The following is a 57671-nucleotide window of genomic DNA, read 5'->3' on the forward strand; positions in this document are numbered from 1 at the left end:
CGAAGCCACCCGGACGCGGACCGCCGCCACCGGGACGCGGACCCGCGCCGGCGGGCGCGCCACGACCACGGCCGCCGCCACCGGGACGACCGCCACCGCCACCTCGTCCGGCACCCGCGGGCGGGGTCGGACGGGACGAGGGCATGTTCATCGGACTGGGACGCGGACCGCCCGGACGCGGGCCGGGACGCGGTCCACCCGCGGCACCACCCGGGCGCGGAGCACCGGCGCCACCACCGGGACGCGGAGCGCGCTGTTCACCACCGGGCGGACCGGGACGCGGTCCGGGGCGCGGAGCACCCGGACGCGGAGCACCGGCGCCACCACCCGGACGCGGAGCGCGCTGTTCACCACCGGGCGGACCAGGACGCGGTCCGGGGCGCGGAGCACCCGGACGCGGAGCACCGGCGCCACCACCCGGACGCGGAGCGGGCTTCGCTCCCATGCCGGAGGCGTTGGACGCGAACGGGTTGTTGCCCGGACGCGGACCCGCCGAACGCGGACCCGGACGGGGTCCACCACGCTCGCCACGCTCCCCGCGCTGGGGACGGTCGCCACGCTCGGGGCGGTCACCGCGCTGGGGACGTTCGGAGCGACCGCCCTCGGGACGGCTCGCCGGAGCACCGGGCTTGGGGGCGCCGCCGGGACGAGGACCGGCCTCGCCACGAGGTGCCTTGGGGCCGGGCTTGGGCACGCTGGGGCGCGGGGCGGAGTCGTCCTGCGCGGCGGGCTTGGGAGCCGGACCCGGCTTGGGGCCTGGCTTGGGAGCCGGACCCGGTTTCGGGGCGGCGCTCTTGTCCGCGGCGGGGCGCGGGCCGGGCTTGGGAGCCGAACCCTTCCGTCCACCGTCGGAACCGTTGTTGAAAGCTTCTTGTAGGCGTCGTACGACGGGGGCCTCGATCGTCGAGGACGCCGAACGAACGAATTCGCCCATCTCGTTGAGCTTGGCCAGAACGGCCTTGCTCTCCACACCGAACTCCTTGGCGAGTTCGTATACCCGGACCTTCGCCACTACTCTCCTTCAGCTTCGGTCCGGGACATGGGCCTGTGCCGGACCGTCGTTAGCTTGAGTCACTCATCGCTGCGTACTCATCAGGCGCTCATCGCAATCTCGACCTGCTTCCTCATCGCTACACAACAATGGGCCGGTTTCTTAGGTGCCGACACAGCACTGGTACCGACCTCGGCCAGTACAACCCAGAGATCGGTCCAGACATTCCAACCCTATCGGGAGCGCCGACCCGATCCGCCATGCGGGGCGTCGTCGAACAAGGACGCCACCGGTGAGGTGTCCCACCCGGCGTCCCCTGCTCCCCTCCGGTAGGCGCGAGACCATACCCTCCGCCGCTCGGCGAGCTCGAAGCACCGCCGATCGCGGTGAAGATAGGCGCCGCGCCCCGGACGTCGACCCCGCGTGTCAGGCATGATGGCCGTGCCCACAGCCACCAGCCGTACGAGGTCGGACTGGACTGCCCGCGACCGGCACCCCACGCATGTACGCACGGGACGGTCAGGACCGTCTCCCCCCACCCTATCGCGTTGAGCCATCGGCGCGACCCGATTACCCGGCCACGGTGGCGTCGCCGCCCTCGGCCCCGTTCTCGTCCTCCGGGGCCTCGACGGGTTCGGCGTCGGAACGGATGTCGATGCGCCAGCCCGTCATCCGCGCGGCCAGTCGGGCGTTCTGGCCCTCCTTGCCGATCGCCAGGGACTGCTGGTAGTCGGGGACGACCACTCGCGCGACCCGCGAGGCCATGTCGAGGATCTCCACGGAATTGACCCGCGCCGGGGACAGCGCGTTGGCCACGAACACGGCCGGGTCCTCAGAGTAGTCGACGATGTCGATCTTCTCACCGTGCAACTCGGCCATGACGTTGCGGACACGGCTGCCCAGGGGGCCGATACAGGCGCCCTTGGCGTTGACGCCGCTTCGGTTGGAGCGGACCGCCATCTTGGTGCGGTGCCCCGCCTCACGGGCGATCGCCGCGATCTCCACCGTGCCGTCGGCGATCTCGGGCACTTCGAGCTCGAAGAGCTTGCGCACCAGGTTGGGGTGGGTGCGGGAGAGGGTGATGGAGGGACCACGGTGGCCCTTGCGCACCTGCACGACGTAGGCGCGCAGGCGTTCGCCGTGGTTGTAGGTCTCGGTGGGCACCTGCTCCTGCGGGGGCAGGGTCGCCTCGATCTTGCCGAGGTCCACCAGCACGTTACGCGGGTCCCTGCCCTGCTGGATGATGCCGGAGACGATGTCGTGCTCGCGACCGGCGAACTCGCCGAGGGTCAACTCGTCCTCGGCGTCGCGCAGACGCTGGAGGATGACCTGTTTGGCGGTGGAGGTGGCGATACGACCGAACCCCGTGGGAGTGCCGTCGAACTCACCGACGACCTCGTCGTCCTCGTTGGTCTCGGCGACCCACACGGTCACGTGCCCGGTGGAACGGTCGAGCTCGACGCGGGCCTGTTTGTCGGCCCCCTCCTCGCGGTGGTAGGCGATCAGTAGCGCGTCCTCGATGGCCTTGGCCACGAGTTCGACGGAGATGTCCTTCTCGCGTTCCAGGCTGCGCAGAACGCTCATGTCAATATCCACGGGGCTCCCCCTCTAGTCCGCCGCGTCGGTGTCGGCTTCGCGGCGGAATTCCACCTGGACCCTGCCCTTGCCGAGTTCGGCGTAGGTGAAGGCTCGGGGCCGGCCGTCGACGTCCAGGGTGACCCCCTGGTCGTCGGCGTCGGTGACGCGTCCGGCGATCTGCCCCCCTGCGACGAGGGAGACCTTCACCAGACGCCCACGGGAGCGGCGCCAGTGCCTCGGCTGCGTCAAAGGACGGTCCACCCCGGGCGAGGTGACCTCCAGGACGTAGGGCTGTTCGCCCATCACGTCCGAGGAGTCCAGGAGGGTGTTGACCTCCTGGCTGACTTCGCCGACCGTGTCCAGGTCGACCCCGTTGTCGGAGTCCACGACCACGCGCAGCACGCGCCGCTTGCCCGCCGGTGTCAGTTCGACGGCCTCCAGGTCCAGCCCGGCCTCCGCCAGTACCGGCTCCAGCAGCTCGGCGATGCGCTTCTCGCGCGACTGCGCTCCCATGTGGTGTTGCCCCTCCAGCTGCGAAATCCCGCCCGCTCGGTCCTTCGACCGGTGTACGGGGCGGACCAGCTCTGTACGTAGTCTTCGAACGGCCCGCCCCCGCGTCGGGGACAAGGGGCCGCCCGCGCGTCGCGTGCGACGGCGGTTGTGCTGCAAGGGTATCCACACCCGGGGCCCTTCCAGGTCGCCTCGAACGGCCGGGGCGCGTCGTCGGGCGCTTCCTCGCTAAGGCCTCGAAGGCGCCCCGCGGCGACACACGACCGGCGCGGAACATGGAAGGATGGGACACCGCCGGCCGTCCGGAGCCGGCCTCCGGCACGGACGGAAGGAAGTACGCGTGGGGATCGTCGGCGTCAGCCGTCGCGTGATGCTGGGCGCTACGGTCGCGTTGGGCGTCGGGTTTCTGGGCGGTTGCGGCGGAGCCGAGTGGTATCCCGCGAACGTGACCCCGGACGAGTACGTGCTCCGCGCCGTGATCCGCGAGAAGGAACGCATGATCGCGCGTTACGAGGCCGCGATCTCCGAGGGTTCGGGGCCCGTCGAGCTGCTGGAACGGTTCCTGGAGCACCACCTCGCCCACCTGGACGCACTGTCGGAGGCCCTGCCGGAGGACGCCGCGCTCCCGGAGTCGGAAGCCTCACCCCCCACGGACGAGGAGGCCCCCGCCCCCGTCGAAGGGCTGGACGCCGCCGGGCTGGGAGCACTGGAGGCGGCCGCGACCAGCGCCCGGCTCGATCAGGCGGGCGCCGTCACCGACCCGGGTCTGGCCCAGCTCCTCGGCTCGATCGGCGCCTGCGAGGCCGGGCATGCGCACCTGTTGGCACAAGCGTGAATCGGTGGGGCCGTGTGCGCGTGGGACCCTCGGGTCCGTGGCGCCCAGAGCCCCGGAAGGGAAGGCGGGTGACAGGTGAGTGAGACCCCCCTGTCCGCTCAGGAGGAGCCCGACGTCGGCCAGGAGGCTCTGGCCGAGGCGCTGCGGGCCGAGCACGCGGCCGTGTACGGGTACGAGCACATCGGCGGGGCCGCCGAGGACGAGGACCGTCGCGAGCGCGCCAGGGACACCGCCTACAACCACAAGGCCCTGCGCGACGCACTCCACGCGGCCGCGGTGGAACGCGGCCTGCGGCCGCCCCCCGCGCTGACGTCGTATCCGCTCTCGGAGGGGCGGGACGCGGACTCCGTCGACTCCTACGCCGTGGGGTTGGAGGAGGCGACGGCGCGCGCGTACCTGTGGTTGACGGCCTCGCGGGACACCGACCTCCGGGTGACCGGGGCCCGCGCCCTGCAAGAGGCGACCGTGCGCGCGCTGAAGTGGGGCGCGGCGCTGGACGCCCTCCCCGGTTTCGACGGGGCCGGGTAGCCCTCGTCCTCCGGGAGCTCGGGGAGGAGGTCCCCGCGCGCACGAGACCTTCGGTGCCGGAGGTGGGGCGGCTCCTGTTCTCCACCGTCCCGCCTCCGGCGCCCCGCGACGGATCTCGCCGTCTCGGGTCGCCCGCCGGTGTCAGCCGCGGCAGGCCGCGACGGTGCGCTCCACGACCTCGGTCAGGGCGACCTCCTCACGGTCGCCGGTGGCACGGTCGCGCAGTTCCACGACACCGTCCTTGAGGCCACGACCGACGATGACCGCGGTGGGGACGCCCAACAGTTCGGCGTCGGTGAACTTCACACCGGGCGAGACGCCCTTGCGGTCGTCCACCAGGACGCGCAGGCCCCTGGCCTCCAGTTCACCGGCGATACGCAGCGCCTCCTCGACCTGCTCCCCCTTGCCGGTGCCGACCACGTGCACGTCGGCCGGCGCGATCTCACGCGGCCACACGATGCCCTTGTCGTCGTGGGACTGTTCGACGATCGAGGCGACGGCGCGCGAGACGCCGATGCCGTAGGAGCCCATCGTGATCCGCCTGGGCTTGCCGTCGGGTCCCAGGGCGTCCAGGTGGAAGGCGTCCGCGTACTTGCGTCCCAGCTGGAAGATGTGACCGATCTCGATACCGCGCGCGGTGTAGAGGGTGCCCCTGCCGTCGGGAGAGGGGTCGCCGTCGCGCACCTCGGCGACGTCGATGGTGCCGTCGGGGGTGAAGTCGCGGCCCGCGACCAGGTCGATGACGTGGTGGTCGGTCTTGTCGGCCCCGGTCACCCAGGCGGTCCCGGTGACCACCCTCGGGTCGACGAGGTAGCGGACCTTGTTGTCCACAAGCGCCCGAGGCCCGATGTAGCCCTTGACCAGGAAGGGGTTGGCGGCGAAGTCGGCCTCGTCCAGGATCGTGACCTCGGCGGGCTCCAGCGCCGCCTCCAGGCGTTTGAAGTCCACCTCGCGGTCGCCGGGCAGGCCGATCGCCAGCAGTTCCCACTCCTGGGAGCCGGGGGCCCGCGTCTTGACCAGGACGTTCTTGAGGGTGTCGGCCTCACTGAAGTCGCGGCCGAGGCCCGCCCCGTTGAGGAAGTCCACCAGGGTCTGGATGGTGGCGGTGTCGGGGGTGTGGTGCACCACGGCCTCGGGCAGCCCCTCGACGGAACGGGGGGCGGGGGCGGGGACGGCCACGGCCTCGACGTTGGCCGCGTAGTCGGACTCCGTGCTGCGAACGAAGGTGTCCTCACCGGTGGGCGCCACGGCCAGAAACTCCTCCGAGGCCGAACCGCCCATCGCGCCCGAGGTGGCCGACACGATCACGTACTCCAGGCCCAACCGGTCGAAGATCCGGATGTAGGCCTCCCGGTGCTTGTCGTAGGAGGCGCGCAGACCCTCGTCGTCGATGTCGAAGGAGTAGGAGTCCTTCATGTGGAACTCGCGTCCGCGCAGCACGCCGGCCCGGGGACGCGCCTCGTCGCGGAACTTCTCCTGGATCTGGTACAGGATGACCGGGAAGTCCTTGTAGGAGGAGTACTCGCCCTTGACCAGGAGGGTGAACAGCTCCTCGTGGGTGGGGCCGAGCAGGTAGTCCGCGCCCTTGCGGTCCTGGAGGCGGAACAGGGTCTCCCCGTAGTCCTCCCAGCGGCCGGTGGACTCGTAGTACTCCCTGGGCAGCAACGCGGGGAGGAGGACCTCCTGGGCACCGATGGCGTCCATCTCCTCACGGACGATCCGGGAGACGTTGTCCAGGACGATCTTGCCCAGGGGGAGCCAGGAGTAGACGCCGGGGGCCGCACGACGCACGAACCCGCCGCGCACGAGCAGTTTGTGGCTCGGCACCTCGGCGTCCGCCGGGTCCTCGCGCAGGGTGCGCAGGAACAGGTTCGACATCCGCAGTAGCACGGCCACTCCTCGTGGGATACGCAAAAGACTCGGGAGACAAGGCTAGGGCATGTTCGGCGGACACCTAGCCTGCTACGCGACGGGCCGCGTGCACCGAACGCGCCCCGGCGCCATCCCGGGCACGGCCGCCCGACCGGCGCGCATAACCTGGGGTGGACGGACGGAGGAGGAACGTGGGCAGGGAAGGCACGCGGCGGTGCGAACCGGAACAGGACGAGGACCGGGCACCACGCACGGAGCTCCTCGCCGACGCGGACCGCTCCGACTCCTGGATCCTGATGGTGGAGGGCACCCCCCAGTCCCACGTGGACCTGGCCGACCCCTCCTACCTGGACTTCTCGTACGTGCGCCGGATCGCTCACACCGCCGACCTGGTGGCGCCCGCGGGAGAGCCCGTCGAGGCGTTGCACCTGGGCGCGGGCGCGCTCACCCTGGCCCGCTACATCGCCCACACCCGCCCGGGGTCGAGCCAGCGCGCGGTGGACGTGGACGCCTCTCTGGTGGACATGGTGCGCCGACGCCTGCCCTGGGACCGCCGAGCCCGGCTGCGCGTGGGCATCGGCGACGCCCGGGAGTGGATCTCCGCCCGACACCCCGGCAGTGCGGACCTGGTGATCAGTGACGTGTTCGCGGGTGCGCGCACCCCCGCCCGACTGACGTCCGTGGAGTTCTACACCGAACTGGCGCGGGTCCTGCGGCCCGCGGGGCTGCTGGTGGTCAACATCGGTGACGGCGGGAACCTGGCCCACACCCGGAGCCAGGTGGCGACCGCCCGGGCGGTGCTGCCCTACACGGCGCTGTCCGCCGAACCCGCGGTGCTGCGCGGACGCCGGTTCGGCAATCTCGTCCTGACCGCCTCCCATCGGCCTCTTCCCGTCGAGGAACTGGGGCGCCGGGCCCACCGCGATCCGGCGATGGCCCGCCTGCTGGAGGGTGAGGACCTGGACCGTTTCGTCTCGGGCCGCAAGCCCGTGCGGGACGCCGACGCCGTGGACTCCCCCGCGCCACCCGACAACGTCTTCTAGCCCATAGCGACACAAGCCGGAAAAGCCCTATGTTGGGGCGATGCGCGTCTTGCTCCAACCCCTCGCACACGGACGGGCCCGCATCCTCGCCCCCCGCCCCGGGGAGGAGCGTTCCTCCCGTCTTTGGCCGCACATCCTGGGAGCCTGGGCCATCACCGCGGTCGGGGTGTCCCTGATCGGCGCCGGCGTCCTGTGGTTCCTGGGCTTTCCCGAGATCGAACGCCCCGAGACGGTCTCCGCGTCCGCTCTGGACGGCATCGCCACCCGCGCTTTCGCGGTGGTCGCCGGACTCAGCGGTATCGCGTTGCTGGTGATCGCCTACCACCGTCAGCGCAACAACGACCAGGAGAACCTGCGCGCGCAGAAGGCCGCCGAGCGCGAGGACATCAAACTCTTCGACGATCGCTTCACCTCCGCCTACACCGAACTGGGCAGTGAGCACGCGGCGGTGCGGCTCGGCGCGGTCCAGGCCCTGGCCCACCTGGCCGACGACGCTCCGAACCGCAGGCTCAGGCAGACCTGTATCGACGTGCTGTGCGCCTATCTCCGCATGCCCTACGCCCCCGAGCCCGAACCCGTCCTCGCCGTGGAACCCGCCTCCTCCCTCGTTCTCGGGAGGAAGGGCGAGGAGGCCGACAGGCGCCGGGCCGAGGAACACCATGCCCGTGTCCTGGAGTACGCCTCGTTCCGCGAGGTCCGGCACAGCATCCTGCGCGCCATCGGCGACCGTTTGAGGGAGCCCGACAGCCCTTGGCAGGGCCACCACTTCGACTTCACGGGCGCCGTCTTCGACGGCGGCGCTCTCCGCGGGATCGACGTCGACTCCGGGCACCTGAACTTCAACGAGGCCCACTTCAACAGCGGCGAAGTGGACTTTCGTTACTCCCGCCTGGGCACCGCCACCGTCTCCTTCCGCAAGGCCCGTTTCAACGGCGGGACCGTCAACTTCCGCCACGTGCGCTTCGCGGGTCGACGAGATCAGGAGGGATGGAAGGACAACCCCCTCACCGCACGACTGCGCGGTACGCACGCCGACTTCGCCCGGGCACGGTTCGACGGGGCCCGCGTCCTGTTCCACGACACGCACTTCGGCGAGACCAGCGCGAGTTTCTTCAGGTCGGAGTTCGTCTCCGGAAGCGTGGAGTTCTCCAACGACGGGAAGGAGGAGGCCTCAGGGACCCCTCCGTTCGGCCTGGAGGAATCGGTGACGGAGGGGACCCCCGGGGTGGTCGTGCTCCCGAGGGCCTGGTCTCGCCCGGAGGGCGACGGGAGGAGCCCCGACTACTCCACAGGGGGTACGGCGCGGCCCCGAGAGTCTTCCTCGGGGTGACGCGCGACCCCGACGTGTTCCCCGTATCGTCGAAGTCGTGCCGGCACCACGTCCCGAGTCCTTCCGTCCTCCGTGTCCCACGCGCGTCGACACATGGCTCACGGCCGGGCTGCTGCTCGTCTCCTTGGGCAGCACCCTCCTGATCGCACTGCTCGCTCCGGTACCGCACGATCGGAACCCGTGGCCATGGGGGTACGCGCTCATCCTGGCCGCGTGCCTGCCGGTCCTGTGGCGCACCGCGTTCCCACGCACGACGGCGTCGATCTCGGTCGTGGCCGCCACCGCGTACTATCCGCTGGGCTTTCCCGACGGCATGGTCATGCTGTGCACCGCGGTCATGCTCTACACGGTGGTCCGTCGGGGGCACCGCACGTTCGGATGGATGTTGGGCATCGGGCAGTTCGTCGCGGTCAACGCCTACGAGTTCGCCCTGACGGGGACCTTCCGCCCCGAGGCGTTGGGGATCATCGCCTGGGTCCTGGTCCTTCTGTGCGCGGCCGAGATCGTGCGCTGGCGCCAGGAGTACCTGCGGGCCGACCGCGAACGTGAGGCCGAGACCACCAGGACCCGCGAGGAGGAGCTGCTGCGCCGGGTCTTCGAGCAGCGCGTCCAGTTGGCACGGGACGTGCACGACACGGTCGCGCACAACATCTCCCTGATCAACGTGCAGGCCGGTACGGCCCTGTACCTGATCGAGACCGAACCGGAGCGCGCCGCCGAGGCCCTGGCCACCATCAAGCAGACCAGCAAGGACACCCTCGTCGAACTGCGCGGCATCCTCGGCGTGCTGCGCGCCGTGGACGAGGCCGCGCCGAGGACCCCCGCCGCGGGGTTGGAGCACGTGGAGGAACTGGCCGCGGGGACCCGGAGCACGGGGATCGACGTGACCGTGGAGTCGGTCGGGGAACCCGGGCGCCTGCCGGCGAGCACCGATGCGGCCGCCTACCGCACCGTCCAGGAGGCGTTGACCAACGTGGTCCGCCACTCCGGGGCCTCCCGGGCCCTGGTCCGCGTCGAGTACGGGGCGTCCTTCCTGATCGTCGAGGTCGTCGATGACGGCCGCGGAACCGTCGGCCCGCCCGTACCCGGTAACGGCATCACCGGGATGCGTGAACGCGCGGCCCTCGTGGGCGGCACGGTGGACGCCGGCCCGAGGGAGGGTGGAGGATTCCGGGTACGGGCCCGGCTGCCGATCGACGGTGCCGTGCCCACGTCCACCTCCGGCACGGAAGGAACGGGATCCCGTTGATCCGGGTACTGCTCGCCGACGACCAGGCTCTGGTACGCGGAGGGTTCCGCGCCCTGCTGGACAGCGCCCCCGACATCACGGTGGTCGCCGAGGCCGGAGACGGCCAGGAGGCCGTCCGGCTCGCCCGCGCCGAGCGTCCCGACGTGGTCCTGATGGACATCCGCATGCCCGGTGTGGACGGCCTGGCCGCCGCCGAGCGCATCCTGGCCGACCCCGCCCTCGCCTCGACCCGGATCGTCGTGCTCACCACCTTCGACCTGGACGAGTACATCTTCGAGGCGCTGCGCCTCGGCGTCAGCGGTTTCCTGGTCAAGGACACCGAGCCCCGGGACCTGCTACAGGCGGTACGGGTGGTGCACGGCGGCGAGGCGCTGCTCTCCCCCGGTATCACCCGACGGTTGATCGCCGACTACGCACGCCGTCCACCGAAGACACCCGCCCCCTCGGTCCGGCTGAACGGGCTCACCGACCGGGAGCGCGAGGTGGTCGCCCTGGTCGGCGGTGGTCTGTCCAACGAGGAGATCGCGGCCCACCTGGTGGTCAGTCCGGCCACGGCCAAGACCCACGTCAGTCGGGCCATGGTCAAGCTGGGTGTGCGCGACCGCGCCCAGTTGGTCGTCATCGCCTACGAGACCGCCCTGGTCACTCCCAAGTGGAGCCGTTGACCGTCCCAGGGGGAGTTCGGGGTCGGCTCGGGGAGGTCCCCTAGACGTCCCGGCGTACCTCCCGGAGCGCGCCTACCCCCGAGGACGAACATCGGAAGCCCTCCGCCGGACGATGTGTCCGCCGCGGCCGTCATCGGATGCTCGATCGCGTTCCCACCGCAGACGCGAGGCCCAACGATGTTCGAAGACCCACTCCTCCTGGCACGGCTGCAATTCGCCCTGACGGCCGCCACCCACTACGTGTTCGTGGCGCTGACCCTTGGTCTGGCCCCGTACATCCTCACCACCCAGCTGATCGCGACGGTACGCGGCGACCGTTCCCGGATGACGGCCGTGCGGTTCTGGGGCGGGCTCTACCTCGTCAACTACGGCATGGGTGTCCTGTCCGGCCTGGTGATGGAACTCCAACTCGCGCTGAACTGGAGCGGCCTGCACGCGATGTTCGGTTACACCTTCGCCGCGCCGCTCGCCTTGGAGACGATGACGGCGTTCTTCGTCGAGTCCACGTTCCTGGGGTTGTGGATCTTCGGCTGGGACCGGATGGGTCGGTGGGCGCACCTGGCGTGCTTCGCCGTCGTCACCACGACCGCCTACGTGTCGGCGTGGTGGGTCCTGGTCGCCAACGGCTTCCTACGCGACCCGGTGGGTTTCACGATGGTCGACGGCGTCGCCCACCTCACCGATCCGGTCGCCCTCATGACCAACCCCGCGGCCACCATGGCCTTCGGCCACGTCGTGACCGGCTCCCTGTTGGTCGGTGCGCTCGTCATCGCCGCGACCAGCGCCCACCATCTCATCGGAGGCGACGACGGGCACGGGATCTTCCGTCGCGGCATCCGCTACGCGACCCTGGTGCTGTGCGTCGTGCCCATCCCCGTGGCGGGCTTCGGCGGGGTACAGTTCGAACTGTTCGATCAGGCCCCGCCGACCAGTGGTCTGACCTACACAGCCACCGAGATCGAGGCGATCGAATCCGCGGCCGAGAACGGTGTTCTTCTCCAGGCGGCCAACATGACCGGTGACGCCGTCATGATGACCGCCTGGACTCTGATGTTCCTCCTCGGTCCCGTCCTGCTGGCGGCCTGGCCTCTGGGCGGTCTCGACCGGTGGCGGTGGCTCCTCGCCCCGCTCGTGCTCACCCCGCTCCTGCCCTATCTGGCGAGTGTCGGCGGATGGGTGTTCCGGGAGACCAACCGCCAGCCCTGGACGGTGGTGCACCACCTGACCACGGCCGACGCGGTGACCCCCCTGTCCCCGGGGACGGCCGTGGTCTCCTTCGGGTTCTTCACACTCGCCTTCGCCGCCCTCGCGGTGATCACCTTCTGGCTCCTGGTGCGCTATGCGCGCCGCGGCCCCGACGGCGGGCCGTTGGCCGAACGGCGCACCGGAGAGCCCGACGACCCCGCCGCGTCCGACGGCTCCCAGGAGCCCACCGCCCCAGTCCACACCTTCTGAGCAAAAGGACCTCAGGCAATGGACCTCCTCTCCGCCGCACTCCTGGCTCTGCTCGTCGTGGGTTACCTCGTCCTGGCCGGAGCGGACGTGGGCCTCGGCATGCTGATGCCGCATGTGGCGCGGGGCCCCGCGCAGCGCCGCCGCGTCGTCGCCGCGATCGCCCCCTACTTCCTCGCCTCGGAGGTGTGGCTGGTCGCCGCCCTCGGCGTCCTGGCCGGCCTGTTCCCCGCCCTTGAGCACCACGCGGTCGTCGAACTGTGGCCCGTCCTCACGGTCCTCCTGGCCGGATGGCTGGTGCGTGACGCCGGACTGTGGCTGCGGGCCCGGGTGGACGGCGAGCGCTGGCGGCTGGTCTGCGACGGCGCGATCGTCGCGGGCAGTTGGACCCTCGCCGCCTCCTGGGGACTGGCCTTGGCGGGTCTGCTCTCCGGCGGCCTCGCCATGAACCCGTTCACCCTGTTGTGCACGGTCACCGTCATCGGGCTGTTCGCGCTGCGCGGTTCGGCCTTCGGGGCCGAACGTCTGGTCGGTCCGGCGGCCTGCGGCACGGACCGCGACGCCGAGTGCGCGGACGTGGCCGCCCATGGCACTCGCCTGATCGCACGGGCGACGCTGGGAGCGGCGGTGCTGACCACGGCGTCGGCCCTTCTCTCCGCCACCCCGGAGGCCGCCGGACCTCCCGCTCTGGCCCTGGCCCTGCTGCTGTCAGCCGTGCTGGCGGTCACCAGCGGCCTCCTGGGGCCGATGCTGTCCCGGCACACGTCGGCCGTGGCGATCGCGATCCCGGGTCTTCTGGTGGCGGTCGCGGCCCCGTTGCCCTCGGCACCGATTCCCCCCACGACCGCCGTGTTCGTGTGGGCGACCCTCGTTCCCGTGGTTCCGGTCATGTTCGTCGGCCAGGTTTGGCTTTACCGAATGACACGCCGTCCGGCCGACGAGCGGACTTTCTTCACCTGACCCCCGTGTCCGGAGAAGTCCCAGATCATCGTGGGCATGGGCGGGCCGTGACGGCGTCGTGACGCCCGCGAGTTCGGTTCCGCCGTCACGGAGAGGGATCGGACCGGATTGGAAGGACCGGCCAGTGGGCACGTCACTGTCCGGGAAACACGCCCGTGACGCCTCTCCCGTCCTGGGAGCCCCCGGTGTGATCGCACACGGGCGTCGTCGAGCCCCTGAGGAGGGATCATGACCCACCCCCCGACGACCACCACCGACCTTCGCGGTTGCAATTGCAGCTCGGCCTGTGGCTGCGGCTGCCAGGGCGGCGGCTCCTGTAGCTGCGGCGGAAGCTGCCGCTGAGGACCGTCGCCGGCGCGGCACGCCGCTTCCGTGACGACCGAAGAACGCATCCCCCCAGCGGGCCGCCCGGAAGGGCGGCCCGTGTCGTTCGTCGAGCCCCACCCCCCACACACGCCGCGACTTTCGGCAATAACATGTATACGCTGTGTCACTACGTGAGGCTGCGTATCCACCCGTTGGGGGAGACGATGTCACCGTTCACCGGACCCGCGTCGGGAAAAGGCCACCTCTCCGAACACGCCAGACTGTTGCGGTGCGTGCTGAGCATCCGGGAGCGCTCGGCCCGGGCGGTCCCCTGGGATCCTGACACCGTCGGAATCCCGGCCGCGCGGTCCCCCAGCGGCCTGGCGCGGATCAACGACGTCGCCTTCTACGCGAACGCGCGTGAGGAGGTGTCCGCACTGGCCGGTGTGTGCGTGGACCTGCTGCGCCTCCACGTCCCCGGCGGCGGGGAGGGACGCGGTGCGCACCGCTGTGAGGGGTGCCATCAGGCCTGGCCCTGCCCCACCTTCACCGAACTCTGCCGGCTCCTCACCTGAGGCGGAGGGACTTCTCCTCAGGGGTGCGTTCCTTGGACCGGCGGTGATGGGTCGGAACCCGCCACCAGTAGGCGTCCTGCCAACGGATACGACAGGCGCCGTGTAAGGCCGGCGGGAGGAGACCACGCGGTCGGCGTGTCATGCGCGACGACCGCGAGGGCCGCTCCGTGACGGTCTCGCCTCCGCTCCCACGGCGCGGACGAGGGCACCGTCGCCGTGGGACGCCTCCCGCGCACCACCCCCGAGACGGACGTCGCCCGCCGAGGTCGGGGCGCGATCCGACCTCGGCGGGCGACGGTGCTCGCCTGCCGTCCGCTGACGTCCCGAACCGGTCGAGCGTCCTCACCGGGCCAGGCTGCCCCGAGAGTAATACTGAAACACGTTCTACCGCAAGCCCCACATCCCCTCGTACACCTGAGTCCCCGCGGGGTGACCACAGAGGGGCACCAGAAGTAGAACAGGATGCATTCCCCTGGCGCGGAACGGAGTGAAGAGTCACGACGGCCCTCATCGAAGGACAACCGGACGGGGAAAGACCCTCCCCGCCTCAGCGGGGCGGTCAGGCCCAGGGGCGGGGGACAGCCCCTGGGACCGACCTCGGGGGCGGCAGGGCGCAGCGGCCCGTGATCGCCGGGAGTGGGGAACCTCCCTGGAAGCGCCGGGGCGCGCCTTGCCCCACAGACGTTAACGATGCGCTGGTAACACGGACACCCACCAACAGATAACCGGAACGTCTCGATTCCTCCGACCGGAACGGATCCACCCGCCCCGACCTGCCCCGACACACACCCTTCCCGACGCCTCACTCCTCTTTCGAGGCCCCCTCGATGCCCCTCTCCCCCATGAACCACGAAATCACCACGAACCCAGAGATACGCTTCCATCGTCGAAAGAGCCCGACATGACAAAACCGGGAAGCGCAACAATGTCCTCCACCTCGGGGAAAGGTGGCACAAGGTCGCGATTCCCGGCCCTAGCAAGAAGGACAAAGGACACCGGGCCGTGAGCCCGGACGCGAAGTCAACTTATTCGCGTGGCCAGCAGATACGCGGAGGGAGAGTCCGCGTCGACGATGTCGGTCACCCGCCAGGCCTGCCCTCCGACACTGAACACATCGCCCACACGGACGTCGATCATGGGCGTGGGACGCCACTCCTTGGGGCCGCCGATCTTGGCGACCGGCCGGCCGTCGTCGTCGATCCAGAAGCTTCCTCCGCCGACCGGACCTCCCTCGAAGCGGTCATTACGCCCGTAGCTGATCTTCTCCTGCGCGCCGATCTCGTGGACCACAGTGGATTCAGTCCCAACCGTCTCGAATTCTGTTGAAAACGCAGCCATGCTAACCCGTTGGGACTTGGTCGGGACGCCGTTTTCCCTCTCGTCCGGGGATTCGGAAGGAGCAACTGACAAAGGTAATGCGCAGGCCGGGACTTTGGTCCCGACCCGCGCATCGAACGGTTATGGGTGCTCAATCTCCCGAGGAGGAGCCCCGTCCGCCCTTCAATCTGCCCACCAAGGTCTCCAGCGCCGAACTGAACGGATGGTCGTGCACCATGTAGGTCCACGTCATCGACGGTCGTTTGACGCCCACCATGCCGACGTCGAGCTCTCCGTCCTGGACCTCCAGTTTCTCGAAGCTCTCCGCCGCACGTGCGCGCGCGTCGTCCAGGAAGCCCTTGAAGACCGGCACCGCCTCGCGGTTGAACTCGTCGAGCGGGTCCCTGCGTCCCAAGAAGCGCAGGTGGATCCCCTCGCGCAGTTCGGCCAGGAAGGCGTTGTGGTCGGTCCAGCCCCGGTCCAGGTGGTAGAGGGTGATCAGGCGTGCCGCCCGGGCGACCTTCTCCTCGCCCAACTCCTCCACGAGTTCCGCGTGCCGCTCCTTGCGGTCGGCCTTCACCTGACGGTCGCCCTGGTCCCCGGTCAGGACCATCTCGCGGTGTTCCAGCACCACGTCCCGCTGCACGTCGATCAGCTGGTTGTAGCGCCAGGTGTTGCGGTGCACCTCCAGGAGCTGGCCCTCGGCGACCCTCTGCGCGTGGTCCACCATGCCCAGCCAGCCCTCGTCGGTGATCTCACCCTCGGCCGTGGTCGTGTACCCGGTGGACTCGGAGCCGTGGTCGACCAACAGGTCGTCGTCCATGCTGACGAAGAAGATCGAGTCGCCCGGGTCTCCCTGACGTCCGGCGCGTCCCCGCAACTGCCCGTCGAGACGGCTGCTGGGGTAGCGGCCGAAGCCCATCACGTACAGGCCGCCGGTCTCCACGACGCGTTCCCGGTCGGCCATGTCACTGCCGCCCAACCGGATGTCCGTACCACGGCCGGCCATCTGCGTGGAGACGGTGATGGCCCCGTAGGTACCCGCCTCGGCGATGATGGAGGCCTCGTCGGCGTCGTTCTTGGCGTTGAGGACCACGCACTCCAGCCCGGCCTCGCGCAGGCGTCCCGCGAGCAGTTCGGACTCGGCCACATCCTGGGTTCCGATGAGGATCGGCCTCCCGGACTTGTGCACCTCCTCCACCTTGGCGACGAGGGCGTCCTCCTTCTCCTCGCGGGTGGCGTACAGGCGCGTGCCGTGGTCCTTGCGGATGTTCGGCTTGTTGGAGGGGATGACCGCGACCTCCAGCTCGTAGAACTCCCGGAGCTGTTCGGCCACGGCCATGGCGGTACCGGTCATGCCACCGCGCGTGGGATAGCGCAGTACCAGGGACTGGACGGTGATGGAGTCCAGGACCTCGCCGGTCTCGCTCACCGCCACCTTCTCCTTGGCCTCGACCGCGGCCTGAAGACCGTCCGGCCAGCGCTGGAGCAGGGCGATGCGGCCGCGCGACTCGTTGATGATCCGGACCTCACCGTCACGCACCACGTAGTGGACGTCGCGCTGGAGCAGTACGTGCGCGTGCAGGGCCAGATTGACCTGGGGCAGCACCGAGGTGTCCTCCTCGGAGTACAGGTCCACCCCGCCCAACGCCTTCTCCACCACGTCGATCCCGGCGTCGGTGAGTTGAACGTTGCGCCCTTCGGCGTCCACCTCGTAGTGCAGGCGCGGCTTGAGCGTGCGAACGACGTCGGCCATCTCCACGTCGGCGGCCACGCTCTCCGCCGCGCCGGCCAGTACCAGGGGCACACGGGCCTCGTCGACCAGCACCGAGTCCGCCTCGTCGACGATCGCCACGTGGGGCTCGGGCACGACACGGTCCTCGATGTCGGTGACCATGCGGTCGCGCAGGACGTCGAACCCCAACTCGCTGACGGCCGCGTAGGTGACGTCGCAGGAGTAGGCGTCGCGCCTTTCCCGCCGGGTGGACTCCTCGTTGATCCAGCCCACGGTGACGCCGAGCATGTCGTAGAGGGGGCGCATCCACTCCGCGTCGCGCCTGGCCAGGTAGTCGTTGACGCTCAGGACGTGCACACGCCGACCGCGCAGCGCGAACCCGGCGGCGGCCAGCGCACCCGCGAGGGTCTTGCCCTCGCCCGTGGCCATCTCGGCGACGTGGCCGTCGAGCAACGCCATGACGCCGAGGAGCTGCACATCGAATGGTCGCTCGCCGAGGGAGCGCCGGGCGGCCTCGCGGCCGACGGCGCACAGCGACACCAGGTCGTCACGCTCGTAGGGGAGGTCGGCGTTCCCGAGGTCGATGGCCTTCTCGGTCAGCTCGGCGTCGCTGAGCTCACGAAGCCCGTCCTCCTCGTCCTCGATCGCCGTCAGGAGCTTGGTATAGGGCCGCAGGTCCACCGCACCGGGCTTACCCAGGAGGCGGCGGACGCTTTCCGCCATTCGTCCGAACACCACCACAGAGTAACGCCGGACACAACAATCGTAGAAGTCCGGGATCCCCCCTATTCGGGCCCTTCGGCCGCGCCCGCCTCCCGACGCGCACGGGGCCGCCCGACGGGCTCAGGCGAACTGACGCTGGTGGCGCTGACGGGCCTCCACGGCCATGGCGTGCTTGACCAGCCTCACCAGGACCCGCACGACCGAGTTCCGATCGCGGGCGTCACAGTGGACGATCGGCACCTCGGCCGGCAGGTCCAGGGCGTCGCGCAGGTCCTCGGCGCTGTAGGACATCGCGGGGTCGAAGTCGTTGACGGCCACGACGAAGGGCAGCCGGTACTGGCGCTCGAAGTAGTCCAGTGCCTGGAAGGTGTCCTCCAAGCGACGGGTGTCGGCCAGGATCACCGCCCCCAACGCGCCACGCACCAGGTCGTCCCACATGAACCAGAAACGCTGCTGACCCGGCGTGCCGAACAGGAAGAGGGTCAGGTCGGTGTCCAGCGAGATACGGCCGAAGTCCATCGCGACCGTGGTGCTCGTCTTGTCCGGGGTGTGGGAGAGGTCGTCGACGCCCGCGCTGGCCGCGGTCACCGCGGCCTCGGTGCGCACGGGCGGGATCTCCGAGACGGCGCCGACGAACGTGGTCTTCCCGACCCCGAACCCCCCGGCGATGATGATCTTGGTGGACAGCTCGGCGGAGGTGTGAACGGAGTTCGTGCTGTTGGCTGGATCGATCACAGTTAGTCCTAGCGGGAGTGCCGGGTCAGTGGAACGCTGGCGTTCCCACGGCCCGGTCCTGAGGGGTAGGGGACTCGTCGGGCAGGCACCGTCACGAGAGTCGCCGCTCCTGGAACCTAGCACCGGATCGTCGGTGGGGAGGGCGTTTCGGCGTTCTGGTGCAACAGAACACACATCGGGGGAACACGGGATCCACCGGACTCCGGGCGGGGAAGGGGCCGCGGGCACCGAGGACCCTCCGGTGGCGGTGCGTCCCGCATCGGAAACCGAACGTGACAAGAAAAGCACAGACCTCTACCCGTAAGAGCCGACTTTACGACATTGTGAGCGGCCACTTCCGGCCGTTTTCAGCCGTGCCGATCCCTGTTCCCCGTGGTCTCCCGGAGTCTACGGTGGGGACAGGGCACCCGCACGTGAGTGCGGTCGCGACGAAGACTCCTGGCACGAGGACGCGACCATCCGCGGGAGCCCGGGCGTCGTCCCGGGGTGGACGGCCACCCACCGACGTCTCGCTCTTCGGCGTCGACCGGTCCACACCCTCGGCCGCCGCTTCGGCGCTCCACCGGCCCATAACCGTCCACATGGGCCGGTGGAGACCCCTGACTCCCCCGCCTCGGTCGGGGTTGGACGTAGTATGGGCAGGCCCTCCCCCGTCCGAGAAACCGGGCCTTCGCGCGCGTGCGCGACGGTCACGGCCGGGGGCAAGCAAGTCCTAGACGAAACTGTGAGCCGAGAACCCCGACATGTCCGATCAGCGCGTCGTCCGACCCACTCCCATCAGCGGTTTTCCCGAGTGGACCCCTCAGATCCGGGCCGTGGAGCAGCGCTGGCTGGACCATATCCGCACCGGTTTCGAGTCCTTCGGCTTCGCGTCGGTGGAGACGCCCTCCGTGGAGAGCCTGGACGTGCTCATGGCCAAGGGCGAGACCTCCCAGGAGGTCTACACCCTGCACCGTCTCCAGGCCGACGCCGAGGACGACTCCGACGCCAGGCTCGGACTGCACTTCGACCTGACCGTGCCCTTCGCCCGCTACGTGGCCCAGCACTTCAACGAACTGACCTTCCCGTTCAAGCGCTACCAGATGCAGCGGGTGTGGCGGGGCGAACGCCCCCAGGAGGGGCGCTTCCGCGAGTTCACGCAGTGCGACATCGACGTCATCAACGTCGACTCCGTGCCGCTGCACTTCGACGCCGAACTGCCCCGTATCGTGCACCGCGTGCTCAGCGGCCTGGACATTCCCGCGTGGACGCTGAACGTCAACAACCGCAAGGTGCTCCAGGGCTTCTACGAGGGCCTCGGCATCAAGGATCCGATCGCCGTCATCCGTGCCGTGGACAAGCTCCACAAGATCGGTGACGACGGCGTGCGCGGGCTCCTGCTGGCGGACGGCCTGACCGACACGCAGGCCGACTCGTGCCTGGAGCTGGCCCGTGTGCGGGGCACCGGCACCGGTGTCGCCGAGCGGGTCCGCGCCTTGGGGGTGTCCTCCGAGCTGCTCGACGAGGGACTGGAGGAGCTGACCTTCGTCCTGGAGGAGCTGTCCGACCTTCCCGAGGGCGACGTCGTGGCCGACCTCTCCATCGCCCGAGGCCTGGACTACTACACGGGTACGGTCTACGAGGCCTCCTTCGACGACGATCCCGGTTACGGGAGCATCTGCGCGGGCGGTCGGTACGAGGACCTGGCGGGACAGTTCATCCGCAGGCGCCTTCCGGGTGTGGGCCTCTCCATCGGTCTCACCCGCATCTTCGCCAAACTCGTCGCGGAGGGTCGGATCGAGGAGGGACGCGCCTGCCCCACCGACGTGATGGTCGTGGTGCCCAACGCCGAGCAGCGCCGCGAGGCCCTACGCACGGGTGAACTGCTGCGCGAACGGGGCTTCAACACCGAGGTCTTCCACGCCACCTCCAAGATCGGCAGGCAGATCCAGTACGCCTCCAAGAAGGGCATCCCCTTCGTGTGGTTCCCGCCCTTCGGCGACGACGGGGCCCACGAGGTCAAGGACATGGGGTCGGGCGAGCAGGTCGCCGCGGACCCCGCCACCTGGGCCCCGGGCACCACGGGGTGACACGGGAGCCCATAGCACCTTCGTGACCCACTCGGGCGGTTTCGGTCCGCCCATGCCGGAACCGGCCATCCAGGGGACAGTTCGGTCCCTTCGATGCGACACTGGGAACGGAGTTGCCCGCGTCACCGTGTCCGCGAGGCCACGGTGACGCGGATATTCGGTGTCCTATTGATCGAGGCCATGTCTCCTCCCCGCCATAACCTGCCCCTGTCCGCCGGCGAGTTCGTCAGTTTCGTCGGGCGTGAGCGTGACATCGTCGACCTGGGCCACCTCCTGGGTACCGCCAGGATGGTCACGCTGACCGGTGCCGGAGGCATCGGCAAGACGCGGCTGGCCCTCCACCTGGCCGAGCGCGTCATGCGCCGATTCCCCGACGGGATACGTTTCGTCGACCTGAGCGAGGCCTCCACCCGCGACCAGGTGCTGCGCACCGTGGCCCTCGCGCTCCAGGCGGTGGAGGACGACGCGCCCACGATGGGGGACGCCGTCATCACCTCGCTGCGCACCCGCAACCTGTTGCTGCTCCTGGACACGTGCGAGCACGCCGTCGAGCCGCTGGCCGAACTGTGCCGGGCGGTACTGCGCGACTGCCCTCGGGTCCGCATCCTGGCCACCAGCCGTCAGCCGCTGCACGTTCCCGAGGAGAGCGTGTGGCGGGTGCCCCCTCTGTCCCTGCCCGCACGCCCCACCCCCATCGACCCCTACGCCGCCGACCCCGCGCCCATCCCCCGACGGGACACCCAGCGCTATGAGTCGGTGCGTCTGTTCGTCACCCGCGCGCACGCCGCGCGCGCCGGTTTCGAGATGACCCGGGAGAACTCCGGGTACATCGCGGAGATCTGCCGCATGCTGGACGGCATCCCGTTGGCCATCGAACTGGCCGCCGCCCGGGTGCGCGTCCTGTCGGTACAGCAGATCCTGCGGCGTCTGGACGACCGCTTCCAACTGTTGACCAGTGACGGCTCCGAGGACCTGCCCGCACGCCAGCGCACACTGCGCGCCGTCCTGGAGTGGAGCCACGACCTGCTCAGCGAGCCGGAGCGGCTCCTGCTGCACCGCCTCTCGGTGTTCTCCACCTGGCACCTGGAGTGCGCCGAGGACGTCTGTTCGGGACAGGGGGTCGATCCCACCGACATCCTGCCGCTGCACTTCTCCTTGTTGGACAAGTCGCTGGTGGTGATGGACGCGGAGATCGACGGCACCGCCCACTACCGGCTGACCGAGACGGTACGCGCCTACGCCGCCGAACAACTGGCACGCAGTGGCGGCGAGGACGAACGCTGGGAGCGCTACCTGCGTTTTTGCGTCGCCCACCTGGAGGAGTGGTCCAAGGCCTGCTGCGCCCCTCTGTCCTGGAACGAGCGCCTGTCCCACCTGAGACTGCTCGACCACCACCGGGACAACCACGCCCGGATGGTGGACTGGGCCCTGTCGCGAGGTCGTGTGGACGAGGCGTTGCGGGTCTGCGTGGCACAGCGCCCGTACTGGATGGTGCGGGCCCTGGCCTCCGAGGGCAGCCGTGCCCTGGAGCGGGCTCTGGACTCCGATCCCGACGGACAGTCACCCCACCTGAGGGCTCGCGCCCTGGCACTCCACGCCGAACTGCGCCTGGACCTGGACCCGGTACCGCGCGTGATGACCCTGGCCATGTGCGCGCTGGAGGCGGCGCGGGCATGCAGGGAGGCCGGCGCCGCGGCGTCGGCGTTGACCACCATGGCCGCGCTCTGCCTGCGTACCGGCGCTCTGGAGGAGGCGGGGCGGCACGCCGACCGGGCCCGGGAGTGGGTCTCCCAGGTCAGTGATCCCCTCACCGAGACGGCCCTTCTCGAAGTGTCGGCACAGTTGGCCCGCCGACGTGGTGAGACCGCCCGGGCGAGCGCCTGCCTGGAGCAGAGCATCGCGCTGGCCGAGAAGCTGGGCGACCGGTGGAGCGTGGCCCGCTCGCTGCACGTACTGGGTTCGATCGCCGCCGAGCACCGGGACTTCACACGGGCACGCGACCTGCTCACCGAGGCGTTGGCGGTCTTCGGTGAGTTGGAGACCGCCCCGGCCACCGCGCACTGCGCCCAGGACCTGGGGCGTCTGTACCTGGCCCAGGGTGAGGTGCTGGCGGCGCGAGAGCCCCTCGCGACGTGCCTACGGGTGAGCTTCACCTCCGGGCAGCGGATCGCGGTGGCCGGCGCTCTGGAGGCCCTAGCGGAGCTGGCCCTGGCCGAGGACGAGGCGGAGCGGGCCGCCGCCCTCGTGGGTGTGGCGGCCGACCTTCGGACCTCCCTGGAACGTCCCTCGGCCGAGACCTTGCGTCTGCGGTCGGCCGCGGAGCGGCGTGTGGGCGGTACGCGTGTGGCCGAGGCGTGGAACGCCTGGCGTTCCCTGCCCCTGGAACAGGTACTCGACAGGGCGTTGGCCTTCAGGCCCGTTCCCTCGGGACCCTCGGGGCCGGAATCGCTGACGCCCCGGGAGAAGGAGGTGGCCGAACTCGCCCGGCAGGGCCTGTCCAACCGTGAGATCGCCGAGCGGCTGACCATCAGTCAGGCGACCGCGGCCCGACATATCGCGAACATCTTCAGAAAACTCTCGATTTCCTCAAGGACACAGTTGACCGGCCGGAGCGTCTCGGGCAACGGTGGTTGAGAGCATCACGATGGGTCGGAAGCACTTGCACAGTGCGCGTACACCCGCTAAGACAGGAACTCCAGGCACCATCCCTCCATACGACCGCGTCAGTTCTGCCGCCCTTCCCCCGTTCCTGGTGACAACCTCCCCGACCGCCCCTACATGTGAAGGCCATGGCACCTTTGACCGCGCCCGCGCGGCACAACCTCCCCCGTCCGGGCACCGGATTCGTGGGCCGCGAGCGGGATCTGAGCGACCTGCTCCGTCTGCTCGACTCCAGCCGCTCCGTCACCCTCAGCGGAACCGACGGAATGGGAAAGACCCGTCTGGCCATACGTCTGGCCGAGCAGGCCACCGTGTCCTTCCCCGACGGTGTGTGGATGGTGTGCCTGGCGGACGCGCATACGACGTTGGAGGTGTACGCGCGGTTGTGCGTCGCGCTGGATGTGGTGGAGGAGCCCGGTCAACCGTTGTCGGCCACGGTGACGGAGGCGTTGCGCGACCGTCGCCTGCTGCTGGTCCTGGACTCCTGTGAGCACGTCGCCGAGGAGGTGACGGAGGTCGGCGAGGCCCTGCTGGCGGCGTGCCCCGCCGTGTCGATCCTGCTCACCAGCGAGGACCCGATTCGTCTGACGGGCGGAACGGTGTGGCGTGTGACCCCGATGGCACTACCACTGCCCGCGCGCAAGGGGCCTCCGCCCGACCCCTCGGGGTCGGAGGCGGTGCGGCTGTTCATGGACCGCGCTCGCACGCGCGATCCCCGTTTCTCGGTCTCCCGACAGGAACTGGAGACGGTGACGGAGCTGTGCGACATGGCCGGTGGGATCCCGCTCGGTATCGAGGTCCTGGGCGCCAGCGCTCCGGGCACCGGCCCCGAGGCCCTGGCCCTGGCCCTGCGCGCCTATCTGGACTCCCCCGCGGCACGGCCGGGACCGGGCCAGGCCGTCTCGCGCATCCAGATGTTGCCGTTGGTGCTGGACTTCGTCTACGGCGGTCTGTCGCAGGCCGAGCAGGCCTTGCTGCGCCGCCTATCGGTGTTCTGGGACTGGGACCTGGAGCTGGCCGAGCAGGTGTGCTCCGACGAGATCCTTCCCGAGCCCTCCGTCCTGGACACCCTGACGTCTTTACTGAACCGCTCCCTGATCACGGTGACCGGCGAGTTCGAGGGCCGTGTGCGTTATCGCCTGCCCGACGCGGTGCGGCAGTTCGCCCACTCCCGTCTGGTCGCCGAGGGCGAGGCGGAGTCGTTCCAGGAGCGACTCCTGGAACGCATGCTGCTCCTGGTCGAGGACCTGAGCCGGAAGCTGGAGTCGGGCAGGGCGATGCCCTGGAGCGAGCGCGAGTCCGGACTTCGGCGGGTGATCGCCGAGTACGACACGTTGCGCTCGCTGTTGCGCTGGTCCTCCGACCGGGGGGCGACCGAGCCGGGGCTGCGTCTGTGCGTCAGTCTGGTCGCGCACTGGGTGAGCGGACAGTGCTACTCCGAGGGCGCGTACTGGATGGACCTGCTCTTGAACGCGGAGGACTCGGCGAAGGCGCCCTCCCGTGCCCGCGCCCTGGTGGGCAGGGCCCAACTGGCCCGGGCCCTGCGCGACCACGGGCGGGCGCTGTCGCTGGGCGAGGAGGGCCTGCGGCTGTGCCGCGAGGCCGGGGACGAGACCTTCGTCCGTGCCGCGCTCAACCTGCTGGCGCTGGTGGAGGTGCGCGAGCGCGTTCCCGACCAGGCCGCGGTGCGGGTGGAGGAGGCGTTGCGACTGTCCCGCGAGGCGGGTGACCAGTGGGGTGAGGCGATCGCCCTGAGCACCCGGGCGGCGTTGGTCTCGCAACAGGGCGACCACCCCACCGCCGGTCACCACTACAACGCGGCATTGACCCTGCTGCGCGGTATCGACCATCGCTGGGGGGTGGGCGTCATCCTCCTGGGACACGCCAGGGCGGCCGAGGCCAGTGGCGACCTGCTGACGGCGGACCGCTGTTACCGGGAGGCGTTGGACACCCAGCGGCTGATCGGTTCCTCGGCGGAGGAGGCACGCTGTCTCACGGGGATCGGTCGGGTCGCGCACGCCCTGGGTTACACGGAACAGGCCTACGACTACCTGAGCGAGGGGCTGCTGCTGAGCCACACCGCGGGACAGCGCGCCGACGCCGCCCGCGCCCTGGTCGCGATCGCCCAGGTGGCCTTCGGAGCGGGCCTGCACGAGGCCGCGTGCCGTCTGGCGGGTGCGGCGGTGAGTGTGCGCGAGCGATTGGGGCTGCCCGGCCACGACGCGCCGTGGCCGTTCACGAACACGGAGGGCGTCACACGTCGGCGCCACCGCCGCCTGGTGGAGTGCTGGGAGCACGGTCGAAGCCTCGGACTGTCGGACGCGGTCCGGGAGGGCGAGCAGCTCGCCGAGGAGGGACGGCGCCCGCAGTCCTACCGCCGCTCCCCGTCTCGGGCCGCCCGCCCCCAGCGCAGACGCAGACCTCAGGAGGGTCCCGCGCCCGCTCCGGAGTCGGTGACCCCCGCGCGGGTACTGACCAAGCGTGAGCTGGAGGTCGCCCTCTTGGTGAGCCGAGGCGAGAGCAATCCCGAGATCGCCCGTTCCCTGTTCATCACCTCGGCCACGGCGGCGCGGCACGTGGCCAACATCAATCGCAAGATGGGTTTCCACTCGCGTACGCAGATCGCGGCGTGGGTGAAGCGGCATCAGGGCTCGGGCTGACCCCGCCTGTCCGTTTCCGCCCGACTCGCGACGCACGTGGCCCTCTTCGGACAGAATCTACATATGCATGTGCATGGCAATATGCATGTGCATCTGGCTGTGAACGCGCTAGGCTTCACGCCATGGGACACCACGTTCGTGACATGAGGATGACACGTTCGTCGGGGCCCCGAGAACGGCCGCCGAGAATCGGTTCTTCGCGGCGGTCCGTCAGCCCCGGGAGGATTCTCGGGGCCGGTGGAAGACCGTGTCGGTACGGGATGAGTCCTGGGGAGGCTTCCGTTCACCGAGCGGAGTACCATCGCCCGGGTTCGCCATGCGGAGGGGGCGTGACGAACCCGGGCGGTGGCACCACCGAACGACAGGTGAACTGGGGGTACGTATGGGGGTAGGGCTGTCTTCGGGAACTGGTAGGCCGGGGCGCCACCTGCCGCGCCGGGACGATCCGATCGGCTCGCTGACCGGAGGTCTGTACGAACGGCTCCGGCTGCGTCCCGCGCGGGGCGGCTCGATCCGGGGCACGGGGCAACGTGTGGACAGCCGGTCCTTCGCGGCCAAGGTGGAGCAGGCCGCGTCCGGCCTCAGCCGTCGGGGGCTGTGCTTCGGTGACGTGGTGGGGATCCTGGCACCGGTCTCACCCGACCGCTTCCTGGCCACGTACACGGTGATGGCGGTGGGCGGGCGGGCCCTTCCCCTGTCGACCGCCTCCGATCCGGACACCCAGTGCGCCGCGCTCAGCGAGACCGACGCACGCCTGCTGCTGGTCAGCGCCGATCTGACCCCGGCCGCGCTGGAGCTGGCGGAGCGCTCACGGGTCCGACAGGTGATCACCTTCGGCCGGGCGCTGGGGGCCACGACCTTCGACGAACTGCTGCGGCCCAGTCCCGACGGCAGCTGTTACAACCCCACGCGCGGCCTGTTCGACAACGGCATCCTGGGTTATGAGCGCACCAGCGGTGGACTGCTGACCACCCTGTATCCGCACAACGACCTCATGGCGCGTTTCTCGCGACTGCGTGAACGGCTGGAGCTGACCGCCGACGACGTGGTCGCGGTGGACGAACGGGGTGATGAGGCCACCCGGGTGGCACTGGTGGCGCTGGCCCTGTGGACGGGGGCCTGTGTACTGGCCGGAGCGGAATGTCCTCCGCCGGAGGGCCGCCGGGTGACGGTGCGTTGCGCCCCCGAACCGGAGCGGATCGCCTACCCCGAGGTCGACGGGGCGTACTGAGTCCCAGGGCGGCGGGGCACCGGGGCGAGGAGATCCGGGGCCTTCGGTCCGCGGTTTCCGGGGGCGGCGGAGAGCCGCGTGCCGGAGCGAGGGAGTGGGGGGATCGGGGTCGCGGCGGGGTACGGGGACCGCGGGGGTTCTCGCGCGAGACCCTTCAGTTCTCGATCGGCCGCTCGGCGGGTGGTGGCTCCCCCTGTACCTGGGAGCCGGGTAGCGGATCGTCGATCTCGAACCAGGCCACGTGCGTGGCGTCGCTCCAGTACTCGCCGCTGCGGGTGGCGCAGCTGTCGACGATGAGTTTCCCCCGGCCGAAGTCGTCGCCGTCCTCACGGACGTGGAGGCTCTCGCCGTCGCGGGTGCCCTGGTCCGCGACGGCCACGCGCAGGCGCCCACCCCCCGACCGCAGGAACAGCGTCATGACACCGCCGCTCTGCCCCGAACGCGAGTGCAGCAGAGCGTTGGTGGCCAGTTCACTGACGGCGAGTTCGGCGTCGTCCAGCGCCGTCGCGGAGTGGCCCGTGCGGGTGAGGAAGTCGCGTACCCGCGCGCGGATGGAGCGCACCGCGGTCAGGTTCCCGGCACAGCTCCACACGGTGTGATCGGTGGACTCACCGGTGAGGTCCGCCGTCTCGATGGTCGGTGTCGTCGGGGGCGTGCTCTCGGGTGTCTCCGCGGGCACGTACTCCCGGAGTTGCCTCGCCTCAGCCATCCGGTCACTCCAATCACCCGCGACGAGCGCGGGTTGCGCCGCCTGCACTCACCTTAGACAAGGGTGTGCTGCCTCCAGAACAACACACCCGCCTTTCCCTTGCCCTGCATTGGTCCCAAAACCCCGTTCCGTGTCATCCCCGATGTGGACAAAGGAAACAGTCCGGACCCCAGGGAGGCCCATGTGACGTGCAACACGTTGGCAATACACGCCTCCCTCGGCCGTTCCGCCCACAGAGCGACCGACGAGGAACGATAATCGTTTCCATGGTCGGGCTCGTTCCCGACCCCATCCGACCCGGGTGGGCGTCACCGTGCGGTGACGCCCACCCTCCGATGACGAAGGACCCAGATGAAGATCGCTTTCGTGGGCAAGGGCGGCAGCGGCAAGACCACCCTGTCCTCCCTGTTCGTCCGCCACCTGGCCGACCAGCACGTCCCCGTGGTGGCCATCGACGCCGACATCAACCAGAACCTGGGCGCCGCCCTGGGCCTGGACGAGGAGTCACTGGCGAAGATCCCGCCGATGGGCGCGCACCTGGAGCAGATCAAGGAACTGCTGCGCGGGGACAACCCGCGCATCACCTCGGCGCGGTCGATGATCAAGACGACGCCTCCGGGGCGGGGCTCACGCCTGCTGACGGTGACCGGCGACAACCCGCTGCACGACCGGTTCGGCGTGTCCGTCCACGGTGCCACGCTCATGGTCACCGGCCCCTTCGCCGAGAGGGACCTCGGCGTGGCCTGCTACCACTCCAAGGTGGGGGCGGCCGAGATGTACCTCAACCACCTGGTGGACGGCCCCGGTGAGTACGTGGTCGTGGACATGACGGCGGGCGCCGACGCCTTCGCCTCGGGCATGTTCACCCGCTTCGACATGACCTTCCTGATCGCCGAGCCCACCGTGCGCGGCGTGGGCGTCTACCACCAATACGCCGACCACGCCCGCGACCACGACGTGACCATCCGGGTCATCGGCAACAAGGTGCAGGACCCCTCGGACGTGGAGTTCCTACGCGAACACGTGGGAGAGGCGCTGTCCGGCTGGATGACGCACTCGGGGTTCGTGCGGTCGATGGAGAAGGGGCACCGCCCCGAACTGTGGGAGTTGGAGGAGGACAACGTCAAGACCCTGGCCCTGATGCGGGACATGGTGGACGCCGTGCCCAAGGACTGGGAGAAGTTCACCCGACAGTCGGCCGAGTTCCATCTGCGTAACGCGCGCGCCTGGGGCAACGAGGCCAAAAGCGCGGATCTGGCGGCGCAGTTGGACCCCGACTTCCTCATGGGCCCCACGGCCCTCACCACCTGACAGGGGAACCGGACGGTGCCGCCGGATCGGCGGCACCGCTTCGCCGAAGGGGACACGGATGTTCGGGAGGCCCGGCTGGAGGGGCTCTCTCCTGCGAGGTCCGTTCGGAAGCGCTAGAAGAGCACCGACATGACCTCTCCCACCTGGCGGAAACCGACCTTCCTGTAGGCGGCCCTGGCCGGGGTGTTGAAGTCGTTGACGTAGAGGGTGACGCGGGGCGCGATCTCCGCCAGCGCGTACTCGACCACCGCCGCCATTCCGGCCGTGGAGTGGCCCTTTCCGCGCAGCTCCGGGTGGACCCACACCCCTTGGACCTGACAGGCGTGCCGGGTGACCGCGCCGATCTCGGCCTTGAACACGACCCGACCGTCCTCGATCCGGGCGAAGGCCCGGCCCGTGCGCACCAGTTCCTCCACCCGGGCCCGGTAGAGCGCACCGCCGTCACCGGAGTCCGGGGGTACTCCGACCTCCTCGGTGAACATGGCCACGCAGGCGGGCACGAGGATGTTGAGTTCGGAGGGGCGCACACGGCGCACGAGGGGATCGGCCGGCACGGCGGGCGGCCCGCTGATCTCCAGGACGGGCTGGCTGGCCCGGATGGCGCGGGCCGGCCCCCAGGAGGGGGTGACCTGCCGCCAGAAGTCGCTGACCGCTTCGACGGGACCGACGATCGAGGAGCAGCGGCGTCCCCGCCAGCGGGCGTGGTCGGCGAAGCCGCGGATGGCGGCCGGCCCCGCGTTGACGGGGACCATGTTGGCCCCGGAGTAGCACAGGGCGGTCAGGCGGCCCCGCTCCACGTACCCCCACACCTCCGCCCCACCGGTGCCCGCGGAGATACCGGTGGACATCAGGCGGGAGGTGACGAACACGTTGCCGACCGGGTCGGTGTCCAAGAGCGCGCGGACGGCTCCCCGGTCGCGTTCTCCAAGGATCCGTACCGGCGAGGTCCTCAGCATCGCTTCTCCCCCTCTTCCCGGTGCCCTCACAGGAGTCCCGGGCACGATCGGCCGAGCCTGTTCGCGCCGGTTCCAGCCTATTCGACCGGCTGCTCCGATGCCTCCGCCCCACCCCGAACGCCGGGTTCGATCCCGGCCTCGTCCTCCCCGCGCGCGGTGTCCGGCCGAGGTTCGGGGCGTGCCTGACAGGTGACGTCGGGCCCGTCGTCCTCGTTGCGCGTGGGAAGTTCCCCCTCACGCAGGTAGGCGACGATCACCTCGTCCACGCAGGTGTTGCCGGCGAACGAGACTCCATGGGTGATGCCGTCCCGCTCAAGGACCAGAGCGGCTCCGGGCAGACGCCGTCGCAGCGCGAAGGCGCCCTCCACCGGGGTGGCGCCGTCGGCGGCGGCGTGTACCAGGAGGGCCTGGCCCTGGTAGGCGGGGTGCTCACCGGGGCCGTCGCCGACCTGGAACCAGTCACCGGAGTCGGCCGCCCAGTCCGCACAGGGAGCGTTGTACCAGATGTTGTGCCACCCCATGAAGGGCGCCTGGCCGTGGACCTCCTCGGCGTCGGCCCGCCAGGTCTCCCAGTCCCGGGGCCAGGGGGCGTCGGTGCACTGGACCGCGAGGTAGCCGCCGTACTCCTGGTCGGAGTCGGGTCCCTCCCCGTAGCGTTCGTGCAGTCGGAGCAGGGGCTCGTCGTCGCCGTCGTTGATCCGGGCCGCGAGCGCCTCGGCCACGGTGGGCCAGACGACACCGCTGTAGGCGATCATGACGACGGCGCTCTCCAGTTCGGTGGGGCCGACGGTGTCCTTGACGGGGGTCTTCCCCAGCTCCGAGCGCAGCGCGTAGTAGGCCTCGGCGACCTCCTCCTTCGTGGCGCCGAGCCCGTAGGCGTCGTCGTGGCGGGCCATCCAGTCGAAGAAGCCCCACGCCGACCGCTCCAGGGCACGGGTCTGCACGAGGTTGCTCTCGTACCAGGGGTTGTCGGGGTCGACGACGCTGTCCAGGAGCAGGGCGCGGACCCGGTCGGGATACAGGGCGGAGTAGACGGTGCCCAGGTAACTGCCGTAGGAGTAGCCGAGATAGTCGATCTGCTCCTGACCGAGGGCCTCCCGGATGGCGTCCATGTCGTGGGCGGTGTCCTCGGTCCGCGTGTGCTCCAGCAGGGGACCGGTGTTGTCGGCGCACGCCTGTGCGTAGGCCATGGCGTCGGCGCGCAGCGCGGCCTCGGCCGTGGCGTCCGCCGGGACGGTGTCGGGACGCACGGGTGCGAAGAACTCCGGGTCGCAGCTGATCGAGGGCGTGGAGGCTCCCACTCCGCGCGGATCGAAGGAGACGACGTCGTAGATCTCCCGCAGGCTCTCGGGCATACGCCTGTGGGTGTGGGAGGCCCAGATGCGCCCAGCGCTTCCCGGGCCGCCCGGGTTGACCAGGAGGGTGTGCCGGGCCTGCCCGGTGGCGGGCACCCGGGACAGGGCGAGTCGGACGGTCTCGCCACTCCCCTCCTCGGCGTCGTGGTCCATGGGAACGATGAGCGTGGCGCACTCCAGGTCCTCGTCCACGAGGGGTTCGAGGTCTCCGCAGGGCTCCCAGGTGAGCGCCTTCTGGTCCGCGCGGGGAACCGTGGCGCCCCGCTCCCCCGGGGCGGCCTGCGCGGGGATCGCCGCGACCAGGGAGGCCAGGACCGCTCCGGCCGAGATGACGGCCCAGGTTCGTACTCGCACGCGTTGTCCCCTCACACTCTTGATCACCACATGGATTGTTGCAACTACATAGAGCGATCAAGAGAAGCGACACGAAGCGATACCGGGCAGGCGAACACACCCCGGTAGCATGTGCCCTGCCTGAAGCCGGGCGGAGGGATCGGCCAGGGACAAGGGGGTGCGATGCGGCTGGATCGTGTCGACGAACGGATCATCGCGATACTCGGCGCGGACGCACGGATGAGCTTCGCCGAGATCGGCGGTCAGGTCGGGTTGAGCCCCTCCGCGGTCAAACGCCGCGTGGACCGGTTGGTCGAGTCCGGGGCGGTACGCGGGTTCACGGTCGTGGTCGAGCCCCAGGCCGTCGGGTGGACCACCGAGGCGTTCATCGAGCTGTACTGCCGCGCCCGCACCTCACCGGGGGAGATCCGGTCGGGGCTGGCGGGGTACGCCGAGATCACCTTCGCGTGCACGGTCACGGGGGAGGCGGACGCCATCGTTCAGGTTCGGGCCCGCGACACCCACCACCTGGAGGAGGTCATCGAGCGTCTGGGCGCGGAGCCGTTCGTGGTGCGGACCAAGAGCACGCTGGTGCTCTCCCGCCTGGTGGAGCAGCCCATTCTCGCCGGGACGGCCGACCTGCCCTGAGACCCTCCACGAGCGGTCCCGAGGACCCCCGTCGGCCCCGAGCGCACGGCTTCGCGCGCCCGGGGCCGACGGTCGTGGCGTTCAGTCCTCGGGAAGGGCGACCGGGGCCAGCTCGTCGAACAGGTCGCCCGGGCCGGGGTTGGACGGGTCGGTTCCGCCCCCCAGGTGGTGCAGCACGCCCCACACGGCGTTCAGCGCGGTCTGCACGGCCCCCTCCGCCCAGCCCGCGGTCCAGGACACGTCGTCGCCGGCCAGGAAGAAGCCGCGGTGGCGCTCCTCCAGGTCGTCCTGACGGAAGTGCGTGAACAGCCGTCGCTGATAGCGGTAGTGGCCGGGCAGGTTGGCCTTGAAGGCCCCCATGAAGTGGGGCTCGTCCTCCCACGACACCGTCACCGGGTCACCGGTGATGTGCGACCGGATGTCGACCCCCGGGTAGATCTTGGACAGTGACGAGAGCATGACCTCCATGCGCTCGTTGACCGACAGCGGGAGCCACTTGAGCGAGTCGTCGCACCAGGTGTAGGACAGGCAGATCGCCGCCGGCCCGTTCGGGTCCTCCCCCTCCAGCAGGTAGGTGCCCCGCGTCATGCGGTCGGTGAGCGTCATGCTCATGAGGTCACGGCCCGTCTCGGGGTCCTTGTCCCGCCAGAAGGCCCGGTCGACCGGAACGAAGAGCTTCGAGGACTCCATGTAGTGGGTGCGCTCGATGGCCGTCCAGTGGTCGATGGGCAGCAGGTCCTCGTCGCAGTCGATCTTGGACAGCAGCATCCAGCTCTGCGCGGTGAACACGGCCGCCGCGTAGGTGCGGATGGACCCCGAGGCGTCGGTGACCGTGATGTTCCCCGACCTCGACCGTCCGGAGGCGGTACGGCGCAACGCGGTGACCGCGGGCCGTGGCTCTCCCCCGTGCAGGGAGGAGAGCGTGGTGCCCTGAGCCCAGTACACGATCTTGTCGGGGGCGTCCTCCCACAGCCGCGACGGCAGTCGGTCCACACCGCCGACGATGCCCCTGTGGTCGTCGTCGGCACCGGTGTAGGTGACGCGCAGGATCTCCAGGATGGAGTTGGGGAAGTCGGTGTCCCACCCTCCGGTGCCGAAGCCCACCTGCCCGAAGATCTCCCGGTGACGGAAGGAGGAGAAGTGCGGGGACTCGCACAGGAACCCGTAGAAGGTCTGGTTGTCGAGCCGGGCGACCAGGTCGTTCCAGATCTTCTTCTGGGTGGCCACGTCACGCTCGCGGATGGCCTGTTGCATACGGGTGTGCTGGACCCTTTCCAGGGTGGCGTCCCAAGCGCGGGCCACCTCACGATAGACCTCGGGCAGGTCGTCGAGGGTGGTGGCGTAGTGGGGGGTGCCCTTGAGGTCGACCACGGTGCTGGGGGTGGCCGGGGAGAGCGGGTTGGGGAAGGGTCTGGTCTCCAGACCGGCCCGGTCCACGTAGTGCCAGAAGGCGGTGGAGGAGGGTGGGAAGCGCATGGCTCCCATCTCGGCGACCACGTCGTCGGGAAAGCCCGGGAACCTCTCCGTGCGCAGTCGTCCACCGATGCGGTCCGCCTCATAGACCACCGGTTTCAGGCCCGCCTTCATGAGTTCGTAGGCGGTGATGATCCCCGACAGGCCGCCGCCGATGACGGCGACCTCGGTGCCGTGCTGCTCGGCGGGGACCTGCCCGAGCCCGGCGGGATGCTCCAGGTAGGCGTCGTAGGCGAACGGGAAGTCCGGTCCGCACATGTTCAGTGGTGTGCTCTGCTCGGGTGCGGCGCCGGCGGCGGTGGGCACGGCGGACGTCATCGGTTCCTCCTTCGGTGGGTGTGGTCCGGGCGGGTCGGGTACGGGGTGGCGCCCCTGGCCGCGCGGGCGGTGGGCGTCCGCGCGGCGGAGGGGGAGGGTCACGAGGTGAGGGAGCGGTACAGCTCCGGGCAGCGGTCCCGCAGGTAGGACTGCTCGGCGCGGGTCCGGGTGATCGCCTCCGGGTCGACCTCACCGATCAGGAGTTGCTCCTCGGGGCCGGCGCGCAGTGTCTCGGAACCGTCGGGTGCCACCAGGACACTGCGGCCCGCGTAGCGCAGATCGCCCTCGGTGTCGCAGCGGTTCACGTAGGCCAGGTGGATCTGGTTCTCCAGGGCGCGCGCGGGCACGAGCCGGTCGCAGACCTCGGTGAAGGGCAGCATGAGCGCCGTGGGCACCAGGAGGAGTTCGGTCCCGGCCAGGGCGTGGGCGCGCACGTTCTCGGGGAACTCCACGTCGTAACAGATCAACAGCCCGACGCGCAGCCCTTCGATGTCGGCCTGCACGACCTGTACGGAGCCGGGGGTGAAGACGTCGCGGTCCAGGTCACCGAACAGGTGCGTCTTGCGGTAGTGCGCCAGTCGGGTCCCGTCGGCGCCGACCAGCTGGACGGTGTTGTACACGGCGCCGTCGGCGCGTTCGGGGAACCCGTGGACGATCGCCACACCGGTGTCGGCGGCGATGCTCGCCACGGCCCGGCTGAGGGGCCCGTCGTCGGGTTCGGCGAGTTCGGACACGGTGTCCGGGCCGAGGTTGTAACCGGTCAGCGACATCTCGGGGCCGATGAGCAGGCGTACTCCGGCGTCCGCGGCGACCTTGGCCCGGTCGGCGAGCCGGTCGAGGGCGTCGGCGGGATCACCGCTGTGCCCGGTGCCCTGGTCCAGGGCCACGCGCAGGGGTCCGCGTGTCACTCCTCACCTTCCTTTTCTCGTGTGGTCTCGGGGTCCGCGTCCACTCTAGGGGCGCAAAGGCGCCGAAAAATTGCACTGAAGGCGTGAAACGCTGCGTGTTTGACCTTAAGTGCGGCCTTTCTTTGCGCGATATCGCTTTTCCGCGCACGAGATCGCTACTCACCGGAACGCCCGGAGGGGCTCGGGGAATTCCCCGAGCCCCTCCGGGCACGCCGTCAGGAGAGTGGTGCGGCCGTGGGTTCGGTCTCCAACCGGGAGCGGCGCATGCTGTAGTCGAAGTAGACGATCAGTCCGACGGCCGGCCAGACCAGGAAGGCCGCCCACACGCTCGGCGACATGCTGAACATCAGGTAGGCGCAGGCCGGCACGCCCAGGATCGGGGTGACCGGGGCACCGGGCACGCGGAAGGCCCGAGGCAGGTCGGGCCTGGAGCGGCGCAACACCACCACGGCGACGTTGACCAGTGCGAACGCGAAGAGCGTGCCGATGGCGGTGGCGTCGGCGAGTGGCCCGAGAGGAACCAGCGCGGCGAGCACGAAGGAGAGGATGACGTTCCGAGCCCTCGTCCGGAAGACACCTCGCCCCCGCCCTTCTCGCCCGATACCGTCGCGGAGGTGTTCGCGAAATGTTCGCACCGAAGGAGGCCCTTGGAACCCGCATGGCCGCCTCGGCACTCCCACATCGAGAGACAGGTTTCTTCCATGGCATGCCGTATCAGTGAGTTCGTGCTCGACTGCCACGACCCCGAGGCCCTCGCGCGGTTCTGGTGCGAGGTCCTGGACTTCGTCGTGCTCGACCGTGACGAGAACGACATCGAGATAGGCCCGCGTGAAGGGTTCGGCGGCCCCCAGCCGGCGATCGTCCTCAGCCGTACCGACGAGCCGAAGAGCGGGAAGCTTCGACTGCACATCGACGTCAACGCCACCGACCGCGACCAGGACGCCGAACTCCAGCGCCTCCTGGCCGCCGGTGCCCGAGCCGTCGACATCGGCCAGACCGGGGAGGAGCCCTGGTATGTGCTCGCCGACCCCGAGGGAAACGAATTCTGCCTGCTCAAGGGCCGGATCGATCCGCTCTGATCGCCCGGGCGGGGGCCTTGGCCACGCCGGGACACCCCGGGAGGTGAGACGGTGAGCCCCGGGAAGAGGGGCCGGGGGGAGGGACGACGGCCCCTACCGCCCCCACGCCCCACCCCTCCCCCGTGATCTTGCTCCCAGCGTCACCGGGAGCACCCCGCAGTGACACCCAGAGCAAGATCACCGGGAAAAAGCGCGGCGCCTCCGCGCGTGGAGCACCGCCTACCGCCTGACCCACGGCGCGCCACCACCATGGACGGAGATCGCGTCCAGGGAGACGAGGGGCGAGGGAGGCGAGAAAGACGAGGGAGGCGGGGAAGATGAGGGAGGCGAGAAAGACGGGGGAGGCGGTCGCGCCATCACGCACACCGGGTGAGGAAGGGGCCGCCCACCACCCACGCGGTCAAGGGCCCGACCGAAAACGCTGCCAGTGCGACACGAGGGCCCTCACCTGCCATTGGCGCCACAGACCCCACCTTCCCCCGTGACGCCCCTACTTCCAGCGGCAGACCGACAAGCCTCCTCGGTCTGCCACCTTCCCCCGTGATCTTGCTCCCAGCGTCACCGGGAGCACCCCGCAGTGACACCCAGAGCAAGATCACGGGGAGGAGAGGGGCCGCCTCCGCTCACGGACGCAGCGAGCCGGAAGGGGGGTTCAGCCGGCCACGGAGACGGTGGGACCGCCCTCTCCGTCCACGGACTCGCCCATCTCCTCGGCGATGCGCATGGCCTCCTCGATGAGGGTCTCCACGATCTTGGACTCGGGCACGGTCTTGATGACCTCGCCCTTGACGAAGATCTGGCCCTTGCCGTTGCCCGAGGCCACGCCCAGGTCGGCGTCGCGCGCCTCGCCGGGGCCGTTGACGACACAGCCCATGACGGCCACGCGCAGCGGCACGTCCAGGCCCTCCAGTCCGGCGGTGACCTCGTCGGCCAGGGAGTACACGTCCACCTGGGCCCGACCACAGCTGGGGCAGGAGACGATCTCCAGACCCCGCTCACGCAGGCCCAGCGACTCCAGGATCTGGTTGCCGACCTTGACCTCCTCGGCGGGAGGCGCCGACAGCGACACCCGGATGGTGTCGCCGATGCCCTCCGACAGCAGCGCGCCGAAGGCCACCGCGGACTTGATGGTGCCCTGGAAGGCCGGCCCGGCCTCGGTCACACCCAGGTGCAGCGGGTAGTCACAGGCCGCCGACAGCTGCCGGTAGGCGTTGACCATCACCACCGGGTCGTTGTGCTTGACCGAGATCTTGATGTCGCGGAAACCGTGCTCCTCGAACAGCGAGCACTCCCACAGCGCCGACTCCACCAGCGCCTCGGGGGTGGCCTTGCCGTACTTGGCCAGCAGCCGCTTGTCCAACGAGCCGGCGTTGACCCCGATCCGGATGGGCGTGCCGGCGTCGCCGGCGGCCTTGGCGATCTCGGCGACCTTGTCGTCGAACTTCTTGATGTTGCCCGGGTTGACCCGCACCGCCGCGCAACCGGCGTCGATGGCCGCGAACACGTACTTGGGCTGGAAGTGGATGTCGGCGATCACCGGGATCGGCGACTTCTTGGCGATGACCGCCAGCGCGTCGGCGTCGTCGTTGGTGGGCACCGCCACCCGGACGATCTGACAGCCCGAGGCGGTCAGCTCCGCGATCTGCTGGAGGGTCGCGTTGATGTCGGCGGTACGGGCGGTCGTCATCGACTGCACCGACACCGGGGCGTCCCCGCCCACGGGGACGTTCCCGACCATGATCTGTCTGGTCTTGCGCCGGGTCGCCAGCGGGCGCGGCGGAGTGGCGGGAATACCGAGATCGACGGTCACGCTTGTTTCACCTCGTCTGCCACCGGAGGGAGGCGGCACTTGATTCGTCCGTTTCGGGAAAGGGTGTCCGGCGCAGCGCGCTGAGACGCGTCCGGAAGGCACCGCTCTGGGCGGCCTCGGATACACCGTCGTTCCCGGATCGCGAACCCAGGTTACCCGTATCCGGAGGGGTGTCCCGCACGGTCGGTCACCGCCGGACCAGCGTGGACACCCCTCGCGAACGTGCCCCGGGGGCTCAACCGAAGAGCTTCACCGGGTTGAACAGGTCGGCGACGAGCAGGACGACGCTGAACACCAGGAAGCAGGCCACCACGACGTAGGCCACCGGTGTCAGCAGCGCCACGTCCACCGGAGCGGGTTCGGGCCTGCGCAGCAGCTTCGCCCAGCCGCGCTTGATCCACTCCCAGAGGGCGCCGGCCATGTGCCCTCCGTCCAACGGCAGGATCGGCAGCAGGTTGAAGGCGAACAGGAAGAGGTTCACCCCCGCCAGGATCTGCAACATGATCGCGGTGGTGTCCGCCACGGGCAGGCCCTGGGCCATGATCTCGCCGCCGATGCGGGAGATGCCGACGATGCCCACCGGGGAGTCCTGGTTGCGCTCCTCACCGAGGAAGGCGGCGGCGAACACGTCGGGGACCTTGCCGGGCAGGGAGGCGAGCGCCTCGCCGACCCCCACCAGCATGTTCCCCATCTCCGCGGCGGACTCGCCGAGGGTGAGCGGGGCGCGTTCGGTGGCGAAGACGATGCCGAGGAAACCCACGGTCTCGGTCTGGTAGACGCGGTAGCCCTGGTCGTCGTAGATCGGATCGCCGTCGGCGTCGGTCTCGTAGACGAACTCGCCCTCGGCGTCGCGGGCGGGGAGTTCGTTCTCCACGATGTCGACGTTCAGCGGCAGACGCTCGCCGTCGCGTTCGACCACGATCTCCGTGGCGCCCAGGGACTCGCGGATCTGACGGTTGGCCGTGTTCCAGTCGGGGGTGGGTTCGCCGTCGACCGCGACGATGACGTCGCCGGGCAACATCCCCGCCTCGGCGGCGGGGGTGGGGGGCGCGTCCTCACAGTCGGTGACGGTGCTGCCGGCGGGCACCACGCACTCGCTGACCTGCCCGATCTGGGTGGTGCTCTGGGGCACGCCGATGCCCATGAACAGCACACCGAGCAGGATCGCGGCCAGGACGACGTTCATCCCCGGTCCGGCGAACATCACGATGAGCCGCTTCCAGGGGGCCCGCTGGTAGAACTGCCGGTCCTGGTCCTCGGGAGTGAGTTCGACGTAGGAGGCCTCGCGCGCGTCCTCGGCCATGGCCCGCCAACGGGAGAGCTTGCCAGAGCCGTCGTCGGAGCGCTGCCGCGCGGGCGGGAGCATGCCCACCATGCGCACGTAGCCCCCCAAGGGGACGGCCTTGATCCCGTACTCGGTCTCGCCTCTGCGGAAGGACCACAGGGTCTTGCCGAAGCCCACCATGAACTCGGTGCACTTGATGCCGAACATCTTGGCCGTGGACATGTGTCCGAGCTCGTGCCAGGCGATCGAGAACAGCAGCCCGAAGACGAACAGCACGATCCCGATCACGGTCATCAGAGCGACCATGCAACTCTCCTCAAGGCGTGTCAGGCCTGGCGCGCGAGCAGCTCACGCGCCCGCGAGCGGGCCCAGTCGTCAGCGGCGTACACGTCGTCCAGGCTCAGCTCCCCGCTCGAGCCGGGGGAACCCCCGGGACGTTCCGTTCGCTGGTGCTCTGAGACTACCTGGGAGACGGTGTCCATGATCGCCGGGAACGCGAGGTTTCCACGGAGAAAGGCACCGACCGCCTCCTCGTTCGCCGCGTTGTAGACCGCGGGGGCCGTCCCCCCCGCCTCCCCGACCTCGCAGGCCAGGCGGACGGCGGGGAAGGCCTCGTGGTCCAGGGGCTCGAAGGTCCAGTTCTGGGCACGGGTCCAGTCCATGCCGGGTGCGGCGTCGGGCACCCGGTCGGGCGAGCCGAGGCCGTAGGCGATGGGGATCATCATGCTGGGCGGGCTGGCCTTGGCGATGGTGGAGCCGTCCACGTACTCGACCATGGAGTGGACGATCGACTGTGGATGGACGACCACGTCGATCCGGTCGAAGGGCACGTCGAACAGCAGGTTGGCCTCGATGACCTCCAGCCCCTTGTTGACCAGGGTGGCGGAGTTGACGGTGATGACCGGGCCCATGCTCCAGGTGGGGTGGTCGAGGGCGTCGGCCGGTGTGACCGAGGCCAGTTCGTCGCGCCCCCTGCCCCGGAAGGGCCCGCCGCTGGCGGTGACCACGAGGCGGCGCACCTCGTCGCGACGGGCGTGCAGGAGGCCCTGCGCGAGGCTGGTGAGTTCGCCCTGGGGCAGGTGCGGGAAGCACTGGGCGATGGCGAAGTGCTCGGAGTCCACGGGGACGATCTGACCCGGCCGGGCGACGGCCCGTACGAGCGGCCCGCCGATGATGAGGGACTCCTTGTTGGCCAGGGCCAGGGTGCGCCCGGCGCGCAGGGCGGCCAGGGTGGACTCCAGTCCCAGGGCTCCGGTGATGCCGTTGAGGACGACGTCGCACGCGCTCCCCGCGAGTTCGGCGATCCCGCCGGGTCCGGCCAGGACGGTGGCGCGGCTTCCGTGTTCGGCGAGGGAGCGCGAGAGTTCCGCGGCGCGACCCGGATCTGCGACGGCGACCCGGTCGACGTCCAGTTCGGCGGCCTGCTTGGCGAGCAGGTCGGCCCTGCCGCCGCCGGCCGCCAGACCCACCACCCGGAAGCGGTGGGGGTTGCGCTGCACGATGTCGATGGCCTGGGTCCCGATCGAGCCGGTGGAGCCGAGGATCACTACTGTTCGCTGCTGTTCTTCTCGCACGGTCTCATTGTCGCCCAACCGGTCGGGGGCACGTGTCCGGGTGAGTCGCACGCCTCCTCGCCCCCGGGCGTGCGCTGCCGCCTCTTTCCGAGGACGGCGGCCCCGCCCCGAGCGTCCTTCGCCCCGAAGGGCCCGGGAGCAGTCCTTCTCGGGTGTTCCGTGAGGTGGACGAGAGCGCCGGGAGGAGCGCGCCGGCGACCCTTCCCCCTCCGGCCGTCATCGGGTCTTTACAACCCGTGTCCGGTGGCCTAACTTGACCGGTGAGTAAGTTACCCGACAGTTAAGCAAACCCCTCACGACCCCGCCGACACCACGAGGTGCCGGCCCTCACCCGATGGCGATATGGCGCGTTGAGCCATCGGTTCCCCCTTCCTCCCCGTCCATCAGAGGACCCCCATGCGCTCTGCAAGGAACACCCCCCGCTCCGCCCCACTGACGGGCGACCCCTCCCCCACCGAAGACGGACCCGGATCAGGCCTTCGTGCCGCCGCGCGCCTCCTTCCCCGACTGTTGTCCTGTGTCATGGCGGCCGTGCTCGTCTCCGTGACGCTCGCCCCCACCCCCGCGTCCGCCGCCATCGGCGCCACCGTCGACTACGAGACCATCGTCAGCCACGACGGCACCAGGCTGAAGGCCAAGGTCATCACCCCCACGGGCGTGGAGGGCCCGCACCCGTTGCTGGTCATGCCCGCGGCCTGGGGCACGCCCCACATCCTCTACGTCGGGGCGGCGGCCAAGCTCGCCCACGAGTCCGGCTACCAGGTCGTCGCCTACACCTCACGCGGTTTCTGGGACTCCGGAGGCGCGATCGAGATCGCCGGTCCCGAGGACCGCGCCGACGCCGGTGCCGTCATCGACTGGGCCCTGGAGAACACCGACGCCGACCCCGACCGCATCGGCATGGCCGGGATCTCCTACGGCGGTGGGATCAGCCTGCTCACGGCGGCCGAGGACGACCGCGTCCGGGCCGTGGCCTCGCTGAGCGGCTGGGCCGACCTGGCCGTCTCGCTTTACCCCGACCAGACGATCGACGCACAGTCGGCGGAGCTGCTCCTGCTCGCCGGAAGCCTCACCGGCAACCCCGGCACGACTCTGCGGGAGGTCGATAGCGCGTACCGGCGGGGCGACATCCAACCCGCCCTGGACATGGCCCCCGACCGTTCCGCCGCCACCAAGGTCGACGCGATCAACGCCAACGGCACGGCCGTAATGATGGCCCACGCCTGGAACGACGGCATCTTCCCCGTCGGCCACATCACCGACTTCTACGAGGAGTTGGACGTCCCCAAGAGGCTGATGTTGACCCCCGGCGACCACGCCACACAGGAGGCCTTCGGCGCGCTCGGTCTGCCCAGTGAGGTCTGGGAGGCCCTCGCGGACTGGTTCGACCACCACCTGAAGGGCGAGGACAACGAGGTGGACGTCGACGGTCCCGTGCACGTCAAGCCCAACAACGGGCGCGGCGGCTGGACCTCCCACCCCGACTGGCCGTCCGTGACCGCGGACACCGAGCAGTACTACCTGGCCAAGCCGAGCACCGACTGGTTCCGTTGGCAGAGCAGCGGCGCCATGGAGTCCGCGCCCTCCACCGGGTGGAACTACCGGTTCCGGACCGGCATCGGCACTCCGGCCGAGAGCGGCACGCTGATGCTGTCCGGAGCGCTCCAGCAGTTCTTCGACATTCCGACCGGGGTGCTGCTGCCCACGGTGGACCGCTACCGTGCGGCCGTGTGGACCGGCCCCGCCTACCCCGACGGTGCCCGTGTGGCGGGCGCCCCGGAGGTCACGTTCACGTTCACGCCGACCACCGCGAACCAGTCGGTGTACGTGTATCTGTACGCGGTCAACGGCAACGGGACCGGCTCCCTGCTCTCCCACACCCCCTACACCCTGCGGGACGTCGCTCCCGGAGAGCCCGTCACGGTGAACACCGAACTGGCACCGGTGGTGTGGGACGTGCCCGCCGGACATCGTCTGGCCCTGGTGGTGGACAGCCGCGACGCGCGCTATCGAAGTGAGAGCGTGGTCGGCGACCAGGTCACCGTGACCTCCCCCGAGGGGGCACCCGCTCAGATCACGGTGCCGTTCGCCTGACCGAGGACCCGGGACGGCGGTGCGCACGCGCTCCGTCCCGGGCGGCTTCCGGCCGTCTCCGTTCCGGAGGCGGCCGGCTCTGTTCCCCCACCTTCACAACACAAACCCAAAGTAGCCACGTTGTGACTTAATGTGTGCAAGGATGCGGCCATGACCTCGCCCACCGCACACAAGATCCTCGCTCCCCTCGCCGCCGCCGCGGTCACGCTGGGAGGACTCGCCCTCGTCGAGAGACTTCCCGCTCCGGCCCCCGTCTCCGCCGTCACCCAGGCCATCCACGTGGCGGACTCCCCCGAGACTCCGGCCGAGACGAACCGTGAGGCACTGTCGCGGGTGGACGGGGTCTCCCATCAGTCGGCGGCGGTGACCGGCACCGAGCACCAGGCCGTCCTGGACTACTGGACCGAAGAGCGCATGGCCGCGGCCACACCCATCACCAACATGGTGGAGGGAGCACTGTCGCTTCCCGGGGAGATCCTGTCCCCGGACATCGTGGAGCACCAGGCCGCCCCGCACCCCAACAGCAGCGGCGAGCGCTGGACCGCGGGGGGGCTGGTCGCCAAGACCACGGGCAAGGTCTACCTGACCATGAACGGGCGCGACTTCACCTGCTCTGCATCGGTGGTGGAGGCCGCGAACAGGAGCACCCTGGTCACCGCCGGACACTGCGCCAAGGACGGCAAGGGCGCCTGGGCCCGCAACTGGACCTTCATCCCCGCCTACGCCTCCGGCAAGGCCCCGTACGGCAGGTACACCGCCCGCGATATGTTGGTGCCGCCCCAGTGGTCGAGGCAGGCGGACGACAGTTACGACTTCGCCATGGTGGTGGTCAACACCGACAAGGGCACGCCCGTGCAGGACCGGGTCGGCGCCCATCGGATCGCCTTCGACTCCTGGGGCGGGGGCGGCGCGCGCGAAGGGGTGCAGGTGTACACCTTCGGCTACCCGGCCTCCTCCCCCTACAACGGCAGGAACCTGTACTACTGCTCGGGCCGTACCAAGCCCGACACCGGAGGGACCACGGCCAACGGCGTGCGCTGCGCCATGACCCAGGGTTCCAGCGGAGGACCGTGGTTCACCGGTTTCGACACCGCGACCGGCAAGGGAGAGATCTCCTCGGTCATCAGCTTCAAGTACGCCAACGACCGCCGTACCCAGTACGGTCCCCGGTTCGGTGGGCAGGCGCGCGAACTGTACGACCACGCGGTCCGGCTCTGAGGCGCCCGCCCGGCGGTGGGCGCTCCGCGCGTTCCTCGCCCGGGGGCGCCCCCGGGCGAGGAACGCGGCGAACGGGCCGGAGGACTCCACTCGTGGGGGACCCTCCTGGCCCCCTGACGCGGCGGCGCCACGGCGCCGCCGCGATCCTCCCGTCCCCCGTGGTACGGGAGGGCCAGGCTCCTACAGGTCCAGACCGGTGAGCACCATGACCCGTTCGTAGGTCAGGTCGGTCATGGCCGCACGCACACCCTCCTTGCCCACACCGGAGCCCTTGACACCGCCGTAGGGCATCTGGTCGGCGCGGAACGTGGGCACGTCGCCGATGACGACGCCTCCCACCTCCAACTCTCGGTGGGCGCGGAAGGCGGTGTGCAGGTCACGGGTGAACACGCCCGCCTGGAGTCCGAAGTCGCTGTCGTTGACCGCGGCGAAGGCGGCATCGGTGTCGGCCACGCGCTGTAGGACCAGAACCGGCCCGAACACCTCCTCGCGCACCACCTTGGCGTCGGCGGGCACCTGCGCGAGCACGGTCGGCGCGACGGTGAGCCCGTCGCGGGTGCCCCCGGTCAGGACCTCGGCCCCGGCCTGGACCGCCTCGTCGATCCAGGCGGACACACGCTCGGCGGCGGCCTCGTCCACGAGCGGGCCCACGTCCGTGGCCGGATCGGCCGGATCGCCCACGCCCAGGGCCTCCACACGTTCCACCAGGCGCGAGACGAACTCGTCGTAGACGCCGTCCTCGACGACGACCCGCTGCACGCCGATGCACACCTGGCCGGCCTGGTTGTTGCCGAACAGGGCCACCCGCTGTGCCGCCCAGTCCAGGTCCGCGTCGGCGAGCACCACCGCGGCGGCGTTGCCGCCCAGTTCCAGGGTGACGTGCTTACGCGGGGCCAGCTCGGGCAACCGCCAACCGAAGGGGCCTCCGGTGAAGGAGATGACGGGCAGGCGCTCGTCGGTGATCAGCGAGGCCGCGCGGTCGTTGGGCATGGGCAGCACCGACACCATGCCGCCGGGCAGGTCCGTCTCGGCGATGATCTCGCCCAGGAGCAGCGCCGTCATCGGGGTCGCGGGAGCGGGCTTGACGATGATGGGGGCACCGACGGCGATGGCCGGGGCCACCTTGTGGGCGACCAGGTTGATCGGGAAGTTGAACGGGGAGATGCCCAGGACCGGCCCCTTGGGCACACGGCGGATCAGGGCCATGCGTCCGGTGCCGCCGGGGTCGGTGTCCAGGCGTTGGAGCTCGCCGCTGTCGCGGCGGGCCTCCTCCGCCGCCCAACGGAACACGGACACGGCGCGCCCGGCCTCGGCACGGGCCCACTTGATCGGTTTGCCGCTCTCGGCGGTGATGGTCCGGGCGATCTCCTCGGCGCGCTCGCCGATGCGTCGGGAGACGTGGTCGAGGGCATCGGCCCGTACGTGGGCGGGCAGGGCGGCCGCACGGGAGGCGACCGCGTGCGCGGCGGCCACGGCCTGCTCGATCTGCTCGACGTCGGGGACGGAGACCGTGCCCGCGCTCTCGCCGGTGTAGGGGTTGACGACGGTGAACTCGGTGTCGCCGGTCGCGGCGGTGCCGGCCAGCCAGAACGGACGCGTAGACATGCACGTGACGCTAGTGCCGCACCGGGCACGTCCGCCTTGTCCACTTCTGCCAACCGGAGATCGGGAATTGGACGTGTTGGAGTAGCATCCAGCGGCCGGAGAGCCCGGGTTCTGCGGGTGGAGAACAGCTGGAGAGTAGTACCGTAAGGGACCACCGGCCCCCGGGCCGGGAACACGGGAACGGCTTCGTCCGGCGGGGTCCGGGGTCGTGCCACCACGCATCCGTAGGGAGGGTCCACAGCCCGCGCGGGGATCTTCGGTCGACCGACTGGCGCGGCGGGTCTCCTTCGTCCACAGTGGGGAAGAGGGCTCTGCCGACGTGTTCGGCCGGACCCTCGGGTCCGCCTCCGCCGGGAGCCCGGGAGTGCTCATTGCCACTTGTCTACCGCACGCTCGTCGCAGTCCCGGAGCACGACGGTGATCTGGTCGCCACCGCGGCCGCGGTCCTGTCCCGGTGGTTGAGCAAGCGCGGGAACTCGGGCGCGCGCGTGGATTTCACCGCCTCGGGCCGCTTCGAGCTGAGCAACCGTTCTCGGGCCCTGGTGGTACGGCACGACAACCCCGAGGAGGGCCTGTCCTTCCTACGGCTGACCACCGAGTCCGACAAGGCGGACGGACTGTGGCGGACCATCACCACCGTGGTCGTGGACCCCGACCTCTCCCCCCGCAGGTACGTGTGGATCGACATGACCGTGGAGCCGACCGGCCCGGCCGTGGACGTGGTCGACTCCTCGCGGTTGGACATCATGCCTCCCGAGTCCGCCCGGATGCTCCTGGACAAGGTGGAGGGGCATGACGGTGACCATCCCCTCCCCGCCACGCCCCGGATCGTGCGTGGCCGGGACGACCTCCTGGTGGACACCCTGGTGGCCACGATCCGCGACCCTCGACGACGCATGGCGGTGGTCGTCACCGGCGCGCCCCGGGACGTCACCGTGGCCGACTGGCGCGGCGCCATGGCGGGAGCGCTCTCCCGCTGCACCGGGATGTGCGGTGGCTACGTCCTCGACGCCGCCGCCCAGGAGCGCATGGACGCCCTGCTGCCCCGGAGTCTGGACGTGCCCTCGGGCGGGGTGCGCACGTTCTTACCGCGCGTGGACCTGCACGACGAGGCCGACGCGGCACGCCACCCACGGATGAGTCCGGCCACCCTCGACACCGCGCGCGAGGGCGAACGCATCCGTAACTGGGTGGGCGCCGCCCTCTCCCGTCGGGTACGCGACAACGCCCTGGACGTGCGCCTGCCCGAAGCGCTCCAGGCGGTGGACGCCCTGCTGGCCGAGGAGACCGACGACGTGCGACGTCTCCCGGCCGGCACCGGTCCCGGTTCCGGGTCGCGCCCACCCGATCCTCGGGATCGGGCCGCCGTCCCTCGGACGGTACCGGGTTCGGAGGATCCCGACCCGGTCCTCGCCCAGGAGCGCGAGGTGTGGGAGCAGCAGACCCAGCGTCTGAGGGAGGAGATCACCCGACTCGGCTCCAGGATCGGGGACCTGGCGGAGGAACGCGACGAACTCCTGGCCGAGACGGCCGATCTGAGCGAGGAGCTCGACGCCGCACGCGAGCGGCTGCGCGTCGCACGCCACGAGATCCGCTGGCTGCGGGAGCAGGCGCGTGAGGCCGGGATGTTCCGGTTGGCGGCCTCGGTCGCGCCGCGCGATCCGCGCCGGCCCCCGCCCGGCAGTGTGAGCGAGCTCTTGGAGCGGATCACCGACGACTCGGAGCTGCCGCACCTGTACTTCACCATCGAGGACCAGACGGTCTACGAACTGTCCGACAGTCGTAAGGAGTCCTTGTGGGTCACCCGTGCCTGGGAGGCGCTGTTGGCCCTGAACGACTACGCCCGGTACCAGTTCGACAATCCGGGCAGCGGCATGGGCTTCCACTCCTATTTGAGGGAGAACCCCGACGGCTACCAGGTGATCCCCCTCAAGCGGCTCGCCTCACAGGAGTCGGACTACGTGCGCAACCGGGGCAAGCTCAACGACAAACGTCTGTTCCGGGTGCCCGAGGAGGTCGAGCCGGGAGGGCGGGTGCCCATGTACGCCCACATCAAGCTCGACATCGAGTACGGGATCTGTCCGAGGCTGTACTTCTACCCTCATCTGGGTCCGGGGACCACCAACCGTGTGTACGTCGGTTACCTGGGGCGGCATCTGCCCGTGCAGCAGTCGAACTGACCTTACGTACCCTGGGGCCGTGAGGAAGACGAGCATCCAGGCACCGACCGTGCTGACCGAACAGCGGTGGCGCGAGCGCGCCGAACGGCACGGCGAACGTGTGGACGCACTGGTGGCCGACCACCTACGGCGACGCCGGGAGGGCGTGCGCCATCCGGTGGAGGACTTCCTTTTCACGTACTACAACCTCAAGCCCGCCCAGCTACGACGTTGGCACCCGGGGGTGGGCACGGTCCTGGCGGGCCGGGGGGCGCGCGTCCGCCTGGAGGAGCGTTTCTACACCGAGCTTCCCGGCGGGACGGTGGGTCTGGACACCGAGGCCTTCCTGGCCGCACGTCCGGTGGTGGCCTTCGTGGAACGGCTGCTGTCGTCGGTCGCCTCACGCCCGCCGCACCTGGGCTGCTTCGGCCTCCACGAGTGGGCGATGGTGTACCGGACCGAGCAGGTGCGGCACGACCGGGTACCGCTGCGGTTGGGCCGTGAGGGCACCGACAAGGTGGTGGAGTCGCACCGGATCCAGTGCTCCCACTTCGACGCCTTCCGCTTCTTCACCGAGCCCGCGCGTCCCCTCAACACCCTGCGACCGACCCGCGAGGGGCAGACCGCGATGGACCAGCCCGGATGCCTGCACGCCAACATGGATCTGTACAAGTGGGCGTACAAGCTGACCCCCGCCGTGCCGTCGGAACTGGTGGTGGACTGCTTCGAGTTCGCACGGGAGATCCGGACCCTGGACATGCGCGCCTCCCCCTATGACCTCACCGCGTGGGGATACGCACCGGTGCGCGTGGAGACGGCCGAGGGCAAGGCCGACTACATGCGGGCTCAGCAGGACTTCGCCGGGCGCGGCGCGGTCCTGCGTGAACGCCTGCTCGACGTGTGCCGCGCCCTGCGCGAGGGCTGAGGTCCCCGCCGTGGGACAGGCGTCCCCGGCTCCGCCGGTCCGAGGGCGTGTTCGCGGAACGGGCGCCCGGGCGGGCGGAGATGACGGTCGACCCTCGCGGCCCGGCCTGCGCTCTCTGGGTCGCGGTGGGCCCGACGGCGACCGAGTCGCCCCCGCCGGAGCGGGGAGGAGATCGGGGCGGACACACGTGCCCGTGCGAGGCCGGCCGCACGTCGGTGGAACCTCCGTCGGTCGTAGGGGAACGGGAGCGTGGCGGAGAGGATCCTCGTTCTCGCCTCCTCCCCCGCGTTCCGGTCCTCCCTCACCGCGACCCCGCTGTTTCCGAAGAAGAACCCCCGAGTACGGTGGAACACCGCACCAGAATCATGAAGAATATGTATGTTGAAAACGAATAAAAAGTGATTCCCATGAATACGTACCACAGGAAGGTGATCGCGGGTCCGGCATTGGTGATCCCCATGATCATCACGTCGCTGATCGGTTTCGGCGTCCTGTTCGCGGCCATGCGTTCGCGCCCCGAGGAAGTGGGAGGAATGCTGGTCATCGTCGCGGCACTGATCGTGACGCCGCTCCTGATGTGCCTGCCCCATGTCCGCGTCAGACTGTCCGGCGACACACTCTTCCTACGCCTGTGGCCGTTGTGGAAAAAATCCATCCAGGTCGATCGGATCCATTCCTTGAAGATCGTTCCGGTAAAGCCCCTCGCTGATTTCGGGGGCATCGGGATCCGACTGGGCGGTGAGGGCGCGACCGGACTCTTGATGCGGGGCGGCGACGGTGTCGAACTCACCCTCGACCAGGGGCGACGCTACGTCGTGGTCGTTCCGGACGCCGAGGTCCTGGCTCGGCGCATCACGGCGGCGCAGAAACAGGCCTGAGCCGAACGGGTCTTTCCCCCTCTTCTGGGCTCGGTCGCCCCGCTTCCAGGAGTGTCCCCGTCCGGTCCGGCACGGGGGAGCGCGGAGCGGACGGACCGCTCTTGCGTCAGGCCCCGCCGTCCGGGTTCCACAGCGCCAGGCCGGCGAGGGCCGAACAGAAGACGACCGACAGGACGAACAGCGGCACACGTAGTCCGCGCCGTCCCACGGAATCGGCCGCGACCCGCGCCAGATGCCACATACCGACGGTGGCCCCCGCGACCACCGGGCCCACGCCCAGTGCCCACAGCACCATCGGGTCCGTCATCCGCTCACCCTGCCCCTGGTCGGCGAGAAGCCAGAGAGAGGAGCCCAGGGACAGCGACCAGATCCGCGTCCGGTCCAGCAGGCGCTGGATGCCCAGGGTGACATGGCGGAGCAGGAGGGAGATCAACAGCACGAGAGAAGCACCACCATCTGAGGGTCGTCACCGGATCGGACGTCGTCGACCGGGCGGGGGTTCCCGACGAAGACACCGTCGCCTCCCCGGGCGACATGGCTCCGAGGTCGCCGGAACCGCCCCCGCGTCCCCTGGCCCGGGAGTCACGGAGCGGAGCCGACGAAGGTCATGACCCAGATTCTCGCAGAACGCCTCCCGAGGGGAGTCGTCCCCGTCATCACGTGGCCGTGAGGGATCCACGGCCTCGGGATGACAGGTGTCATGTCCCATCCGGAGCACGGCGGCGTCGACCTGACGGGCGGTTCCCCGGGTCCCGGGGAACCGCCCGCCGCCGGTCGGCTCAACCGGCGCCGTGCACGATGCGCTCGGCCATGTCCTCGTTGGGGTGGATTTCACCTGCGAGGATCTGTTCGGCGTAGTGACAGGCGACACGGTGGGTGCTGCCCTCGGCGGCCCCGTCGAGCGGGCGGAGCTCGGGCCGCTCGGTGTCGCACCGTTCCTTCTGCCGCCACGGGCAACGGGTGTGGAAGCGGCATCCGGTGGGCGGATCGGCGGGCGAGGGCAGGTCCCCGGAGAGCAGGATGCGCTCCCGGGTGTCCTCCACCTGCGGGTCCGGTACCGGTACCGCCGACATCAGTGACCGCGTGTACGGGTGCATGGGTGTTTCGTACAGTTCGTCGCTGGAGGCCTCCTCCACCAGCGAACCCAGGTACATCACCCCGACCATGTCGCTGACATGACGGACCACCGCCAGGTCGTGCGCGATCACCAGGTAGGTCAGCCCCAGCTCCTTCTGTAGGCTCTCCAGCAGGTTGAGCACCTGTGCCTGGATCGACACGTCCAGCGCCGACACCGGCTCGTCGCAGATGATGAGGTCCGGTTCCAGCACCAACGCGCGGGCGATACCGATGCGCTGACGTTGTCCCCCGGAGAACTCGTGCGGGTAACGGGTGAGCGCCTTCGCCGACAGGCCCACCCTCTCCAGTGCCTCGACCACGCGTCTGCGCTGGTCCTTCAGAACCTCCTCGCGACGCTGCCCGCCCCCCTGCGGCCCCTCGCCCTCGGCCGGACCGCCGATCCCGTGGGTCTGCAACCCCTCCAGGAGGATGGACCCGATGTTCTGTCGGGGGTTGAGGCTGCCCAACGGGTCCTGGAAGACCATCTGTAGGTTCTTGCGCTCACGGCGCATCGACTCACCGTCCAGTCCGGCCAGGTCCCGACCGTCGAAGAGCACCTCGCCTTCGGTGATGTCCACCAGCCGCAGCACGGCCCGGCCCAGAGTGGTCTTGCCGCAGCCGGACTCCCCCACCAGGCCGTAGGTCTGGCCCCGCCGGATCTCCAGGCTCACCCCGTCCACGGCCCGTACGTGTCCGACCGTTCGGTCGAAGAGCACTCCCTTTCGGATGGGGAAGTGCACCTTGAGGTCGTTGATCCGCAGCAGACTCATCCCTGCGCCTCCTCGTCTTCGCCGACCAGGGCCGGGCCCTCCAGTGAGGGCCGGTCCAGGACGTCCGCGTGGCCGATGGGGTTCACGCACCGGTGCACGTGCTCGGCGCCCCCCGCTCCGGCGGTGTCGCTCCGCTCCCGACCCTCCACCCCGGCCGCGGTGCCCACCGCCGCCAGCGCGGGCGGTCCTTGCAGGCACTCCAAGGTGTAGTGGTCGCAGCGGGGCGCGAACGCGCATCCCTTCGCCCAGGCGATGTTGTCGTTGATCGATCCGCGGATGGGGGTGAGCGGTTCGCCCCGGGGAGCGTCCAGCCGCGGGATGGAGCCCAGCAGTCCGACCGTGTAGGGGTGGGTGGGATCGGCGAACAGCGGCGCGCGGGGGGCCTTCTCCACGGCCCTGCCCGCGTACAGGACGTTGATGTCGTCGCACAGGCCCGCGACCACGCCCAGGTCGTGCGTGATCATCAGCAGTGCGGTGCCCTCCTCCGTGACCAGGTCCTTGAGCAGTTCCAGGATCTGCGCCTGGATGGTGACGTCGAGGGCGGTGGTGGGCTCGTCGGCGATCATCACCCGAGGACGGCAGGCCACCGCCATGGCGATCAGCGCGCGCTGGCGCATACCGCCCGACAGTTGGTGGGGGTACTCGCGCAGGCGGCGGTTCGGGTCGGGGATGCCCACGCGGTTCAGCAGCTCCGCGGCCTCCTTCTCCGCGGCCGAGCCGCGCATGCCCCGATGCCGTTTCAGGATCTCGGTGACCTGGCGGCCGATCGGCACCACGGGGTTGAGGGAGCTGAGCGGGTCCTGGAAGATCATCGCCAGCCGCGACCCGCGCAGGTCGCGCATCTTTCTTTGCGAGAGCTTCAGCAGGTCGACGGGGCCCTCGGGCAGGCGCATGACGGCGCTTCCCCCGACCTTCACCCCCCGTTCGGGGAGCAACCCCATCAGGGCGAGCGAGGTGACGCTCTTTCCACAGCCGGACTCGCCGACCAGGCCGGTCACCCGGCCCTCCTCCAGGGTGAAGGACACCCCGTCCACGGCCCGCACCTCGTCGGAGCCGCGCCCGCCGAACACCACGGACAGCTCGTCCACCGCCAATAGCGGCGTGCTGGAACTCATGGTCACTTCCTCAGCTTCGGGTCGAGTGCTTCGCGCATCGCCTCGCCCAACAGGGTGAAGCCCAGGGCGGTGACGATGATGGCCAGTGCCGGGTACACGGCCAGCTGCGGTGCGCTGGACAGGAACCGCTGGGCGTCGGCGAGCATGGTCCCCCACTCGGGGAAGGCCGGGTCCGGGTTGCCCAGTCCCAGGTAGGACAGGGCCGCCGCGTCGATGATGGCCGTGGCCAGGGTGAGCGTGGACTGCACGATCACCGGTCCGAGCGAGTTCGGCAGGATGTGCGCCAGGGCGATCTTGTGTTTGCGCACACCCAGCGCGCGGGCGGCCAGCACGTAGTCGCGACTGCCTTGGGAGAGCATCGCCCCGCGCAGCAAGCGGGCGAAGATCGGGACCTGGGCGACGCCGACCGCGAGCATGACCGTGGTCAGACTGGGGCCGACGAGAGCGGCGATGGTGACCGCCAGGAGCAGGGTGGGCAACGCCAGCATCATGTCGATGACGCGCATGACCACGTTGTCGACCTGGCGCCCCCAGTATCCGCCCAGGACCGCGGCCGCTCCGGCCGTGCCGCCGAGCAGGGCGCCGACGCCGAAGCCGACCAGAGTGGCGACCACACCGACCAGGAGGGTCTGTCGGGCGCCGATCACCATGCGGGAGAACTGGTCGCGTCCCAGGTTGTCCAGGCCGAGCCAGTTCTCGGCGCGCGGGCCGACGAACACGTTGCGGTTGGGGAAGACCTCCGCGCCCCACGTCTGGGCCGTGGGGCTGTAGGGGGCGATGAGCGGCGAGAACAGCGCCACGATCAGGAAGATCGCGACCAGGACGGCGCCCGTGATGGCCATGGGGCTGCGGCGCATCCGGGCCAGGGCGGTGCGCCAGACGCCGGCGCCGTGGTCGCTCTCCTCGCGCCGGCCCATGAGTTCGGCCAGTCTGTCGATCTTGGCCGCCTTGCGTCCGAGCAGGGGGGTGCGCTCGTCGGTGGCGTCGGTGTGTTCCGGGGCGTCCTGGGTCTCGGACCGGTTCTGGGAGCTCGGTGTCGTCGGCATCACTGGGCCCGCACTCTCGGGTCGAGGAGGCTGTAGGAGATGTCCACCAACAGGTTGATGAACACGTACAGGGTCGCGATGAGCAGGATGAACCCGGTCAGGACCGGGTAGTCGCGCGTCTGTGTGGCGGCGTAGATGAAGGAGCCGATCCCTGGGAAGGCGAAGACGCTCTCGGTGAGCACCGCTCCGGCGAACAGGCTTCCGGTGAGCAGACCGACCGCGGTCACCACCGGCAGGAGGGCATTGCGCATCACGTGGCGGGTGCGCACGGTGCCCGGCCGCAGTCCCTTGGCGTTGGCGGTGCGCACGTAGTCCTCGCCGAGGACCTCCAGGACGCTGGCCCGGGTCATGCGCACGATCACGGCGAGGGGGATCGAGGCCAGCGCGACCCCGGGCAGGGCGAGGTGGAGCAGGGCGTCCCACACCACGTCGAACTCACCCGTCCTGATGCCGTCGAGGACGACGAAACCGCTGAGGTCGGTGCGACTCATGCCCGGGGACAGCCGGAAGGCCGAGGGGAACAGTCCGAGCCGTTCGGCGAAGACCACCTTCAGGATGAAGGCGAGGAAGAACACCGGTGTACAGATGCCCAGGAGGGAGCCGCCGACGGCGGCGAAGTCCAGTGCGGACCCTCGCTTGCGCGCGGCGAGGTAACCGAGGGGGACGCCCACGGCGACCGCGATCAGCATCGCGGTGACGGCCAGTTCGAACGTGGCCGGAAAGCGTGTCATGAACTCCTCGGTGACCGGCCGACTGGTCATGAGGGAGGTTCCGAGGTCGCCTTGGACGATACGGCGCAGGAAGGCGAGGTACTGAACCGTGAGCGGTTCTTCCAGGCCGAAGGACCGTCGCAGCTGGGCACGCTGTTCGGCGGTCGCGTCGTCGGGGAGGAGGGCGTACTCCGGTCCGCCCGGCAGCCGTTGCAGCCAGACGAACAACAGGATCGACAGGCCGCCCAGTGTCGGGATCAGCTGTAGGAGACGCCTGACGATGAATCGCAGCACCTTCGCCGCCTTTCGCCAGTGTGGGAACGATGGACGCGAAGCGTCCCCGCCGGGGTGTGGCGGGAGTTCGGATGGTCGGTCACGGGGTGGGACACCGAACGGCGCGCGCCCGCACGTGTGGTGCCGTGGGCGGTGACCGTCGGCGGAGGGTCGGGCCCCTCGCAGGAGATCGGGCGTCCGTGTGCCGTCCGCTCCCCGCGTCCCGCCGGCTCGGCGGACCGCGATCCCTCCCGGGTCGCGGTACGGGGGTCCCGCGGTGCCCGGGGCTCACCGCCCCGGGCACCGCACGGGCCCGACCGGTGTCCGGTCGGGCCCTCCCCACTCCCCTCACGGGGAGGAGGGGCGGGTCACTTCCAGGAGGCCTCGGAGAAGTTCTCCTGCGTCAGCGGGCTGACGTTGGGCGGGTTGACGTTCTCGGCGAAGGCGATGGAGGGCGGGGAGCTGGAGATGGGCAGCCCCGGCAGGATCTCCATGACCTGCTCGTTCAACTCCTGGTAGGCGGCGATGCGCTCCTCCTCGTTCGGGTTGGTGCTCGCCTCCTCCATGGCGTCGAACAGCTCCTCGTCGCGGAGGCCGAACTCACCGGTGTAACCGGAGAACCAGGTACCGATGAAGTTGTAGGCGTCGTTGTAGTCGCCGGTCCAGCCGAGCAGGTACAGCGGGCACTCACCGGAGTTGGTCTTCGGGATGTACTCGGTCCACTCGTAGGTGACCGGTTCCACCGTGACGCCGACCGCCTCCAGGTCCGCGGCGATGACGTCGAAGATGTCGCGCGGCGCGGGCATGTAGGGGCGGGTGACGTCGGTCGGGTAGCAGAACTCGACCGTCAGGTCCTCGTGCCCGGCGTCGGCCAGCTTCTCCTTGGCGAGTTCGGGATCGTACTCGAAGGTCCGCACGTCCGGGGACCAGCCGTCGAGGGTGTCGGGGTGGAACTGGGTGGCGACCTCGCCGCCCTCGGGGAGGATGGTGTCGACGATGCGCTGGCGGTCCACCGCGTGCGCGAGGGCCTCACGCACCTCGATGTCGGCGAGCGCCTCGTGGGCCTCCTGCTGGTAGGCCATGTAGAGGATGTTGAACACGTCGCGGGTGGGCACCTGGAAGCCGGCCTCGATCAGCGGCTCCACGTCGGCGGGCGCGACCAGGTCGTAGCCGTGGATGTCCCCGGCCTCCAGCGCCTGGCGACGGGCGTTCTCGTCGGGGATCGCGCGCAGGATCATCGTCTCGAAGCCGGCGGGCTCGCCCCAGTAGTCGTCGAAGCGCTTGAGGGTCACCTCGGCCTGGTCGTGGTCCCACTCCTCGACGGTGAAGGGCCCGGTGCCCGCGATCGTCCCGGCCGTCTGGCTGTACTCGGGAAGGGTGTAGTTGCCCTCCTCACCGGTGATCTCCTGGTCGGCGATGGCCTCCAGGGTGGTGGGGCTCATGATGCCGAACGCCGCGAGGCTGAAGCCACCGGGGAAGATCGAGGAGTACTCCGAGATCGTGATGACCGCGGTCAGCTCGTCCTCGGCCTCACAGGAGACGAAGCGGGCCTCGGGGGTGTCCTCGTTCTCGTTCTCGGCGAACCCGCCGAAGATCGACTGCCAGTAGTAGGAGTTGTTCGTGCTCTGGTAGCCGCCGGTGAGGTTGTACCAGCGGTCGAAGTTGGCACAGACCGCTTCGGCGTCGAGCTCGTCACCGTCGTGGAAGACGACGCCGTCGCGCAGGTGGAAGGTCCATACGGTGCCGTCCTCGGACTGTTCCCACTCCTCGGCGAGTCCGCCGATGATCTCGCTGCCGCCCGACTCGTGCTCCAGCAGGGTGTCGAAGACCTGTCGGCTGTAACGGTAGGTCTCACCGTCACTGGTGAGGAAGGGGTCGAGGGTGCTGATGTCACCGGCGGCCGCGAAGACGAAGGGTTCGGACTCGTCGGTACCGCCCTCGCGGGTGCTCTCGGCACACGCCGTGGCCACCATGGTGAGGGCCGCGGCCGAGGCCAGGAGGGCCAGCGGTTTTCGGGAAGACTTCGTGAACATGGTCCACCTCAATGTGGGGCCGGGTGCAGGGGAGGCCCTGGAACGATTGAGTGGACACTAGACCGCGCCGAGAGCGGCTGTGAAGGTAGACGGCTGGGTATTAATACAACCGTTTCACATCTGTGCCGCGATCCATAGACGTGTTTTCACCGACGACCTGTCGAGCGGAGGGCTTCCGTCACCACGCCTTATGGGTGACGCCCCGGTTCTTCGTCCGGGACACCTCCCAGAAAAGCGAAGCTTTCCATCCCATCATGGGATGAATCATGGCGATGTCGCGACCTCCCCTTTTCGACCATCGGAATTCCGGTGCCCGCGCCGAGGACGCGGCACTCTATGATGTGCCGATGTGACCACACCCCTTGACGACGCGGAACTGACCGCGTTCCTCGAAGGCCAGGAGTCCGCCTGGCTGGCCGAGCAGCTCATGTTGATCGCCGACGAGGATCCCCTCGTCCGGATCCGACTGACCGCCGCGGCCGGATCCGAGAAGGCCGTGGACGAGGCGCGCGACGCCGTTCTGACCGGCGTCGCCGACCATCTCCCGGAGGATCCGACCGAAGGCACCGACGCCCTGCACCGGGTTCTGGACGTGCTGGACGACCTCGCCGACTACGGTTTCGAGGACGAGTCGGCCGACATCGCCGACGAGGCGCGCGAGCTCTACCTCAGGCGCCACGGTGAGGACGGCGGCGAGCACCTGGCGCGGCTGCACGCCCTCGCCGACGGTGAGGAGGACCAGGGGTAGGGTGCCGGGGACGGAGTCCCCCGTCCCCGTGCCAGGGCGCCACGACCCCTCCACCGGGGACTCCTCGTCCGGTCACCGCATACACCAACGACGGACCTCGGTGCTCCACAGCGCGATGTTGACGGCGATGGAGGCGAGCGCGCCGAGAAGCCCGACGAGCATCAACGGCGTGTCCGCCAGGCGTGCGGCCATGTGCA

General features: G+C 69.9%; 46 protein-coding genes and 1 pseudogene (1 of these 47 running past the window's edge). 22 read left to right on the forward strand and 25 right to left on the reverse strand.

Annotated features, from left to right (window positions below; genetic code table 11):
* The 4 genes from PFX91_RS17935 to rimP form a co-directional block, all read right to left on the reverse strand.
* Positions 1–1012 (reverse strand): translation initiation factor IF-2 N-terminal domain-containing protein (locus PFX91_RS17935; RefSeq protein WP_285733366.1); only part of this gene is annotated, 1012 nt, incomplete at its 3' end.
* 212 nt (positions 1013–1224) lie between these two features.
* The gene (locus tag PFX91_RS17940) at positions 1225–1548 is read right to left on the reverse strand and encodes a YlxR family protein (protein WP_285733368.1); all 324 of its coding nucleotides are present in this window, start codon (positions 1546–1548) and stop codon (positions 1225–1227) included.
* Between the two features lie 13 nt (positions 1549–1561).
* Positions 1562–2575: a transcription termination factor NusA gene (nusA, locus tag PFX91_RS17945; protein ID WP_285733370.1), complete on the reverse strand. Its 1014-nt coding sequence runs from the start codon at positions 2573–2575 to the stop codon at positions 1562–1564.
* Between the two features lie 24 nt (positions 2576–2599).
* Entirely contained in the window at positions 2600–3082 is a 483-nt protein-coding gene (rimP, locus tag PFX91_RS17950; RefSeq protein ID WP_285733372.1) for a ribosome maturation factor RimP, read from the reverse strand.
* 337 nt (positions 3083–3419) lie between these two features.
* Here rimP and PFX91_RS17955 point away from each other — a divergent pair, with 337 nt between their 5' ends.
* Together PFX91_RS17955 and PFX91_RS17960 are read left to right on the forward strand one after the other, a co-directional pair.
* The gene (locus tag PFX91_RS17955; protein WP_285733374.1) at positions 3420–3914 is read left to right on the forward strand and encodes a ferritin-like domain-containing protein; all 495 of its coding nucleotides are present in this window, start codon (positions 3420–3422) and stop codon (positions 3912–3914) included.
* A 75-nt stretch (positions 3915–3989) separates the two neighbouring features.
* Positions 3990–4442 (forward strand): ferritin-like domain-containing protein, encoded by a 453-nt coding sequence (locus PFX91_RS17960; RefSeq protein WP_285733376.1) that lies wholly within the window; start codon positions 3990–3992, stop codon positions 4440–4442.
* A gap of 141 nt (positions 4443–4583) precedes the next feature.
* Here the strand turns inward: PFX91_RS17960 and PFX91_RS17965 are convergent, their stop codons facing one another.
* Positions 4584–6320, reverse strand: coding sequence for a proline--tRNA ligase (locus PFX91_RS17965; protein WP_285733516.1), 1737 nt, complete (start codon positions 6318–6320; stop codon positions 4584–4586).
* Between the two features lie 185 nt (positions 6321–6505).
* On the opposite strand from PFX91_RS17965, the gene PFX91_RS17970 reads away from it, so the two are divergent.
* From PFX91_RS17970 to PFX91_RS18000, 7 genes are all read left to right on the forward strand, one after another.
* Complete coding sequence (locus PFX91_RS17970) at positions 6506–7357, forward strand: spermidine synthase (RefSeq protein ID WP_285733378.1); 852 nt, start codon at positions 6506–6508, stop codon at positions 7355–7357.
* Between the two features lie 40 nt (positions 7358–7397).
* A complete protein-coding gene (locus PFX91_RS17975; protein WP_285733380.1) occupies positions 7398–8687 on the forward strand; it encodes a pentapeptide repeat-containing protein in 1290 nt (429 codons plus the stop codon).
* Positions 8688–8724: 37 nt separating this feature from the next.
* Positions 8725–9936: a sensor histidine kinase gene (locus tag PFX91_RS17980; protein WP_285733382.1), complete on the forward strand. Its 1212-nt coding sequence runs from the start codon at positions 8725–8727 to the stop codon at positions 9934–9936.
* Positions 9933–10601 (forward strand): response regulator, encoded by a 669-nt coding sequence (locus PFX91_RS17985; protein ID WP_285733384.1) that lies wholly within the window; start codon positions 9933–9935, stop codon positions 10599–10601. Before PFX91_RS17980 ends, PFX91_RS17985 begins: the two co-directional genes overlap by 4 nt.
* Positions 10602–10778: 177 nt before the next feature.
* Positions 10779–12056 carry a cytochrome ubiquinol oxidase subunit I gene (locus tag PFX91_RS17990; RefSeq protein ID WP_285733385.1) on the forward strand — a complete coding sequence of 426 codons (1278 nt, stop codon included), beginning with the start codon at positions 10779–10781 and terminating at the stop codon, positions 12054–12056.
* 18 nt (positions 12057–12074) lie between these two features.
* Positions 12075–13013 carry a cytochrome d ubiquinol oxidase subunit II gene (locus PFX91_RS17995; protein ID WP_285733387.1) on the forward strand — a complete coding sequence of 313 codons (939 nt, stop codon included), beginning with the start codon at positions 12075–12077 and terminating at the stop codon, positions 13011–13013.
* Between the two features lie 530 nt (positions 13014–13543).
* Complete coding sequence (locus tag PFX91_RS18000; RefSeq protein ID WP_285733517.1) at positions 13544–13894, forward strand: hypothetical protein; 351 nt, start codon at positions 13544–13546, stop codon at positions 13892–13894.
* Between the two features lie 1020 nt (positions 13895–14914).
* On the opposite strand, the gene PFX91_RS18005 is transcribed toward PFX91_RS18000, so the two are convergent.
* From PFX91_RS18005 to PFX91_RS18015, 3 genes are all read right to left on the reverse strand, one after another.
* Complete coding sequence (locus PFX91_RS18005; RefSeq protein ID WP_285733389.1) at positions 14915–15184, reverse strand: DUF6406 domain-containing protein; 270 nt, start codon at positions 15182–15184, stop codon at positions 14915–14917.
* Positions 15185–15362: 178 nt separating this feature from the next.
* Positions 15363–17669 carry an accessory Sec system translocase SecA2 gene (gene secA2 / locus PFX91_RS18010; RefSeq protein ID WP_285733519.1) on the reverse strand — a complete coding sequence of 769 codons (2307 nt, stop codon included), beginning with the start codon at positions 17667–17669 and terminating at the stop codon, positions 15363–15365.
* Positions 17670–17789: 120 nt separating this feature from the next.
* Positions 17790–18404: a GTP-binding protein gene (locus tag PFX91_RS18015; RefSeq protein ID WP_285733391.1), complete on the reverse strand. Its 615-nt coding sequence runs from the start codon at positions 18402–18404 to the stop codon at positions 17790–17792.
* A 743-nt stretch (positions 18405–19147) separates the two neighbouring features.
* On the opposite strand from PFX91_RS18015, the gene hisS reads away from it, so the two are divergent.
* The 4 genes from hisS to PFX91_RS18035 all read left to right on the forward strand — a co-directional run bounded on the left by hisS (position 19148) and on the right by PFX91_RS18035 (position 27025).
* Positions 19148–20473 carry a histidine--tRNA ligase gene (hisS, locus tag PFX91_RS18020; protein ID WP_285733393.1) on the forward strand — a complete coding sequence of 442 codons (1326 nt, stop codon included), beginning with the start codon at positions 19148–19150 and terminating at the stop codon, positions 20471–20473.
* A gap of 180 nt (positions 20474–20653) precedes the next feature.
* Positions 20654–23107: an ATP-binding protein gene (locus tag PFX91_RS18025; RefSeq protein ID WP_285733395.1), complete on the forward strand. Its 2454-nt coding sequence runs from the start codon at positions 20654–20656 to the stop codon at positions 23105–23107.
* 164 nt (positions 23108–23271) lie between these two features.
* The gene (locus PFX91_RS18030) at positions 23272–25794 is read left to right on the forward strand and encodes a LuxR C-terminal-related transcriptional regulator (RefSeq protein ID WP_285733521.1); all 2523 of its coding nucleotides are present in this window, start codon (positions 23272–23274) and stop codon (positions 25792–25794) included.
* Positions 25795–26176: 382 nt separating this feature from the next.
* Positions 26177–27025, forward strand: a complete 849-nt coding sequence (locus tag PFX91_RS18035) for an AMP-binding protein (RefSeq protein ID WP_285733397.1) — start codon at positions 26177–26179, stop codon at positions 27023–27025.
* A gap of 154 nt (positions 27026–27179) precedes the next feature.
* Here the strand turns inward: PFX91_RS18035 and PFX91_RS18040 are convergent, their stop codons facing one another.
* A complete protein-coding gene (locus tag PFX91_RS18040) occupies positions 27180–27734 on the reverse strand; it encodes an ATP-binding protein (RefSeq protein ID WP_285733399.1) in 555 nt (184 codons plus the stop codon).
* Positions 27735–28085: 351 nt separating this feature from the next.
* Here PFX91_RS18040 and PFX91_RS18045 point away from each other — a divergent pair, with 351 nt between their 5' ends.
* Complete coding sequence (locus tag PFX91_RS18045; RefSeq protein WP_285733401.1) at positions 28086–29045, forward strand: ATP-binding protein; 960 nt, start codon at positions 28086–28088, stop codon at positions 29043–29045.
* Between the two features lie 113 nt (positions 29046–29158).
* Here the strand turns inward: PFX91_RS18045 and PFX91_RS18050 are convergent, their stop codons facing one another.
* Together PFX91_RS18050 and PFX91_RS18055 are read right to left on the reverse strand one after the other, a co-directional pair.
* Positions 29159–30001, reverse strand: a complete 843-nt coding sequence (locus tag PFX91_RS18050; protein WP_285733403.1) for a GNAT family N-acetyltransferase — start codon at positions 29999–30001, stop codon at positions 29159–29161.
* A gap of 77 nt (positions 30002–30078) precedes the next feature.
* The gene (locus tag PFX91_RS18055) at positions 30079–31710 is read right to left on the reverse strand and encodes an alpha/beta fold hydrolase (RefSeq protein ID WP_285733405.1); all 1632 of its coding nucleotides are present in this window, start codon (positions 31708–31710) and stop codon (positions 30079–30081) included.
* Between the two features lie 162 nt (positions 31711–31872).
* Between PFX91_RS18055 and PFX91_RS18060 the strand changes: the two genes are divergently transcribed.
* Positions 31873–32337 carry an Lrp/AsnC family transcriptional regulator gene (locus PFX91_RS18060; protein WP_285733407.1) on the forward strand — a complete coding sequence of 155 codons (465 nt, stop codon included), beginning with the start codon at positions 31873–31875 and terminating at the stop codon, positions 32335–32337.
* Between the two features lie 81 nt (positions 32338–32418).
* Here PFX91_RS18060 and PFX91_RS18065 read toward each other — a convergent pair whose 3' ends face one another.
* From PFX91_RS18065 to PFX91_RS18075, 3 genes and pseudogenes are all read right to left on the reverse strand, one after another.
* Entirely contained in the window at positions 32419–34128 is a 1710-nt protein-coding gene (locus tag PFX91_RS18065; RefSeq protein ID WP_285733409.1) for a flavin monoamine oxidase family protein, read from the reverse strand.
* A 98-nt stretch (positions 34129–34226) separates the two neighbouring features.
* A complete protein-coding gene (locus PFX91_RS18070) occupies positions 34227–35036 on the reverse strand; it encodes a carbon-nitrogen hydrolase family protein (RefSeq protein WP_285733411.1) in 810 nt (269 codons plus the stop codon).
* Between the two features lie 215 nt (positions 35037–35251).
* Positions 35252–35599 (reverse strand): annotated as a pseudogene (locus PFX91_RS18075) (amino acid permease C-terminal domain-containing protein); the annotation flags it as partial.
* A gap of 138 nt (positions 35600–35737) precedes the next feature.
* Between PFX91_RS18075 and PFX91_RS18080 the strand changes: the two are divergent.
* On the forward strand, positions 35738–36115 hold the full coding sequence (locus PFX91_RS18080) for a VOC family protein (protein WP_285733412.1): 378 nt from the start codon (positions 35738–35740) through the stop codon (positions 36113–36115).
* A gap of 652 nt (positions 36116–36767) precedes the next feature.
* Here the strand turns inward: PFX91_RS18080 and ispG are convergent.
* The 3 genes from ispG to dxr form a co-directional block, all read right to left on the reverse strand.
* Positions 36768–37925: a flavodoxin-dependent (E)-4-hydroxy-3-methylbut-2-enyl-diphosphate synthase gene (gene ispG, locus PFX91_RS18085; protein WP_285733414.1), complete on the reverse strand. Its 1158-nt coding sequence runs from the start codon at positions 37923–37925 to the stop codon at positions 36768–36770.
* A 235-nt stretch (positions 37926–38160) separates the two neighbouring features.
* The gene (locus PFX91_RS18090; RefSeq protein ID WP_285733416.1) at positions 38161–39516 is read right to left on the reverse strand and encodes a M50 family metallopeptidase; all 1356 of its coding nucleotides are present in this window, start codon (positions 39514–39516) and stop codon (positions 38161–38163) included.
* Positions 39517–39536: 20 nt separating this feature from the next.
* Positions 39537–40757, reverse strand: a complete 1221-nt coding sequence (gene dxr / locus PFX91_RS18095) for a 1-deoxy-D-xylulose-5-phosphate reductoisomerase (RefSeq protein ID WP_285733523.1) — start codon at positions 40755–40757, stop codon at positions 39537–39539.
* Positions 40758–41180: 423 nt separating this feature from the next.
* Here dxr and PFX91_RS18100 point away from each other — a divergent pair, with 423 nt between their 5' ends.
* Positions 41181–42878 (forward strand): alpha/beta fold hydrolase, encoded by a 1698-nt coding sequence (locus PFX91_RS18100; protein WP_285733418.1) that lies wholly within the window; start codon positions 41181–41183, stop codon positions 42876–42878.
* Between the two features lie 150 nt (positions 42879–43028).
* Positions 43029–44096 carry a serine protease gene (locus PFX91_RS18105; protein ID WP_285733419.1) on the forward strand — a complete coding sequence of 356 codons (1068 nt, stop codon included), beginning with the start codon at positions 43029–43031 and terminating at the stop codon, positions 44094–44096.
* A 180-nt stretch (positions 44097–44276) separates the two neighbouring features.
* Here PFX91_RS18105 and PFX91_RS18110 read toward each other — a convergent pair whose 3' ends face one another.
* Positions 44277–45701 carry an aldehyde dehydrogenase family protein gene (locus tag PFX91_RS18110; RefSeq protein ID WP_285733421.1) on the reverse strand — a complete coding sequence of 475 codons (1425 nt, stop codon included), beginning with the start codon at positions 45699–45701 and terminating at the stop codon, positions 44277–44279.
* A 371-nt stretch (positions 45702–46072) separates the two neighbouring features.
* Here PFX91_RS18110 and PFX91_RS18115 point away from each other — a divergent pair, with 371 nt between their 5' ends.
* The 3 genes from PFX91_RS18115 (at position 46073) to PFX91_RS18125 (ending at position 49663) form a co-directional block, all read left to right on the forward strand.
* Positions 46073–47881: a hypothetical protein gene (locus tag PFX91_RS18115; RefSeq protein ID WP_285733423.1), complete on the forward strand. Its 1809-nt coding sequence runs from the start codon at positions 46073–46075 to the stop codon at positions 47879–47881.
* A gap of 19 nt (positions 47882–47900) precedes the next feature.
* A complete protein-coding gene (locus PFX91_RS18120; protein WP_285733425.1) occupies positions 47901–48785 on the forward strand; it encodes a 3-methyladenine DNA glycosylase in 885 nt (294 codons plus the stop codon).
* A 407-nt stretch (positions 48786–49192) separates the two neighbouring features.
* Positions 49193–49663, forward strand: a complete 471-nt coding sequence (locus tag PFX91_RS18125) for a hypothetical protein (protein WP_285733428.1) — start codon at positions 49193–49195, stop codon at positions 49661–49663.
* Positions 49664–49769: 106 nt separating this feature from the next.
* Here the strand turns inward: PFX91_RS18125 and PFX91_RS18130 are convergent, their stop codons facing one another.
* The 6 genes from PFX91_RS18130 to PFX91_RS18155 all read right to left on the reverse strand — a co-directional run bounded on the left by PFX91_RS18130 (position 49770) and on the right by PFX91_RS18155 (position 56726).
* On the reverse strand, positions 49770–50102 hold the full coding sequence (locus PFX91_RS18130) for a hypothetical protein (RefSeq protein WP_285733430.1): 333 nt from the start codon (positions 50100–50102) through the stop codon (positions 49770–49772).
* A 340-nt stretch (positions 50103–50442) separates the two neighbouring features.
* The gene (locus PFX91_RS18135; RefSeq protein WP_285733431.1) at positions 50443–51549 is read right to left on the reverse strand and encodes an ABC transporter ATP-binding protein; all 1107 of its coding nucleotides are present in this window, start codon (positions 51547–51549) and stop codon (positions 50443–50445) included.
* Positions 51546–52664 (reverse strand): ABC transporter ATP-binding protein, encoded by a 1119-nt coding sequence (locus tag PFX91_RS18140; protein ID WP_285733433.1) that lies wholly within the window; start codon positions 52662–52664, stop codon positions 51546–51548. The genes PFX91_RS18135 and PFX91_RS18140 overlap by 4 nt, the downstream gene beginning before the upstream one ends.
* 2 nt (positions 52665–52666) lie before the next feature.
* Entirely contained in the window at positions 52667–53710 is a 1044-nt protein-coding gene (locus tag PFX91_RS18145; RefSeq protein ID WP_285733435.1) for an ABC transporter permease, read from the reverse strand.
* Entirely contained in the window at positions 53710–54714 is a 1005-nt protein-coding gene (locus PFX91_RS18150) for an ABC transporter permease (RefSeq protein ID WP_285733437.1), read from the reverse strand. The genes PFX91_RS18145 and PFX91_RS18150 overlap by 1 nt, the downstream gene beginning before the upstream one ends.
* Positions 54715–55061: 347 nt before the next feature.
* Positions 55062–56726, reverse strand: coding sequence for an ABC transporter substrate-binding protein (locus PFX91_RS18155; protein ID WP_285733439.1), 1665 nt, complete (start codon positions 56724–56726; stop codon positions 55062–55064).
* 349 nt (positions 56727–57075) lie between these two features.
* Here PFX91_RS18155 and PFX91_RS18160 point away from each other — a divergent pair, with 349 nt between their 5' ends.
* Positions 57076–57474, forward strand: a complete 399-nt coding sequence (locus PFX91_RS18160; RefSeq protein ID WP_285733440.1) for a hypothetical protein — start codon at positions 57076–57078, stop codon at positions 57472–57474.
* Between the two features lie 72 nt (positions 57475–57546).
* Here the strand turns inward: PFX91_RS18160 and PFX91_RS18165 are convergent, their stop codons facing one another.
* Positions 57547–57671: the end of a hypothetical protein gene (locus PFX91_RS18165; protein WP_285733442.1), read on the reverse strand. It continues 367 nt past the right edge of the window; 125 of the gene's 492 nt are visible here — the last part of the coding sequence; its start codon lies off the right edge, out of view; its stop codon occupies positions 57547–57549.

This window comes from Nocardiopsis sp. ATB16-24, from assembly GCF_030271535.1.
In the GTDB taxonomy this organism is placed as follows: domain Bacteria; phylum Actinomycetota; class Actinomycetes; order Streptosporangiales; family Streptosporangiaceae; genus Nocardiopsis.

What these genes read in the sequence shown, in the direction of transcription:
- PFX91_RS17940 (WP_285733368.1), bottom strand. Translation starts at nt 1,548, where the DNA reads ATGGCTCAACGCGATAGGGTGGGGGGAGACGGTCCTGACCGTCCCGTG.
- nusA (WP_285733370.1), bottom strand. Translation starts at nt 2,575, where the DNA reads ATGAGCGTTCTGCGCAGCCTGGAACGCGAGAAGGACATCTCCGTCGAA.
- rimP (WP_285733372.1), bottom strand. Translation starts at nt 3,082, where the DNA reads ATGGGAGCGCAGTCGCGCGAGAAGCGCATCGCCGAGCTGCTGGAGCCG.
- PFX91_RS17965 (WP_285733516.1), bottom strand. Translation starts at nt 6,320, where the DNA reads ATGTCGAACCTGTTCCTGCGCACCCTGCGCGAGGACCCGGCGGACGCC.
- PFX91_RS17975 (WP_285733380.1), top strand. Translation starts at nt 7,398, where the DNA reads ATGCGCGTCTTGCTCCAACCCCTCGCACACGGACGGGCCCGCATCCTC.
- PFX91_RS17990 (WP_285733385.1), top strand. Translation starts at nt 10,779, where the DNA reads ATGTTCGAAGACCCACTCCTCCTGGCACGGCTGCAATTCGCCCTGACG.
- PFX91_RS17995 (WP_285733387.1), top strand. Translation starts at nt 12,075, where the DNA reads ATGGACCTCCTCTCCGCCGCACTCCTGGCTCTGCTCGTCGTGGGTTAC.
- PFX91_RS18000 (WP_285733517.1), top strand. Translation starts at nt 13,544, where the DNA reads ATGTCACCGTTCACCGGACCCGCGTCGGGAAAAGGCCACCTCTCCGAA.
- secA2 (WP_285733519.1), bottom strand. Translation starts at nt 17,669, where the DNA reads ATGGCGGAAAGCGTCCGCCGCCTCCTGGGTAAGCCCGGTGCGGTGGAC.
- hisS (WP_285733393.1), top strand. Translation starts at nt 19,148, where the DNA reads ATGTCCGATCAGCGCGTCGTCCGACCCACTCCCATCAGCGGTTTTCCC.
- PFX91_RS18025 (WP_285733395.1), top strand. Translation starts at nt 20,654, where the DNA reads ATGTCTCCTCCCCGCCATAACCTGCCCCTGTCCGCCGGCGAGTTCGTC.
- PFX91_RS18035 (WP_285733397.1), top strand. Translation starts at nt 26,177, where the DNA reads ATGGGGGTAGGGCTGTCTTCGGGAACTGGTAGGCCGGGGCGCCACCTG.
- PFX91_RS18040 (WP_285733399.1), bottom strand. Translation starts at nt 27,734, where the DNA reads ATGGCTGAGGCGAGGCAACTCCGGGAGTACGTGCCCGCGGAGACACCC.
- PFX91_RS18045 (WP_285733401.1), top strand. Translation starts at nt 28,086, where the DNA reads ATGAAGATCGCTTTCGTGGGCAAGGGCGGCAGCGGCAAGACCACCCTG.
- PFX91_RS18050 (WP_285733403.1), bottom strand. Translation starts at nt 30,001, where the DNA reads ATGCTGAGGACCTCGCCGGTACGGATCCTTGGAGAACGCGACCGGGGA.
- PFX91_RS18060 (WP_285733407.1), top strand. Translation starts at nt 31,873, where the DNA reads ATGCGGCTGGATCGTGTCGACGAACGGATCATCGCGATACTCGGCGCG.
- PFX91_RS18065 (WP_285733409.1), bottom strand. Translation starts at nt 34,128, where the DNA reads ATGACGTCCGCCGTGCCCACCGCCGCCGGCGCCGCACCCGAGCAGAGC.
- PFX91_RS18080 (WP_285733412.1), top strand. Translation starts at nt 35,738, where the DNA reads ATGGCATGCCGTATCAGTGAGTTCGTGCTCGACTGCCACGACCCCGAG.
- PFX91_RS18090 (WP_285733416.1), bottom strand. Translation starts at nt 39,516, where the DNA reads ATGGTCGCTCTGATGACCGTGATCGGGATCGTGCTGTTCGTCTTCGGG.
- PFX91_RS18100 (WP_285733418.1), top strand. Translation starts at nt 41,181, where the DNA reads ATGCGCTCTGCAAGGAACACCCCCCGCTCCGCCCCACTGACGGGCGAC.
- PFX91_RS18105 (WP_285733419.1), top strand. Translation starts at nt 43,029, where the DNA reads ATGACCTCGCCCACCGCACACAAGATCCTCGCTCCCCTCGCCGCCGCC.
- PFX91_RS18110 (WP_285733421.1), bottom strand. Translation starts at nt 45,701, where the DNA reads ATGTCTACGCGTCCGTTCTGGCTGGCCGGCACCGCCGCGACCGGCGAC.
- PFX91_RS18125 (WP_285733428.1), top strand. Translation starts at nt 49,193, where the DNA reads ATGAATACGTACCACAGGAAGGTGATCGCGGGTCCGGCATTGGTGATC.
- PFX91_RS18135 (WP_285733431.1), bottom strand. Translation starts at nt 51,549, where the DNA reads ATGAGTCTGCTGCGGATCAACGACCTCAAGGTGCACTTCCCCATCCGA.
- PFX91_RS18140 (WP_285733433.1), bottom strand. Translation starts at nt 52,664, where the DNA reads ATGAGTTCCAGCACGCCGCTATTGGCGGTGGACGAGCTGTCCGTGGTG.
- PFX91_RS18145 (WP_285733435.1), bottom strand. Translation starts at nt 53,710, where the DNA reads ATGCCGACGACACCGAGCTCCCAGAACCGGTCCGAGACCCAGGACGCC.
- PFX91_RS18155 (WP_285733439.1), bottom strand. Translation starts at nt 56,726, where the DNA reads ATGTTCACGAAGTCTTCCCGAAAACCGCTGGCCCTCCTGGCCTCGGCC.